The sequence below is a fragment of the Alkalihalophilus pseudofirmus OF4 genome, from assembly GCF_000005825.2.
In the GTDB taxonomy this organism is placed as follows: domain Bacteria; phylum Bacillota; class Bacilli; order Bacillales; family Bacillaceae_D; genus Alkalihalophilus; species Alkalihalophilus pseudofirmus.
In genome coordinates this window covers 230686-288356 of sequence record NC_013791.2, presented here as the reverse complement: position 1 = coordinate 288356, position 57671 = coordinate 230686, and the positions used below count along the sequence as shown (strand labels likewise).

At 41.3% G+C, this 57671-nt stretch carries 58 protein-coding genes, 14 tRNA genes and 4 rRNA genes (2 of these 76 only partly in view); 9 read left to right on the top strand and 67 right to left on the bottom strand.

Going from position 1 to position 57671, the window contains the following annotated elements; translation table 11 throughout:
* The 3 genes from BPOF4_RS01570 to groES all read right to left on the bottom strand — a co-directional run.
* Positions 1-248, bottom strand: partial view of a CoA-disulfide reductase gene (locus tag BPOF4_RS01570; protein WP_012957294.1) — the beginning only. It extends 1678 nt beyond the left edge of the window; the window shows 248 of its 1926 coding nt (coding positions 1-248); it begins with the start codon at positions 246-248; the stop codon falls past the left edge of the window.
* 429 nt (positions 249-677) lie between these two features.
* A complete protein-coding gene (groL, locus tag BPOF4_RS01565; protein ID WP_012957293.1) occupies positions 678-2318 on the bottom strand; it encodes a chaperonin GroEL in 1641 nt (546 codons plus the stop codon).
* Between the two features lie 86 nt (positions 2319-2404).
* Positions 2405-2689, bottom strand: a complete 285-nt coding sequence (gene groES, locus BPOF4_RS01560) for a co-chaperone GroES (protein ID WP_012957292.1) — start codon at positions 2687-2689, stop codon at positions 2405-2407.
* 294 nt (positions 2690-2983) lie between these two features.
* Between groES and BPOF4_RS01555 the strand changes: the two genes are divergently transcribed.
* Both BPOF4_RS01555 and BPOF4_RS01550 read left to right on the top strand, forming a co-directional pair.
* On the top strand, positions 2984-3706 hold the full coding sequence (locus BPOF4_RS01555) for a CPBP family intramembrane glutamic endopeptidase (protein ID WP_012957291.1): 723 nt from the start codon (positions 2984-2986) through the stop codon (positions 3704-3706).
* Positions 3703-3921, top strand: coding sequence for a YdiK family protein (locus BPOF4_RS01550; RefSeq protein WP_012957290.1), 219 nt, complete (start codon positions 3703-3705; stop codon positions 3919-3921). Before BPOF4_RS01555 ends, BPOF4_RS01550 begins: the two co-directional genes overlap by 4 nt.
* A gap of 39 nt (positions 3922-3960) precedes the next feature.
* On the opposite strand, the gene BPOF4_RS01545 is transcribed toward BPOF4_RS01550, so the two are convergent.
* The 12 genes from BPOF4_RS01545 to BPOF4_RS01500 all read right to left on the bottom strand — a co-directional run bounded on the left by BPOF4_RS01545 (position 3961) and on the right by BPOF4_RS01500 (position 14676).
* Positions 3961-5100, bottom strand: coding sequence for a glycerate kinase (locus BPOF4_RS01545; protein WP_012957289.1), 1140 nt, complete (start codon positions 5098-5100; stop codon positions 3961-3963).
* Between the two features lie 71 nt (positions 5101-5171).
* Positions 5172-6440 carry a GntP family permease gene (locus BPOF4_RS01540; protein ID WP_012957288.1) on the bottom strand — a complete coding sequence of 423 codons (1269 nt, stop codon included), beginning with the start codon at positions 6438-6440 and terminating at the stop codon, positions 5172-5174.
* A 128-nt stretch (positions 6441-6568) separates the two neighbouring features.
* The gene (locus BPOF4_RS01535; RefSeq protein ID WP_012957287.1) at positions 6569-7675 is read right to left on the bottom strand and encodes a CdaR family transcriptional regulator; all 1107 of its coding nucleotides are present in this window, start codon (positions 7673-7675) and stop codon (positions 6569-6571) included.
* Positions 7676-7772: 97 nt separating this feature from the next.
* Positions 7773-8285: a hypothetical protein gene (locus BPOF4_RS01530; protein WP_012957286.1), complete on the bottom strand. Its 513-nt coding sequence runs from the start codon at positions 8283-8285 to the stop codon at positions 7773-7775.
* A 211-nt stretch (positions 8286-8496) separates the two neighbouring features.
* Positions 8497-8601, bottom strand: coding sequence for a cytochrome bd oxidase small subunit CydS family protein (gene cydS / locus BPOF4_RS22925; RefSeq protein ID WP_012957285.1), 105 nt, complete (start codon positions 8599-8601; stop codon positions 8497-8499).
* A gap of 11 nt (positions 8602-8612) precedes the next feature.
* Positions 8613-9626, bottom strand: a complete 1014-nt coding sequence (locus tag BPOF4_RS01525) for a cytochrome d ubiquinol oxidase subunit II (protein ID WP_012957284.1) — start codon at positions 9624-9626, stop codon at positions 8613-8615.
* A gap of 14 nt (positions 9627-9640) precedes the next feature.
* On the bottom strand, positions 9641-10972 hold the full coding sequence (locus BPOF4_RS01520) for a cytochrome ubiquinol oxidase subunit I (protein ID WP_012957283.1): 1332 nt from the start codon (positions 10970-10972) through the stop codon (positions 9641-9643).
* 222 nt (positions 10973-11194) lie between these two features.
* The gene (locus BPOF4_RS01515) at positions 11195-12604 is read right to left on the bottom strand and encodes an MDR family MFS transporter (RefSeq protein WP_041822194.1); all 1410 of its coding nucleotides are present in this window, start codon (positions 12602-12604) and stop codon (positions 11195-11197) included.
* Positions 12605-12723: 119 nt separating this feature from the next.
* On the bottom strand, positions 12724-12891 hold the full coding sequence (locus BPOF4_RS21485; RefSeq protein ID WP_012957281.1) for a Fur-regulated basic protein FbpA: 168 nt from the start codon (positions 12889-12891) through the stop codon (positions 12724-12726).
* A 144-nt stretch (positions 12892-13035) separates the two neighbouring features.
* On the bottom strand, positions 13036-13806 hold the full coding sequence (gene tatC / locus BPOF4_RS01510) for a twin-arginine translocase subunit TatC (protein WP_012957280.1): 771 nt from the start codon (positions 13804-13806) through the stop codon (positions 13036-13038).
* 17 nt (positions 13807-13823) lie between these two features.
* Complete coding sequence (locus BPOF4_RS01505) at positions 13824-14009, bottom strand: twin-arginine translocase TatA/TatE family subunit (RefSeq protein ID WP_012957279.1); 186 nt, start codon at positions 14007-14009, stop codon at positions 13824-13826.
* A gap of 31 nt (positions 14010-14040) precedes the next feature.
* Entirely contained in the window at positions 14041-14676 is a 636-nt protein-coding gene (locus BPOF4_RS01500) for a redox-sensing transcriptional repressor Rex (protein WP_012957278.1), read from the bottom strand.
* A 245-nt stretch (positions 14677-14921) separates the two neighbouring features.
* Between BPOF4_RS01500 and BPOF4_RS01495 the strand changes: the two genes are divergently transcribed.
* A complete protein-coding gene (locus tag BPOF4_RS01495; protein ID WP_012957277.1) occupies positions 14922-16865 on the top strand; it encodes an ABC-F family ATP-binding cassette domain-containing protein in 1944 nt (647 codons plus the stop codon).
* A gap of 332 nt (positions 16866-17197) precedes the next feature.
* On the opposite strand, the gene BPOF4_RS01490 is transcribed toward BPOF4_RS01495, so the two are convergent.
* The 10 genes from BPOF4_RS01490 to BPOF4_RS01445 all read right to left on the bottom strand — a co-directional run bounded on the left by BPOF4_RS01490 (position 17198) and on the right by BPOF4_RS01445 (position 25337).
* Positions 17198-17608: a hypothetical protein gene (locus BPOF4_RS01490; protein ID WP_412675614.1), complete on the bottom strand. Its 411-nt coding sequence runs from the start codon at positions 17606-17608 to the stop codon at positions 17198-17200.
* Positions 17605-19782 carry a hypothetical protein gene (locus BPOF4_RS01485; protein WP_158305543.1) on the bottom strand — a complete coding sequence of 726 codons (2178 nt, stop codon included), beginning with the start codon at positions 19780-19782 and terminating at the stop codon, positions 17605-17607. The genes BPOF4_RS01490 and BPOF4_RS01485 overlap by 4 nt, the downstream gene beginning before the upstream one ends.
* A gap of 253 nt (positions 19783-20035) precedes the next feature.
* Positions 20036-21052, bottom strand: coding sequence for a tRNA (adenosine(37)-N6)-threonylcarbamoyltransferase complex transferase subunit TsaD (gene tsaD / locus BPOF4_RS01480; RefSeq protein WP_012957274.1), 1017 nt, complete (start codon positions 21050-21052; stop codon positions 20036-20038).
* Complete coding sequence (gene rimI, locus BPOF4_RS01475) at positions 21042-21506, bottom strand: ribosomal protein S18-alanine N-acetyltransferase (RefSeq protein ID WP_012957273.1); 465 nt, start codon at positions 21504-21506, stop codon at positions 21042-21044. The genes tsaD and rimI overlap by 11 nt, the downstream gene beginning before the upstream one ends.
* Positions 21499-22218: a tRNA (adenosine(37)-N6)-threonylcarbamoyltransferase complex dimerization subunit type 1 TsaB gene (gene tsaB, locus BPOF4_RS01470; RefSeq protein ID WP_012957272.1), complete on the bottom strand. Its 720-nt coding sequence runs from the start codon at positions 22216-22218 to the stop codon at positions 21499-21501. The genes rimI and tsaB overlap by 8 nt, the downstream gene beginning before the upstream one ends.
* The gene (gene tsaE, locus BPOF4_RS01465; RefSeq protein ID WP_012957271.1) at positions 22203-22670 is read right to left on the bottom strand and encodes a tRNA (adenosine(37)-N6)-threonylcarbamoyltransferase complex ATPase subunit type 1 TsaE; all 468 of its coding nucleotides are present in this window, start codon (positions 22668-22670) and stop codon (positions 22203-22205) included. The genes tsaB and tsaE overlap by 16 nt, the downstream gene beginning before the upstream one ends.
* A 9-nt stretch (positions 22671-22679) precedes the next feature.
* Positions 22680-23672: a thiamine-phosphate kinase gene (thiL, locus tag BPOF4_RS01460; protein ID WP_337999208.1), complete on the bottom strand. Its 993-nt coding sequence runs from the start codon at positions 23670-23672 to the stop codon at positions 22680-22682.
* Between the two features lie 161 nt (positions 23673-23833).
* Positions 23834-23907: transfer RNA gene (locus tag BPOF4_RS01455), tRNA-Met, on the bottom strand.
* 54 nt (positions 23908-23961) lie between these two features.
* Positions 23962-24077: ribosomal RNA gene (rrf, locus tag BPOF4_RS01450) — 5S ribosomal RNA — on the bottom strand.
* 105 nt (positions 24078-24182) lie between these two features.
* Positions 24183-25337 carry a trans-sulfuration enzyme family protein gene (locus BPOF4_RS01445; protein WP_012957269.1) on the bottom strand — a complete coding sequence of 385 codons (1155 nt, stop codon included), beginning with the start codon at positions 25335-25337 and terminating at the stop codon, positions 24183-24185.
* Positions 25338-25506: 169 nt separating this feature from the next.
* Here BPOF4_RS01445 and BPOF4_RS01440 point away from each other — a divergent pair, with 169 nt between their 5' ends.
* Entirely contained in the window at positions 25507-25689 is a 183-nt protein-coding gene (locus BPOF4_RS01440; protein WP_012957268.1) for a hypothetical protein, read from the top strand.
* 379 nt (positions 25690-26068) lie between these two features.
* Here the strand turns inward: BPOF4_RS01440 and rrf (BPOF4_RS01435) are convergent.
* The 17 genes from rrf (BPOF4_RS01435) to BPOF4_RS01355 form a co-directional block, all read right to left on the bottom strand.
* Positions 26069-26184: ribosomal RNA gene (gene rrf / locus BPOF4_RS01435) — 5S ribosomal RNA — on the bottom strand.
* Positions 26185-26373: 189 nt separating this feature from the next.
* A 23S ribosomal RNA gene (locus BPOF4_RS01430) occupies positions 26374-29313 on the bottom strand.
* Positions 29314-29546: 233 nt separating this feature from the next.
* Positions 29547-29622, bottom strand: a tRNA-Ala gene (locus BPOF4_RS01425).
* Between the two features lie 16 nt (positions 29623-29638).
* Positions 29639-29715: transfer RNA gene (locus BPOF4_RS01420), tRNA-Ile, on the bottom strand.
* 236 nt (positions 29716-29951) lie between these two features.
* Positions 29952-31503: ribosomal RNA gene (locus tag BPOF4_RS01415) — 16S ribosomal RNA — on the bottom strand.
* The 16S, 23S and 5S rRNA genes sit together here with 14 tRNA genes alongside, the layout of an rRNA operon.
* Before the next feature lie 190 nt (positions 31504-31693).
* Positions 31694-31770: transfer RNA gene (locus BPOF4_RS01410), tRNA-Ile, on the bottom strand.
* Between the two features lie 42 nt (positions 31771-31812).
* A tRNA-Gly gene (locus BPOF4_RS01405) sits at positions 31813-31886 on the bottom strand.
* A gap of 18 nt (positions 31887-31904) precedes the next feature.
* Positions 31905-31981: transfer RNA gene (locus BPOF4_RS01400), tRNA-Pro, on the bottom strand.
* A gap of 16 nt (positions 31982-31997) precedes the next feature.
* A tRNA-Arg gene (locus BPOF4_RS01395) sits at positions 31998-32074 on the bottom strand.
* Between the two features lie 4 nt (positions 32075-32078).
* Positions 32079-32165 (bottom strand) — tRNA-Leu (locus tag BPOF4_RS01390).
* 46 nt (positions 32166-32211) lie between these two features.
* Positions 32212-32293 (bottom strand) — tRNA-Leu (locus tag BPOF4_RS01385).
* Between the two features lie 22 nt (positions 32294-32315).
* Positions 32316-32392 (bottom strand) — tRNA-Asp (locus BPOF4_RS01380).
* Positions 32393-32395: 3 nt separating this feature from the next.
* Positions 32396-32471: transfer RNA gene (locus tag BPOF4_RS01375), tRNA-Val, on the bottom strand.
* Positions 32472-32477: 6 nt separating this feature from the next.
* A tRNA-Glu gene (locus tag BPOF4_RS01370) sits at positions 32478-32552 on the bottom strand.
* A gap of 19 nt (positions 32553-32571) precedes the next feature.
* A tRNA-Ser gene (locus BPOF4_RS01365) sits at positions 32572-32662 on the bottom strand.
* A 1-nt stretch (position 32663) separates the two neighbouring features.
* Positions 32664-32738 (bottom strand) — tRNA-Asn (locus BPOF4_RS01360).
* A gap of 152 nt (positions 32739-32890) precedes the next feature.
* On the bottom strand, positions 32891-33343 hold the full coding sequence (locus BPOF4_RS01355; protein WP_012957267.1) for a SprT family protein: 453 nt from the start codon (positions 33341-33343) through the stop codon (positions 32891-32893).
* 93 nt (positions 33344-33436) lie between these two features.
* Between BPOF4_RS01355 and cmpA the strand changes: the two genes are divergently transcribed.
* The gene (cmpA, locus tag BPOF4_RS21860) at positions 33437-33565 is read left to right on the top strand and encodes a cortex morphogenetic protein CmpA (protein ID WP_012957266.1); all 129 of its coding nucleotides are present in this window, start codon (positions 33437-33439) and stop codon (positions 33563-33565) included.
* 39 nt (positions 33566-33604) lie between these two features.
* On the opposite strand, the gene BPOF4_RS01350 is transcribed toward cmpA, so the two are convergent.
* The 13 genes from BPOF4_RS01350 to acpS form a co-directional block, all read right to left on the bottom strand.
* Complete coding sequence (locus tag BPOF4_RS01350; RefSeq protein WP_012957265.1) at positions 33605-35785, bottom strand: Tex family protein; 2181 nt, start codon at positions 35783-35785, stop codon at positions 33605-33607.
* Positions 35786-35927: 142 nt separating this feature from the next.
* A complete protein-coding gene (locus BPOF4_RS01345) occupies positions 35928-36527 on the bottom strand; it encodes a SpoIIE family protein phosphatase (protein ID WP_012957264.1) in 600 nt (199 codons plus the stop codon).
* Between the two features lies 1 nt (position 36528).
* On the bottom strand, positions 36529-37314 hold the full coding sequence (gene sigB / locus BPOF4_RS01340) for an RNA polymerase sigma factor SigB (RefSeq protein WP_012957263.1): 786 nt from the start codon (positions 37312-37314) through the stop codon (positions 36529-36531).
* Positions 37274-37762: an anti-sigma B factor RsbW gene (gene rsbW / locus BPOF4_RS01335; protein ID WP_012957262.1), complete on the bottom strand. Its 489-nt coding sequence runs from the start codon at positions 37760-37762 to the stop codon at positions 37274-37276. The genes sigB and rsbW overlap by 41 nt, the downstream gene beginning before the upstream one ends.
* Positions 37759-38091, bottom strand: a complete 333-nt coding sequence (locus BPOF4_RS01330) for an STAS domain-containing protein (RefSeq protein ID WP_012957261.1) — start codon at positions 38089-38091, stop codon at positions 37759-37761. Before BPOF4_RS01330 ends, rsbW begins: the two co-directional genes overlap by 4 nt.
* A gap of 61 nt (positions 38092-38152) precedes the next feature.
* A complete protein-coding gene (locus BPOF4_RS01325) occupies positions 38153-39166 on the bottom strand; it encodes a PP2C family protein-serine/threonine phosphatase (RefSeq protein WP_012957260.1) in 1014 nt (337 codons plus the stop codon).
* A gap of 12 nt (positions 39167-39178) precedes the next feature.
* Positions 39179-39592, bottom strand: coding sequence for an anti-sigma regulatory factor (locus BPOF4_RS01320; RefSeq protein WP_012957259.1), 414 nt, complete (start codon positions 39590-39592; stop codon positions 39179-39181).
* A 2-nt stretch (positions 39593-39594) separates the two neighbouring features.
* Entirely contained in the window at positions 39595-39951 is a 357-nt protein-coding gene (locus BPOF4_RS01315; protein WP_012957258.1) for an STAS domain-containing protein, read from the bottom strand.
* 16 nt (positions 39952-39967) lie between these two features.
* Positions 39968-40786, bottom strand: a complete 819-nt coding sequence (locus BPOF4_RS01310; protein WP_012957257.1) for an RsbT co-antagonist protein RsbRA — start codon at positions 40784-40786, stop codon at positions 39968-39970.
* A gap of 244 nt (positions 40787-41030) precedes the next feature.
* A complete protein-coding gene (locus BPOF4_RS01305) occupies positions 41031-41381 on the bottom strand; it encodes a type II toxin-antitoxin system PemK/MazF family toxin (protein ID WP_012957256.1) in 351 nt (116 codons plus the stop codon).
* A 3-nt stretch (positions 41382-41384) separates the two neighbouring features.
* Positions 41385-41669, bottom strand: a complete 285-nt coding sequence (locus BPOF4_RS01300; protein WP_031311629.1) for a CopG family ribbon-helix-helix protein — start codon at positions 41667-41669, stop codon at positions 41385-41387.
* Positions 41670-41870: 201 nt separating this feature from the next.
* Entirely contained in the window at positions 41871-42881 is a 1011-nt protein-coding gene (locus tag BPOF4_RS01295) for a LolA family protein (protein ID WP_012957254.1), read from the bottom strand.
* 238 nt (positions 42882-43119) lie between these two features.
* The gene (gene acpS, locus BPOF4_RS01290; protein WP_012957253.1) at positions 43120-43479 is read right to left on the bottom strand and encodes a holo-ACP synthase; all 360 of its coding nucleotides are present in this window, start codon (positions 43477-43479) and stop codon (positions 43120-43122) included.
* Between the two features lie 101 nt (positions 43480-43580).
* Between acpS and BPOF4_RS01285 the strand changes: the two genes are divergently transcribed.
* Positions 43581-44321, top strand: coding sequence for a rhomboid family intramembrane serine protease (locus BPOF4_RS01285; protein ID WP_012957252.1), 741 nt, complete (start codon positions 43581-43583; stop codon positions 44319-44321).
* A gap of 46 nt (positions 44322-44367) precedes the next feature.
* Here BPOF4_RS01285 and BPOF4_RS01280 read toward each other — a convergent pair whose 3' ends face one another.
* The 6 genes from BPOF4_RS01280 to BPOF4_RS01255 form a co-directional block, all read right to left on the bottom strand.
* Positions 44368-45264: a metal ABC transporter solute-binding protein, Zn/Mn family gene (locus BPOF4_RS01280; protein ID WP_012957251.1), complete on the bottom strand. Its 897-nt coding sequence runs from the start codon at positions 45262-45264 to the stop codon at positions 44368-44370.
* A gap of 293 nt (positions 45265-45557) precedes the next feature.
* Entirely contained in the window at positions 45558-46121 is a 564-nt protein-coding gene (locus tag BPOF4_RS01275; RefSeq protein ID WP_012957250.1) for a hypothetical protein, read from the bottom strand.
* A 23-nt stretch (positions 46122-46144) separates the two neighbouring features.
* Positions 46145-46462, bottom strand: a complete 318-nt coding sequence (locus BPOF4_RS01270) for a DUF2325 domain-containing protein (protein ID WP_012957249.1) — start codon at positions 46460-46462, stop codon at positions 46145-46147.
* A gap of 133 nt (positions 46463-46595) precedes the next feature.
* On the bottom strand, positions 46596-48275 hold the full coding sequence (locus tag BPOF4_RS01265) for an ABC transporter permease (protein ID WP_012957248.1): 1680 nt from the start codon (positions 48273-48275) through the stop codon (positions 46596-46598).
* A 38-nt stretch (positions 48276-48313) separates the two neighbouring features.
* Positions 48314-49411: an extracellular solute-binding protein gene (locus BPOF4_RS01260; RefSeq protein ID WP_012957247.1), complete on the bottom strand. Its 1098-nt coding sequence runs from the start codon at positions 49409-49411 to the stop codon at positions 48314-48316.
* 193 nt (positions 49412-49604) lie between these two features.
* Complete coding sequence (locus BPOF4_RS01255) at positions 49605-50663, bottom strand: ABC transporter ATP-binding protein (protein ID WP_012957246.1); 1059 nt, start codon at positions 50661-50663, stop codon at positions 49605-49607.
* 264 nt (positions 50664-50927) lie between these two features.
* On the opposite strand from BPOF4_RS01255, the gene mgtE reads away from it, so the two are divergent.
* Positions 50928-52292, top strand: coding sequence for a magnesium transporter (gene mgtE / locus BPOF4_RS01250; RefSeq protein ID WP_087943507.1), 1365 nt, complete (start codon positions 50928-50930; stop codon positions 52290-52292).
* A 369-nt stretch (positions 52293-52661) separates the two neighbouring features.
* Here mgtE and BPOF4_RS01245 read toward each other — a convergent pair whose 3' ends face one another.
* The 3 genes from BPOF4_RS01245 to wrbA all read right to left on the bottom strand — a co-directional run bounded on the left by BPOF4_RS01245 (position 52662) and on the right by wrbA (position 54138).
* On the bottom strand, positions 52662-52802 hold the full coding sequence (locus tag BPOF4_RS01245; protein WP_012957243.1) for a BH0509 family protein: 141 nt from the start codon (positions 52800-52802) through the stop codon (positions 52662-52664).
* 156 nt (positions 52803-52958) lie between these two features.
* Positions 52959-53375 (bottom strand): universal stress protein, encoded by a 417-nt coding sequence (locus BPOF4_RS01240; RefSeq protein WP_012957242.1) that lies wholly within the window; start codon positions 53373-53375, stop codon positions 52959-52961.
* A gap of 142 nt (positions 53376-53517) precedes the next feature.
* Entirely contained in the window at positions 53518-54138 is a 621-nt protein-coding gene (wrbA, locus tag BPOF4_RS01235) for an NAD(P)H:quinone oxidoreductase (protein WP_012957241.1), read from the bottom strand.
* A gap of 163 nt (positions 54139-54301) precedes the next feature.
* Here wrbA and BPOF4_RS01230 point away from each other — a divergent pair, with 163 nt between their 5' ends.
* Complete coding sequence (locus BPOF4_RS01230) at positions 54302-54610, top strand: winged helix-turn-helix transcriptional regulator (protein ID WP_012957240.1); 309 nt, start codon at positions 54302-54304, stop codon at positions 54608-54610.
* A 103-nt stretch (positions 54611-54713) separates the two neighbouring features.
* Here BPOF4_RS01230 and BPOF4_RS01225 read toward each other — a convergent pair whose 3' ends face one another.
* The gene (locus tag BPOF4_RS01225; RefSeq protein WP_012957239.1) at positions 54714-55304 is read right to left on the bottom strand and encodes a TetR/AcrR family transcriptional regulator; all 591 of its coding nucleotides are present in this window, start codon (positions 55302-55304) and stop codon (positions 54714-54716) included.
* A gap of 299 nt (positions 55305-55603) precedes the next feature.
* On the opposite strand from BPOF4_RS01225, the gene BPOF4_RS01220 reads away from it, so the two are divergent.
* The gene (locus tag BPOF4_RS01220) at positions 55604-56476 is read left to right on the top strand and encodes a helix-turn-helix domain-containing protein (protein ID WP_012957238.1); all 873 of its coding nucleotides are present in this window, start codon (positions 55604-55606) and stop codon (positions 56474-56476) included.
* Positions 56477-56513: 37 nt separating this feature from the next.
* On the opposite strand, the gene BPOF4_RS01215 is transcribed toward BPOF4_RS01220, so the two are convergent.
* On the bottom strand, positions 56514-56699 hold the full coding sequence (locus BPOF4_RS01215; RefSeq protein ID WP_012957237.1) for a hypothetical protein: 186 nt from the start codon (positions 56697-56699) through the stop codon (positions 56514-56516).
* A 200-nt stretch (positions 56700-56899) separates the two neighbouring features.
* Positions 56900-57671, bottom strand: partial view of a S8 family peptidase gene (locus tag BPOF4_RS01210; protein WP_012957236.1) — the 3' portion only. The gene runs 353 nt beyond the window's last position; 772 of the gene's 1125 nt are visible here — the last part of the coding sequence; the start codon falls outside the window, past its right edge; its stop codon occupies positions 56900-56902.

Genomic DNA, 57671 nt, shown 5'->3' with positions numbered 1-57671 from the left:
AGTACTTCACTTAAATTTCTAATATCAAGATTAAAACGTTTCGACATGCCTTCAACGGTCTGAACGAGTAATTTGCTTCGTTCTTTAATGGTTTCGCCAATATAGTAAGGCAGTCCGCAATTAGCAAATGAAATATGTTCACCACGTTCAACAAGAATAATTTCCACGTCTTCACTAATCCTTCTTAATCTCGCTGCCGCTGTTGCACCGCCCGCTACTCCACCTACAATGATTACTTTAGTACTCATTTAATCCCCTCCAAAATATAGAAATTTAAATTTCCATTTAATAACTTTGATATGAATACAACATATACCCTATAAGGTATCTTACGATTTTATTATACCTGATGTGCTAATAATGTGGAGGGATTTGTGAATTATTTCACATTTAATTCACAATCTTTCCCTTGGAGATAAAATCGCTTGTGAGGCTTATATGCTCTCAAACCAGTAGACTTAAAAACAAAAAAAGCTCCCCATAAGTTTGTTTAACTTATGAGAAGCTTCTTTTCACTTTATGTCAAAACCTTATCTATCAAGGGTTTGAGGGGGCAGATGTCTAGCCTTCACTCCTAGAAACTCCGGACTCTTCACACCCTCCTACGTGGCAAAGAACGCCACTTGTCAGATGCTCCAGATTCCTGCGTTTCTGAGCAGTCGCTTCAGCTTTTCTTATTACATCATGCCGCCCATTCCACCCATGCCGCCCATGCCGCCCATGTCAGGCATGCCGCCGCCTTCGTTTTCCTCAGGCTTATCAGCGATTACAGCTTCTGTTGTTAAGAACATAGCTGATACTGATGCAGCGTGTTGTAGAGCTGAACGCGTTACTTTTGTTGGGTCAACGATACCTGTTTCAACCATGTTTACCCACTCGCCAGTAGCTGCGTTGAATCCAAAGCCAACTTCTTGTGACTTAAGACGCTCAACAATAACAGAACCTTCAAGACCTGCATTGTGTGCAATTTGACGAACTGGCTCTTCTAGAGCACGAAGTACGATGTTCACACCAGTTGCTTCGTCTCCATCAGCAGATACAGCTTCAACTGCTTTAATTACATTGATAAGTGCTGTACCACCACCAGCTACGATACCTTCTTCAACTGCTGCACGAGTTGAGTTAAGAGCATCTTCAATGCGAAGTTTGCGCTCTTTCATTTCAGTTTCTGTTGCAGCACCAACTTTAAGAACAGCTACACCGCCAGCTAATTTAGCAAGACGCTCTTGAAGCTTTTCTTTGTCGAAATCAGAAGTTGTTTCTTCTAATTGACCTTTGATTTGGTTTACGCGAGCTGCGATTTGATCTGCTTCGCCTGCACCTTCAACGATTGTTGTGTTTTCTTTTGTTACAACTACTTTACCAGCACGGCCAAGTTGAGTGATGTTAGCAGACTTGAGGTCAAGCCCTAGATCTTCTGTGATCACTTCTCCGCCTGTTAATGTAGCGATGTCTTCAAGCATAGCTTTACGACGGTCACCGAATCCAGGAGCTTTAACAGCTACTGCATTAAATGTTCCGCGAAGTTTGTTCACAACTAGTGTAGCAAGAGCTTCACCTTCAACATCTTCAGCGATAATAAGGATCGGCTTGCCTTGTTGTACAACTTGCTCAAGAACAGGAAGTACCTCTTGAATGTTCGAGATCTTCTTGTCTGTAATTAGAACGTAAGGGTTATCTAGAACTGCTTCCATTTTGTCAGAATCAGTTACCATGTAAGGTGAAGCATATCCGCGGTCGAATTGCATACCTTCTACCACCTCTAGCTCAGTAGAGAAACCTTTAGATTCTTCGATTGTGATAACGCCGTCGTTGCCAACGCGCTCCATTGCCTCAGCAATGATTTGGCCAACTTCCTCATCAGCAGAAGAGATTGCAGCAACTTGTGCAATAGACTCTTTACCTTCGATTGGTTTAGCGATGTTTTTAAGCTCTGTCACAGCAGCAGCTGTTGCTTTTTCGATTCCTTTACGGATAACCATCGGGTTTGCACCAGATGTTACGTTTTTAAGTCCTTCACGAATCATAGCTTGTGCAAGTACTGTTGCAGTTGTTGTACCGTCACCAGCGATGTCGTTTGTTTTGCTTGCTACTTCAGCAACAAGTTTAGCACCCATGTTCTCGAATGCATCTTCAAGTTCGATTTCCTTTGCAATCGTTACACCATCGTTTGTGATTAACGGAGAACCAAACTTCTTTTCTAAAACAACATTACGACCTTTTGGTCCAAGCGTTACTTTTACTGCATTTGCAAGTGCATCTACACCGCGCAGCATCGAACGACGTGCTTCTTCGCTAAATTTAATATCCTTAGCCATGATTTCGACCTCCTAGAAAATAGTGTATATAGTCAAATTCGCTTTTGTTTAATGGTTAACTTCAGTGGATTAATTACTTAAATGGATTAACCGATAATAGCTAGTACGTCACTTTCACGAAGGATTAAGTATTCAACTCCGCCGTACTTCACTTCTGTTCCCGCATATTTAGAGAAAATGATAGAATCGCCTTCTTTAACGTCAAGTGCGATGCGCTCTCCGTTATCAGTTACACGACCTGTTCCAACAGCTACAACCTTACCTTCTTGCGGCTTTTCTTTTGCAGAGTCAGGTAATACAATCCCACTCGCTGTTTTTTCCTCAGATTCGACTAACTCGATAATAATACGATCACCTAATGGCTTTAACAAGGAAAACACCCTCCTTCAAGACCTATGTAATATTCTTTATTAGCACTCACTCATCATGAGTGCTAACACAATTATTATAATAATCATTACACTCTCGTTTTGCAAGCCCTTTACTATACTTTTTTTGATTTTTCTTAACCAGGCCTGTTAGATAGCGCAATAGCCGCATACAATAAATAGCACTACTAACTATTCGCTCTTAAACGAGGCTTTCCTCCTGCCTTTCTAAATAACCTATGGTAAAATAAATGAATTAAAGAAAATTGACTATTTCTTAATAAAGGAGTTAGCAAATTGAACATTCGTTATTGGTGGATTCTTATTACATATGTACTGATGCAGCTCTCAGCGATCCCAGGAACCCTGCTGTTGCTTCAGTTTGATATCGCCGTTGACCGCATACCGGGGATATGGAGTATTTTCAGTTTCACAGTCGGGCTAATGATTATTTTATTCCTTCTCGTCCCAGATATGCGTGAAAGACATCAAATGCGCGGCCGCTCCTCTCGGGGTGAGGCAGTTAGATGGGCCATCATCGGTGTCTTTATGGTGTTTGGCGCTCAATATGCAGCTGCCTTAATTGAAATGTATGCATTTGGAATTGAGCCCGGATCAGAAAATACGGAGGCCATAGTAGAAATGGCTAAAGCATTTCCAGCATTTATTTTTGTTATTGCGATTATCGGACCGATATTAGAAGAAATTGTGTTTCGTTTAATCATTTTCGGAGCACTCTATAAACGATTCAACTTTTGGATTGCAGGCTTTGTCAGTTCATTGATCTTTGCAGCTATCCATTTTGACTTTACACATCTACTCATTTATACGGCTATGGGCTTTGTTTTTGCCTTCCTATATGTAAAAACTGGGCGGATCCTTGTACCAATTATCGCTCATGTCGCTCTTAACCTTTTTGTAGCAGTTGTAAATGTACTGCTTGCAGACAGACTAGAAGAATGGGTTGAACGTTTAGAAGAAGTCCAACAAACATCATTGATCATCGGGGGATTATTATGAGGATATCTCCAACAACTATGGCTTTTATGTATTTTTTTCTTGGGGTATTAGTCGTATTTATTGCGATCCAAAAGGTTAATCAAACCGGCTGGGATTTCTGGGCATACCTCATTATTGGTTTTGCTGCATTTGACTTTATGATTGCTTACCGCTTCTTTCGGATCAGGCGCGTGATCAAGCAAATTGAGAAGCAGCAAAATAAGCATAAAAAATAACGACAAACAGCACCGTGTATTATGACACGGTGCTGTTTTTTATTTTGAGGCCATCTTAATCGTTTTAGCAATGTTGTTAGCGGTACGCTCTAAATAAGTTAATCCATCCTCAATTGCCTCATTTAACGTCATAATACCTGGCACGAGGGAGAATGCAGCATCAATGCCTTCTCTATAGATAGCCTCATGACCTGGAGCTAATCCACCGGCAATAGCAATGACGGAAGCTCCTTGTAATTTTGCAGCCCTAGCGACCCCGATTGGTGTTTTTCCAAATACCGTCTGATGATCAAGCCGTCCTTCACCTGTGATAACGAGGTCAGCTCCCTCTGCTTTTGTGTTGAAATCAGTTGCCTCAAGAACTAAAGTCACTCCAGACTCGAGACGAACATTTAGAAAGGCAAGCAAGCCTGCACCTAAGCCTCCTGCGGCACCAGCACCTGCAATCTCCACTACATCTTTACCTAAATCTCTATTAATAACAGATGCATAGTGAGCAAGTGCTGCATCGAGCTGTTCGACCATCTCATCAGTAGCCCCTTTTTGCGGACCGTAAATCGCTGACGCGCCTGTTTCACCTAAAAGTGGGTTATCAACATCACAAGCAACCTCAATGGTCACCTCACTAAGCCTTGGATGAATCTCATCTGTCTGAATAGAAGCCAGCTGCACTAGGGCAGCCCCTCCGTATGGAAGGCCTTCCCCCTTAGAATCAAGCAGCTTTACTCCAAGTGCTTGAGCCATACCAGCTCCTCCGTCATTTGTTGCGCTCCCGCCAATACCAATTATGATATGGTTTACACCCTCATTTAAGGCATCTTCAATTAATTGTCCTGTTCCGTACGTTGTTGTTATAAGCGGATTACGCAGCTCTGTTGGAACTAAAGACAAGCCCGATGCTTCAGCCATTTCAATAACTGCGGTTTGCCCGTCTCCAGATAATCCATATTTCGCCTCAACAGGCTCCCCTAGCGGCCCTGTAACGTTTACAGACTTCACAGTTCCTTCTAGCGCATCAACCAACGATTGAACCGTACCTTCTCCCCCGTCAGCCATAGGAATTTTCATATATTCAGCTTCAGGAAACACTTGCTTAAACCCGTTCTCTATTGCAATCGCCGCTTGAAGAGCTGAAAAGCTTTCTTTAAATGAATCTGGTGCAATCACTATTTTTCTCATCAAATGTTTCCTCCTTTTCATTCTGAGTTGTCATTGTGCTTATAAGAACTGGCGCTTATAAGAACCGGCGCTTATAAAAACCATCGAAAGACTCCGAAGATTAATGTTGAGACAATAGCCATAATTAATCCGACAAGAGACTCGTAAGGAATAAGCTTTAAGCGTTCATTAATTTGCATACCGACACTTCCTGCCGTCGCATGGAAGAAGCTTCCGTGCGGCAAGTGATCAAGTACTGTCGCTCCTGCATGGACCATCGCAGCTCCTGCAAGCCCTGCCACACCAAGCTCGAGCAGAGTCGCACCAAATACACTGCTAGCCACAGCTGAACCTGCAGTAGTTGATGCAGTCGCTGCAGACATAAAGATCCCTGATGCCGGGGCCAATGCGTAAGCCGGCAGACCAAGTCCATCTAATCCATTAATCAGTACATCTCGGAGTCCAGAATTAGAGATAATCCCAGCAATTGCACCTGTACCAATTAATAAAATCGCAACACCTGACATTTTATTCAATCCTGAAATCGCGTATTGATTCATCATTTTAAACTTACCCATCACAAGTGCACCAGCTAATCCACCTAAAGGAAGTGCGATCATCGGATCTACGACAATATCAAACAGCGGTCTAAGCATTAATAGAATAATAGCTACCAGCGGTGCGACAATGGCAGCTGCAAAAGACGGCGCTCCTTGTGCATTGGTTGATTCTACTTCTTCTAATTTTACTGCTGTCCCCTTGTTAGATAGTCGTTTCGCTATAAAGTACGTCGCTGTTACACCAAAAGCTGCCGGAATAATACCTGCTGCCATAACTGAAGTGAGCGGTACATTAAATGCCTCTGAAACCGCAATCGTGTTTGGGTTAGGACTCATAATATTTCCTGCTTTACCTCCACCGATCATCGCAAGTAAAATGGCTGTTTTCGATAGCCCTGCCTGACTTGCAATGGCTAAAGCGATCGGTGCTACGGTAATAACGGCCACATCTACAAAGACACCTACTGCAGTTAGAATCATCGTGGCCACCGCAAGAGCTAATAAAGCACGAGCCTGGCCTACTCGTTTTACAATACCTTCTGCAATCGTTGCAGCTGCTCCTGACTCAATTAACACTCCTGCTAACACACCGGCTGCTAAGATCCTGAGAACAGCTGGAATAATACCGCCAGCTCCTCCAATCATCAAATCTACTGTATCGACAATCGAGGCACCGCCGACGATTCCGCCAGTTAAAGCCCCCGCCATTAACGCGTAGACAGGAGGTATTTTTCTTAAAATCATGACAATGGCTATGATTAAACCGAGTAATGCTCCAATAGCTGTTACTTGTACATCCATACTCATAAACCCCCAGAGAATGACTTTTCTCTATTGTAAGCGTTTACTGTTTAGTGATCATTGTGCATGACGCTAAAATCAATTCTATTATGAGGTCAATATTAGGTCATATGCACAATCATTCTATTTCACTTCAGTTCATCAAATTGGTTTAATTTCAAGCTGACATATAACTCCAGAAGCTGTTCCAACACCCGTGGATCCTTCTTTGTTATGTCTGCAATTTTTTGAAGCCGGTATTGAACTGTATTTCTATGAACAAACAGAGCCTTGGCCACTTGTTTTACTTCCCCATTATGTTCAATGTAAGCTTCTAACGTGTCTAAAAGTTGATTTGCCTGATCCCCCGGCTTAAGAGGCATTAGGATTCCCTTTAACTCCTTCATGTCCGTACTTCTAGAAAGCTTGTACAATGAGACATCGAGCATTAATTCCTCATAATAATGAATTCGCTGACCCGCTTTTTTAAACCGACCTGCATTAATAGAGTACGATGCCTTTTGATAAGATGGTGCAATATCATCCAGCGTATAAGCAATTGTTCCATAGCCTACATCAAGCTTGAACCTTGACGCAATATGTAAAAGTTTATCTTTAGAGATCGCCTTCTTGGTAGGAAGAAACAATACATAGCGGTCTTTTTGAATTTGAGTAAGGGATGAATATTCTTTAAAATGTTCTTCTAAAGCATACTTTTGCCGTTCTTCGTTATATCGTGTAGCAGTTTGTGGTGTATCGATACAAATCACTTCACAAGGCAGCGAAATAGACAACCCGAGTGAATCAGCTCTGGTTTTAAACAAATTCCAATCCTCTATCTCCGCACGAATAAGCTGTCTTACAAGCTCTTCTTTATGGCGTGTATCCCACTGGAGCTCGGCTGTTAAGAAGGCTTGACTTAAAGAAAGCTCGGCTGCCATTTTCACAAGCTTTCCGTAACCTCTAATTTCATCTAATGGACCGGTTATCCCGATCACACCGACAATTTCTTCATTAAAGGTAATGGGCAGATTAATTCCTGTTTTTGTTCCCTTTAAACGAGTCAGGTCCTCTTCCCCTACCTCCACTTCTACCTCTTGGGCTATGGCCTCCACCGCCCCGGCATGCAGTTCAAATAAGCGGCTTTGATCCCCGCTTCCAATAATAATGCCGTCTTTATCCATGACATTTACGTTGTATCCAATAATATCTATTGTACGATTCACAATTTCTTGAGCCAGCGTTCTCGTCAGCAAATTCTTCACCTCTATCTTTTACCATCTTTCTCTTACCATCTTTCTCTTACCTATACAAAAAACCTCCTAGAGATTCTAGGAGGAAGCTATATCTTTATTATAACCCATAAATATCAACTTCTTTAAGGTTCGTTGATTGATCCTGCTGAATAAGGTTCTTTAGTGAATTCGTTCGCGAGCGTAAAGAGTTAATTGCAACCGTCCGCTTATAAGAGGCTTCATTCAATTGAAAGATTGGTGAGTCAGAAAAAATATGATCGTCCATCACAATCAGTTCAATTTCCTGCCACAGCTTAGCGTCCATTTCAAACGATTGATTCTCCATTATAAAATCGTTTTCATAACTAGCCGGCTCTTCTTCTTTCATAATCAAATGTAGTAATTGCTCATGCTTCTCTGTAAGCTCTGGCGTTTCATCATGGGAGATCAACGGCATAACCTGCTCTTCTTCTTCCCATAAATACACTTTCATCCTCTCAGTAACATCTACGCTTGGTATATGTTCAAGCTGGAGTGAATTCATCTGATTCGTAACGCTTTGAGTTGGCTGACTGCAAGCAGACAGCACAAGGATGCACAGCCCCACTAGTAAGCTTATATATCCCTTCATCCTTCATACCTCCATTAAAGAAACTTCATAATATCTTGTAAAAATAACTGATTATCTGTACCCTTTCAACAAAAGATTAAACCTTTTTCCATAAAATAAGCAGGATAACCTACAAGTTTCTACATAGTTTACCCTAATCATAGTACTATTATCCTGATTCTCTAAACAAAAATACCGCCGATAGGCATTACAGCTTACCGGCGGCAAATGGCTATTTTTTATAAGATTCCTGTCCTTTTGCGCCCCACCAAAACAAACCTGCTATACAGAGAATGACGATTAGAATCGGCGCAATCATAATTAAGAAAAAATCCATCCTTATCCTCCTTACTTTCTGCCTTGTACATACTTATTGTCAAATAAGAAGAGTCTCATCAATAAATATAATGAAGGAATCAACAAGAACAATCCAGCAATGAACGCAATAATTAAAGCAATCGCCATTGCTTCGTTTGTAAAGCCGTCATAGATCGTTAAATGCGGATAAAGCAGATATGGCAAGTGAGAAGCCCCGTATCCATAGAATGCAGTTGCAAACTGCAGCATAACGAAGATAAAGGACAACCCTAATCTTTTACCCTTCCAAATGAGGTAAACAGCACCTAAAAAGAATAAGAAGGATAAACTGAACATCCACGCAAGGTCCACCATTTTTTCAAAGTGCACCGGATTATGTTGGTTTAGAGCAAAGAACACTAGAATACTCGCTAGTATGGTTGGGAAACTCCAAAATAAAGCATACCCTCTCAGCACTTTAAACGCATCGATATCACGAGCTTTATAGGCATAAAAAGTTAAGAAACATGCTGAAATATAAAGCACACTTACTATAGCTAAAATAACGACAGTCCATGAATAGAAACTAGAAAATAAAGCTGGATAATCCAAGAGTACTTGATCACCCTCTAAGATGATAAATCCACCTTCTGAAATCGTTAATACGACAGAAAGTGATGCAGGGATTAACAGGCCTGTAGCTCCGTACAAAAATTGATAGAAGAGACTTCCTTTTTCCCCGTAATTGTGAAAAGCGTAATATGACCCGCGGATAGCCAGCAAAATGATTGCTATACTACCTGGGATAAGCAATGCTGTTCCGTAATAATAGGCGGTTGAAGGAAAGAACCCCACAATCCCGATAAAAAAGAATACTAGAAAGACATTTGTTACTTCCCATACAGGGGAAAGATAACGAGCAATGACTTTATTAATAATATGTTCTCGCCCTGTGATACTAGAGTAGTAGCTAAAGAACCCGGCGCCGAAATCAATCGACGCCACGATTAGATAGCCGTAGAGAAAGGTCCACAGAACGGTAATTCCTATTAATTCATAATCCATGGTCGCACTCCTCTCTATTCCATTCCACGATCTTTAAGTTCACGTTCTACTGGATTTGAACTAAACAATTTACGCAGCACAGTAATACAAGTAATCGTTAATATGAGGTATAAACCTATAAACAGATACAGCATTAAATCAACATGTGCAGAAGTCGTAGCTCCTTCTGCTGTTGTCATATAGCCAACTAAAATCCATGGCTGACGTCCAAGTTCTGCAAAAAACCAACCCATCTCAATAGCTATAATGGAGAGCGGCCCGCCAATAAAAATGGCCCACAACAATAAACGATTGTGTTCGTTCCATCTTTTCGTCCGCTGTATGAAGACGTAAGCCACTGAGACAAGCGCTAAGAACATACCGATCCCTACCATTGCATCAAAGAAATAATGGACAATAAGCGGCGGTAGTTCATCTTGAGGAAATTCCTCAAGCCCGATTACTTCAGCACCCGGAGAACCATGGGCTAAAATACTTAATGCATACGGAATCTCGAGCGCATAACGAATATTTTGATCTTCATCTAAGACCCCACCTAAAATAAGGGGTGCTTCTGTAGATGTTTCAAAATGCCACTCAGCCGCTGCTAATTTTTCCGGTTGATACTCTGCAAGATATTTACCAGAAAAGTCACCAATTAAAGCCGTGGCAACAGCAAACACAGCTGCTACAGTCATCGTAAGGTGCAGCGCTTTTTTGTGGTACACATGATCTTTTCCTTTAAGCAGTGCAAATGCGGCAATCGCTGCTAACACAAAAGCTGATGTTAAATAAGCCGATGAAAGCACATGGGCTACTTTCGTTGGTGTTGCTGGGTTAAACATTGCGGCCAATGGATTAATATTTGTAACCACACCATTTTGAATTTCAACACCTGTTGGTGCATTCATAAAAGCATTCACTGTCGTAATAAAGAAGCCAGACATAGAAGCCCCTATGACAACTGGGATCAGTAAGTAGAAATGATACATCTTATTTTTAAATCGATCCCACGTATATAAATAGATTCCTAGAAAAATTGCCTCAAAGAAGAACGCAAAAGTTTCCATAAACATCGGCAGACTAATCGCATGCCCTGCTACCTGCATAAAGTTCGGCCATAACAGGCTGAGCTGCAAGCCTATAGCCGTCCCCGTTACAACACCAATTGCAACGGTAATAACAAATCCTCTCGCCCATCTTCTTGCAAGCAAGCGGTAATGCTCATCATTTCTTTTAATTCCTATCCACTCAGCAAGAGCAATCAATAAAGGTATACCCACACCAATCGTCGCAAAGATCACGTGGTAGCCTAACGTTAATCCCGTTAATATACGACTATATATGACCGGATCGTATTCAAACATCCTTTTCCCTCCCACTTTTTTCAAACCATTTATCACGGCACTATGCTCAATTCTTCACATAGTCTGTTATCTATTTCTAGAGCTATTTGTATGTACACATTACCATAATCATTAACCTCGAAACCTATATTTTTATGACAACTATGTGAAATAAATCACAAATTACAATGGCTGAAAAAAAGACCAACATTTGTTAGCCTTTTTCTCCTTTATGTGGACTTATTAGGAAGCTTTTTCAAGCTCTTGTTTTGCATTCTTTTCAAGGTAATAAGCAGCCGGAATGGTAATCGCTGTAATGAGCCCAACAACAATAAACCCTTCATTGATCGCTTGCAAGCTTGCTTCCTCAAGTGAGACTGTCGCTCCCATTAACTGTCCGCGTCTCACCTCATAATATATCGAAATAAACACAATCCCTAATGCCGAGCTCATTTGACGCATCACATTATTCATCGCAGACCCTCTTGAGATAAGACGATCTGGTATAGCATTCATTCCAATTGTCGTAGCAGGCATCGTACTGAGTCCTGAGCCAATTCCTCTGACAGCCATCATAATGAAGATAAACAATAAAGAAGTTTCAAGACTCAAAAACCCTAGGGCGAACGTGCCTATTGTCATGACAATAAGTCCAGTCGTTACAACACCGCGAGCGCCCTTTTGATCTAATACTCTGCCCCCCACCGTCATAAAAAGGCCAGTCAATAAAGCTGAAGGTAAGAAAATTAAGCCTGTCATAATAGCACTTAACCCGTAAACCTGCTGGATCAGAAGCGGAATCAAAAAGATCCCCGCGAATAAACCGATTGATGTGGTCCCTGCAATGATCACACTAAAGGTATAGGCAGGTATTTTAAATAGAGATAAATCAAGCAAAGGCTGCTGTACTCGAGTTTCAATTTGAACAAATAAAATCAGCAGCATTATACCGGTTACGACTAAAATGATATTCAAAGGCATTAATAAATGAGCAAGCTCTGACATTCTGCCGAGCGCAAGGAGTATTGCTCCAACCCCAGCAGTTACCGTAATGAATCCATAGAGATCAAAACGAACCTCTTTGTTGGGCGATGTGACTGGTAAGTATTTCAGGGCAAACCATAATCCTAAGAGCCCGATCGGCACATTACACCAAAATAAATACTGCCAACCGCTTGTCTCAAGCAGAACTCCCCCAACGGTTGGCCCGATCGTCGGCGCCATCATCGCTGCGATTCCCCATACACCTGTCGCCATTCCACGCTCATTTCTCGGAAAGGCTTCAAAAATAAGCGCCATCGATAGAGGCATCATAATTCCGCCCCCGATTCCTTGTAAGCCGCGAAAGAAGATCAACGATGACAGATTCCAAGAAAATGAGCCAAGAATAGAACCCATTACAAAAATCAGCAGCCCGATTAGGTAGAGTTTCTTCTTACCAAAGCGATCACCTAGATACCCCGTTACAGGGACCGTCATCCCCATTGTAACCATAAAAATGGTAATGACCCACCCCGTACTTACCGCATCTGATTCAAATACTTCCATTAATTTAGGTACAGCTGGATTTAACATACTATTATTTAAGATCATCGTAAATGACCCTAGCAAAACCGCAATGACAACCATCCACTTGCTAGAAATTCTCCCCATAAATCACACACCATTTCGCTTATCGAAAGATTTACTTTTATCATAGCATGATTCAATCAAAAAAGCTCAACAGATCCTACTTTGAACAAGCGTAATCAGTTGAGCTTTTTCTGTCTCATTTATATATGTTGATTTTGGCGTTGTTTTAAAGATTGATAGACGCGTTCAATTTCTTGTAATGTTAATTCAAAGAGTTGACGGCCCTGCACCTTGTACACACCAAAAGCGATAATTTTTTCAATTAGGTTATCTTTTCGTTGTTCTGTTTCACTTTCTGCCCTTCTCATGGTAATCCTCCTTTCTCCTTTTGTTTAGTTCCCAATTAAACGTTTGATTAAACAAATTCTCCCTATGTTTAGATATGTAAAATTACCGCAAAGGCAAAAAAAAGACAGCTAAGCAGGCTCTGCTTAACTGTCTTATCATCTCTATTAATCTTGGTTCATTTCTTTTTGCTTCGCTTCTTCTTCCATTAAACGTTCAGCCTTTAATACTTTTCTGTACGTCAATCTTGATACCCATATACTAAATTCATATAAGAGTAACAGCGGTACAGTCACCATCAAATGGCTTAACAATTCAGGCGGGGTAATAAAGCCAGCAATAACCAGCAACACAAAATATGCATATTTTCTGATACTCGATAAATAAGCTGGCGTAACAAGTCCTAGCCTTGTAAAGAACATCACAACAACCGGCAGCTGAAACAACAGTCCAAATGGCAATGTGATTTGGAATAAGAACGTGAAGTATTCGTTAATTCCATACTGCTCAGTAATGTTTAATCGTTCGGCTAAATTCCCCATGAATTGAATAATGAACGGGAATAAAATAAAGTAAGCAAAACTGATACCTGTTAAAAATAAAATAAAGGCAATCGGAATATACGCTAGTGTTGCTTTCTGTTCATTCTCATGAAGTCCCGGGCTAATAAAAGCCCAGAGCTGATATAAAATAATAGGAAAAATCATAATTAATGCGCTCGCAAAAGCAAAGGTCATGAATACACGGATCGGATCCGTCATTTTAAATGCATTCATTGGCAGCTCTTGCGCTGTCGGTGCGCTTTGTAAGTACGTAATTAACGGTGTGGCTAAAAAGAAGCCGGCAATGAGCGCAATTAGAAAGAATACGACGACAATCATAATACGGCGTCGCAGCTCTCCAATATGGTCCATTACCGACATATCACGTGATTCCATTTATAAACCCTTCCTGCTTAAGCCTGATCTTTGTTATTTTTCTTTTTATCGTCCTCTTCATCAGCCAAGCCTTTAGTGGCGTTTTTAAATTCACGCAATGTATTTCCTGCTGCTTTTCCTAGTTCCGGCAGCTTCTTTGGTCCAAAAATCAATAAAGCGACAAGTCCAATAATGACAATACTTCCTGCACCTAATCCACCCATAGGTTGCACCTCCTTGTCCAATCTACTCCTATTATAACGGATAATGCTTTAAAAAATAAACCAGTGCTTGTAATTCAACAGACAAATCAATATGGTGAACTCTAACGGAATCAGGCACTGATAATCTAGCCGGAGTAAAGTTCAAAATCCCTTTAATACCCGCATCTACAAGACGGTCCGCAATTTTTTGCGCTGCTTGTGACGGTACGGTAAGGATCGCAACCGTTACCTCAGGATCTAAAATGTTCTCAAAATCGTCAAGATTATAGATCTTCACTCCGCCTACTTCCGTGCCGATTTTTGACTCATCCACATCAAATGCCATTTCAATCTGGGTATTATTGTTCTTAGAGAAGTTATAGTGTAAAAAGGCTGTCCCTAAGTTACCTACCCCAACTAAGATGACTTTCGTTAATTCATTTTGATCGAGCGTTTCACGGAAAAATGAAAGCAAGTAGTTCACATTATATCCATAGCCCTTTTTTCCAAGAGCTCCAAAGTAAGAAAAATCACGACGAATCGTTGCAGAGTCAACTTTGACTGCTTCGCTTAATTCAGTCGAAGATACTCGTTGTTTTCCTGATGCATGCAGGTTTTCTAAAAAGCGATAGTATAAGGGCAATCGCTTTGCAGTTGCTTGAGGAATTTTTACTTGATCTGACTTCAACGTAAATTCCCCTCCTCTCCTAGCCTAGTCCCTTAAGTAAGATCTATAATGTACGTTCTTTCCCTTTTGTTACGTTTTTTCTTAGAACGTTATCATTTTATCTTATTGTTTTATCTTATTGTACACTATTTGTCTCTTTATGTAATCGTTTTACATCAGGTCCTGCAAGTTGTTCACCGCAGTCTTTTACGTTAAACTGAGTGAAGAAAACTATTGATATGATGTAAGGATAGGATGGATATCCCATGATTTTATTACAATGTGTAAACGTATCAAAATCGTTTGGTGCAGAAACGATTTTATCAAATATTAAACTCGAAGTACAAACTGAAGACCGTGTCGCTTTAGTCGGTCGAAACGGTGCGGGAAAATCGACGCTTTTAAAAGTGATAGCAGGACAGCTATCCCATGACAGCGGAGAAATCATTCAGCCAAAAGATGTAGAGGTAGGCTACCTCGCTCAAGATACCGGCCTAGAATCCGAGTTATCGATTTGGGATGAGATGCTGACAGTATTTGACCCGCTTTTAAAAATGGAAAAAAGACTAAGAGAGATGGAACAAAAAATGTCTGACCCTTCTCTTTTAGATCACGAAGCAAGTTATAACAAATTATTAGCAGAATACGATCAGCTCCAGCTCGATTTTAAAGATAAGGGCGGATATCAATATGAAGCAGATATTAGAAGCGTACTAGCAGGCCTTCATTTTGATTCTTTTGACTATCAAACAAAAATCCAAACGCTAAGCGGCGGGCAGAAAACAAGACTAGCCCTTGGTAAACTATTATTAACCAAGCCTGATTTACTTATCCTTGATGAGCCGACAAACCACTTAGACATAGAGACATTAACCTGGCTTGAGAACTATTTGCAAGGCTATCCAGGTGCCATTTTAATCGTATCACATGACCGCTATTTCTTAGACAAAATCGTTACCCAAGTCGTAGAAATTTCAAGAAACCAATCAAGAAAATACGTTGGGAACTACAGTCTTTATTTAGAGGAAAAAGCAAAACGTTATGAGCTCGAGAAAAAGCAGTTTGACAAACAACAAAGCGAAGTTGCAAAGCTTGAGGATTTCGTTCAACGAAATATTGCTCGAGCCTCTACTACCAAGCGAGCGCAAAGCCGCAGAAAGCAGCTTGAAAGAATGAACCGTCTTGATCGTCCTGAAGGGGACGAGAAATCAGCTTCTTTCTCGTTTGAAATCAACCGCCAAAGCGGCAATGAGGTCCTTCGTATCGAAGACTTAGAAGTGAAATACGGGATGGAACCGATCTTTTCTAACTTAAGATTAGATTTGAACCGCGAGGAAAGTGTTGCATTAATCGGTCCTAACGGTGCAGGAAAATCAACGATCTTAAAGGCAATCATAAAGCAGATTGAAACATCAAAAGGAACGATTCGCTTTGGCAGTAATGTGACAGTCGGCTATTATGATCAGGAACAAGCAAAACTCACTTCTAATAAACTTGTTCTTCATGAATTATGGGATGATTATAGTTTGCTCCCTGAAAAAGAAATCCGGACGGTGTTAGGAAACTTTTTATTTTCAGGGGACGATGTGTTAAAACCTGTTTCCACATTAAGCGGCGGTGAGAAAGCACGCCTTGCTCTAGCTAAATTAATGATGCAAAAGGCAAACCTGCTGATTCTTGATGAGCCGACAAATCACTTGGACCTAGATGCAAAAGAAGTGTTAGAAGCGGCATTAATTAACTACCCTGGCACTCTCTTGTTTGTATCACATGACCGTTATTTCCTTAACCGCATTGCCACTAGAGTGTGCGAGCTTGATAACGGACAAGTCACAAATTATTTAGGCGATTATGATTACTATTTAGAAAAGAAAGAAGAAAATCGGCAGCGTCTATTATTGAAAGAACAAGAAGAGCTGGAAAACAAGGTTGCTCCAACTTCAGAAAAGAAGGAAGCTAAGACCGATAAGACATCGTTTGAATTAGATAAAGAAGCGAAGCGTCAAGAGCGACAACGCTTGCGTAGGATTGAGGAAATTGAAACGAAGATTGAGGAGTTAGAAGAATCACTTTCAGTAAATGAAGAAGCTCTTTGTGACCCTGAAATCTATTCAGATCATGAACAAGCGAGTAAAATCCAAGCTGAGATTGATCAAACACAAGCGACTCTCGAACAGTTAATGGAAGAATGGGAAGAGCTTCAATCCTAACTAATAAAGATGCTGAGTATTTTAAACCCTCCTCCTGACAGTGGTTGTTGATTTCCGCTGCAGGCACTCGCTTTCCGCGAGCGGTCCGGGAGCCTCCTCGTCGCACATCCCGCAGGAGTCTAGTACCTTCCGCTCCAATCAACGGTGTGAAAAGGTGACTAAGCTGTTCCAACAAAATAACAGACGACCTACCCTCATAAATGAATAGGCCGTCTGTTTTTTATTACTTTGAAAAGTAAATATCATTAGGTTTTTGTTTCCGGTAGGAGTCTGTGTTTCCCCCTACCTTAATAACATGTTCGGAGACGTTAAGTACATCTCCGCCTAATTTTTCACTTCTTCTCTTCTACTTCTTCTTCAGGTCTGTGCTTGCGATCTAAGTTCCACTTAATAAAAGCATAGACAACAAAGATCCACAAGATTGGGTGTGTTAAGCTAAGTCCGACTTGAGACTCTCCACCAAGAAAAGTGAACAGGGCAATTAATCCGATCACATAAAAGATGAAAAATATATCATGCTCCCATATAGGAATTCCCTGTCTTCTTCGTTTATCACGCGGCATCATCACTTCTGCTGCAACAGCAAAACCAAAACCAATCAATAATAAAATAAAGGTGCCTCTCCCGCCTAAGCCGCCATTGATCAGCTGAGGAAAGTAATCTAAAAATAGACCAACCGCTAGAACAACGAGCACTGCAATACGCAGCATTCGCGCCCGCTTCATTTTCTTCTCCACTCTCATGCTCCCCTTTTTTCCTTTTGCTCTAAGAGCCAGTAGTAATGCATACATACGACACAAAACATTGATGTTGCAGCAGCCACTACTCCCGAGTCATTTAATATAAGCAACGCAACGGATGCACAAATACCTGTCTGCAAAATTAAAGCGTGTAATTGATGACTTTTTTGCAATGTCTTCCTTATTAACATCACCATCACAACAAGATAGCTTGTCACAAATAATTGCGTCCAATTGGAATGCCTGAAGATCTTCCAGTTCATAGAAACTTTTCTTTCAATCGTATGGAGAAGATAGCTTAGATCCCCTGCAAATAAACGATTAAATCCAGCTCCAATATGCGTTTGGTTGCCTGTTAATTGTAGCACAAATAAAAATGAAAATAATAGAAGAAGAGAAGCCGCTCCAACGAGAATTGTACGGAGTAGAGTCCACTTAAATTGTAATAAACGAAATAGAAGAAAGAAATAGGCAATACCCGCAGCCAATGTTGCTCCAGCATTTGTTCCAAGCTCACTATGCCCCAATAAAATAAGCTGAATCGCTCCTAGTGCTACTACCATCATGACACTCATCTTCTCCTTTACCGATTGAAAACCGCTTAAAAGAGCAAGACCTGAAATAATATATATTCCCGCATATTCATTTCCAATGCCGTAATACCTTGCCCCAATGATAGGGTCATAGCCCAAATAGGACCGCTGCATAAAAGGGGTTCCTAAGAGTAAATCCAGTGAAATAAGAACAAATAACATGCCCCCTACGATGGTAATGGCATTTCTTTTAAACCGACTAATTACATATCCACAACCGAGTGAGAAAATAACAACAAAAAACACGAACGCTGTGATACCAATGTGGATAAGCAGTTTAGATCCTATAAGAAAAGGAATAGGTGAAAGAAGAGCTGATAAAATAATCATTTTTAATACATTCTGACCCATGATCTGAGGTTTTCTGAAAAAACTTAGCACCCCTGCTACGATCAATAAGATAACAAGTGTCGTAATATAGGCAGAAAGAACACTTGCCCTGGACTGATAAATTAAGGTTAATTCATCCACATGATCAAGCACTTTTTGTATATCTTCCTCACCTACATTCATTTTTTGCATGCTATGTCCAGGCAATTCTCTTGGATCATTCAAACCAAAATGAGCAAGAATGGAGGGTGCTATATCAAGATTGCTTACAAGATAATGCTGATTGGTCGTATTTGAGGTAAGATAGCCTCCATCTTCTTTATCCCATATCATAAGAGGAGCCAGCTGCTGTTTTTGATCATAAGCTTCTTTGTTCATCATCGGTGAAAGAAGCCACACCGTATGACCATTCTGATCTTGTTGGCGTAATTGTTCAATAAACGTCCCTAACCGCGTTAGCTGACGATCTCTTTCCTTATTAAAATGGGAATCCATCATCAAAGGTCTTTGTTCATATAACCGATGGAGATCGCCCCATTCTATGACAATCAGACCATTTCGGTCTTGTAATTCACTTAGTAAATATGCTTCATCCATTTCCTTTCCTGCCGGAGAGGCGGGAGACTTTTTTACAGATTGTTTATAGTCACCCTCCACCACCCCTTCTGAATCAATGACAAGAAGAGATCCATATCTTATTTTTTCAATTATCGTATCACTGTGGCCTAAAACAAAACGATTGATCCCAGTCTCTTTTAGCTTATCCCCAAGGATACCAACACGCGGTTGATAACTAGACTTGTCATTTTTACTTACTAAGCGGTGAAAATGTGGATGAATAAGACTAGATGATGAAACATGGCCAGTTAATTGAATCTGCAGCTCTCTTGCTGTCACATTAAACTCTGTTTTTTCATTGCCTTCATAGCTATTCCAGTCCTGCACCCCGACCGCTCTCCTGCCGCTTCCTATACTGACCATACTGTTTAAATAAGAATAAGGGCCATCTGGTTTAATGTTTAATGCACCGATCGCGGCTTCTTTCCACAGTTCTTTATTCTCTTCTGTCTCCAAAATACGTTTGACATCTTCAAAAGCAAGATCAGGAGCTATAACGATAATTAATGTTTGTTCATTTTTCGCGGATACCGGAATGTGAATAAATAAACAAATAATAAGAATTAACAAACCTACCTTTTGCGCCATAACTACCAGCCTTTTCATATAATTTTCTGACATATCCACATTATTCACAGGTTTATACACAGGTAAAACCCTTATATTATAAGGGTTCATTTAATAATTCACATTTAATCTCTACTTATCCACATTTAAAGTTAATAACAGTTTACCCCTTGCAAAGACGTATCTTTTTTAAGTTATCCACGTTATCCACATAAATGTTAATAAAAGCTGTGGACAAAATAGAGATCGCTTACATGCCTAAAAAAACCACCTAAAGGTAGCATTTGCACCAATAAGTGGTTTTAAACCTGAAAGTTACTCGTTATTCTCTTTCTAAATCAAGCCCTGGATTTCCATTTAAATCATACGCTGAAAATTTGCCCTGCTTGTATTTGATACTTGCTGCAGCCCCGATCATCGCTGCATTATCTGTGCATAAGTTTAATGGCGGGATAATTAACTCTACTTTTGTATGGTCAAAGGTTCGCTTAAGCTCTGCCCTTAACCCTTTATTCGCTGCTACTCCGCCTGCAAGAAGCACCTGTTTAACATTGTACTTCTCTTGCGCTTTTTTTGTTTTTGTTATTAATACATCTATTACACTTGCTTGAAAACTCGCTGCAAGATCCTGTGTATTAATTTCTTCACCACGCTGCTTCTGGTTGTGCAAGGTGTTTATAACTGCTGATTTTAATCCACTAAAACTAAAATCAAAGCTTTCGGGCTCAAGCCAAGCTCTTGGAAGGTCATAGCTAGGCTCGCCCTCATGTGCAAGCTTGTCAATGTGAGGCCCGCCAGGATATGGCAGACCAATTGTTCTAGCTACCTTGTCATAGGCTTCCCCTACAGCATCATCACGCGTTTCACCTATAATTTCAAATGATCCATCGCTCTCCATATACACAAGCTCCGTATGACCGCCTGAGACCACTAACGTCAGTAACGGAAACTCAAGTTTGTGGATAAGTTGGTTTGCATAAATATGACCAGCAATATGATGAACTCCGATTAACGGCAGGTTATGGGCAAATGCCATTGCTTTAGCCGCATTCACTCCAATTAACAGCGCTCCGACAAGACCCGGTCCTTCCGTTACAGCAATAGCAGAAAGGTCTTTAAAAGTCACTTCTGCCTCACTCATTGCTTCTTCAATAATGAGGGTAATTTGTTCAACATGGTGCCTAGATGCAATTTCCGGCACTACCCCGCCAAACCGTTTATGACTCTCAATTTGTGAGGAGACAATGTTGCTCAGGATCTCTTTCCCATCCTTAATTACCGCAGCAGACGTCTCATCACAGCTGGTTTCAATTGCTAATATCAATTCTTTATTCTCCATTTAAGTTCACCCACATTACCATTGCGTCTTCTTGGTTATCCGTGTAGTAATTTTTACGGATTCCACCCTCTTTAAAACCTAGCTTTTTATAAAGGCCTTGTGCAACGACATTACTCACTCTTACCTCAAGTGACATATGCACAGCCCCCAGCTCTCTAGCATGATTCATCGCATAAGAAAGAAGCTGTTCTCCAAACTTTTGTCCGCGCATAGAAGAATGTACCGCTATATTTGTAATTTGAGCATCTTCTCCTATCACCCAAAGACCACAATAGCCCGCAATATAGCCTTCTTTTTCACATACAAAGTAATGAGCATACTTATTCACGTGTAATTCATTAATAAAAATGGATGGCTTCCAGGGTGTAGGAAAAGAATTCTTTTCTACTTCATAGACCCCTTCAATGTCATCGATTGTCATTAAACGAATGATACTTTTCGCTTGCTCAATCATTGGACTCACACGCCTTCTTCTGCTGCTCGCTTTGCCATTTGGCTTCAGCTTCTGCAAGACGGAGATAACGAGGTACAAACGTATGAATAGACGCTACTGCTTCTTTCTCTTCCCCAAGTGCAGCTAACTCCCCGCCCCGAGGCAGAGTCATTTGAGCAGGAGCAAAGACCGCTTTATCACCCAGGGCTGATTGAATGTCTTCCTGATGCAGTTCAACGTCTTGTCCTACAAACAAAATAAGCCCCTCTATCTCTTTTAACTCTTCTAACCATTCATTTAGCATCCTTAATCGATCTTCTTTCTGAACGGTCATTTTATGCTGCTCGCCTCTATAAAGAGCTGTAAATACTTGTCCTCGTCTGGCATCTACAATAGGAACCGTATACCCTTCAAAGAAACGACCATTTTGTACCATTAATTCTAGACTCGAGACGCCGACGAGCGGTATATTTAAAGACCATGCTAAGGTCTTGGCTGTCGTCACTGCTATACGTACACCTGTATAAGAGCCAGGTCCATCAGCTACAACAACCTTTGTTAGCTGCTCTGGTGTAATTCCCGTATCTCTCATTAGTTGCTCAATGGCAGGCATTAAACGCAGCGAATGATTCTTTTTAACATTAGTCGTCATCTCACCCAACACTTTAGAGTCTTCTGTGACTGCAACAGTCAGTACATATGAGGACGTATCGATTGCTAATGTGTAGCCCATGTCGCTAACTCCTTACATAGTTGTTCATAACGGATTCCTCTTGCAAAAAATGATAATTCACGCGTCGTATCACCGGCATGAGTAACCACAATGTCTAAACGATCATTTGGAAGCTGTTCTCGGATGATGCTTGCCCATTCAATCACAGACACACCTTCACCTTCAAAATACTCTTCCAACCCAAGTTCTTCCGCGCCCTCATCTAAACGATAGACATCCATATGATAGAGCGGAATTCTTCCTTTATATTCTTTAATAATCGTAAAGGTTGGGCTGCTAACTACCCGTGTAACTCCTAACCCTTTTGCTAACCCTTTAGTAAAGCTGGTTTTACCTGCACCTAGATCACCTTCAAGCGTAAGTACATCACCAGCTTGTACAAGCTCTCCTACTCGCTCAGCTAGCTGCGCCGTTTCTTCGGGAGAGGTTGTTTTGATTGTCCATTTATCCATTGAAATCACCTATTTTGAAAAATGATTGTATCCCTTTTTTGAAAGCAAGATTTTTTCATTTTCTTTTTTTAAATATACTGCTGGCTGATTATCTATAACTTCACCTATTAGATGTAATGAGATCCCTTGCCTTTTACATTCTGCTTGTATTAAAGGAAAGGTTTCCTTAGAAGCTGTTCCAATCAGCTGAAAATCTTCTCCGCCATATAAAGCGGCATCGAGCTGCTGGTCTAACTCATTTGCTGACATAGCTGGATGAAGCGGTAATTTTTCTTCATATAATAATAAAGTGACCTGGCTGGCTTCAGCAATTTCGTTAGCTTCACTTGCTAGCCCATCACTCACATCATTTAATGAGATTCTCTCATTTGACTGGGCAAAAATTCGCCCTGCCCTCACTTGTGGAACCGGCTCTTGATGAGCTTTGATCAGTTCTTGTTCATGATCGAAGTAAGAAGCTTCATTTCCTTTTTCAAGTAATAGTGATAAACCTGCTGCCGAACCACCTACGTATCCTGTGACGAAAACATTATCCCCCACTTCAGCACTAGAACGAAGGAGGCTTCGATTCTTTTCAACTCTCCCAATGACAGTAACAGTAATTACTAGAGATTCTTGAATCGATACAGTATCTCCGCCTATCAAATCAACTTTAAATTGATCGGCCAAATCTTTCATCCCATGATAAACAGCTTCTAACTGCTCTTCACTCCAGCTCTTTGGGATAGCAATAGAAACCAGATAATAGTGAGGGACCGCTCCCATAGCTGCTAAATCACTTAGATTGACCGCTAATGCTTTTTTTCCAATCTGGTAAGGTGTCAGGGTGTCCTTCCTAAAATGAATCCCTTCTACCATAGTATCCACACATATGACCTCATCAAACAGATCCGTCCCGCTGTAAACAGCAGCGTCATCGCCGATCGCTACTTTCAAGGAAGATTGATGAGTATGACGGGGAGTAATCTTTGATATAAATGAAAACTCATCTTTCACATTCATGCCCCCTTCTGATGTACATCATCCTGCAAAAAACCTTAGGATAGATGTTCCTAAGGGTATCTGTATTAGTTTAGCTGATCTTATAAGTGATGTGCAAGCTATAATCAAAGTATGATAACATAGAAAAAACCGGAACAAATATGTTCCGGTTTCTCCAGGTATTGCGGGAGGAGGATTTGAACCTCCGACCTTCGGGTTATGAGCCCGACGAGCTACCAGACTGCTCCATCCCGCGACGCTATACTATTATTATAGACAACTTTTCAATTCTTAAACATAAGAATTGTTAGCCTGGCAACGTCCTACTCTCACAGGGGGAAGCCCCCAACTACCATCGGCGCAAAAGAGCTTAACGACCGTGTTCGGCATGGGAACGGGTGTGACCTCTTTGCTATCGCCACCAGACTATGTTGTCTCTAAGACATATATAAATATACCATGTGTTCTAAAACATTGCAAGCATTAATTAAAAATTCTTTTTAAGAAAATAAAAACTCAAATCAAAAACCGTTAAAGGTTCTTGATTTGAGCTTGTTTAATGGCATGCTGAAAAGCTTCTATTATATCTGTTTCATCCTCAATCCCCACAGAGATCCGCACCAGCTGCTTTCCGATCCCAAGCTCTGATCTCAATTCATCCGGGATCGTACGATGAGAAGTACGTAACGGGTAAGACACTGTTGTTTCTACTCCAGCAAGCGTAGGAGCAATTTTAACCCAGCTTAAGTTCTTAAAAAACTCTTCAACATCTACTTCTTCTGCTAAATCAATGCTTACCATAGCACCGTTCCCTTTAGCAGAAACATCGGTCGGATAATAAACTTTGCTTACTCCTGCACTTTTATTAAATGACTTTGCAAGGTTTGCAGCATTCTCGCATTGTCTTTGCATTCTTAAGCTTAATGTTTTTAAGCCCCTGCAGCCAAGCCACGCTTCAAAAGGTGTTAGATTGCAGCCAAGTGTCACAATTTTTGATTTTGCTTTCTGGATAAGCACAGCAGTCCCAACTAACACTCCAGCGTTGACATCACTGTGTCCGCCAATATATTTAGTAGCACTATGTACGATTAAATCTGCACCAATTTTAGCTGGCTGCAGTAAATAAGGCGTTGCAAATGTATTATCAATCATTGAATAGATCGTATGTTTTTTCGCAAGACTGATTACACCCTCGAGATCTTCTACCCGCAGCAAAGGGTTAGTGATCGATTCTGTATAAATCAGCACTGTACGGTCTGTGATCGCCTTCTCTACTGTCTCTAAGTCTCCAAATGAGACAAAGCTCACATCAATCCCCATATTGGGAAGCTCTTGTTCAAACAATTGATACGTCCCGCCATATAAATCTTCTGAAGCAAGGACATGATCGCCCTCTTTCGCCACTGCTAGCACTCCAGCTAGAATTGCCGACATACCTGAAGACGTAGCAACCCCGTCTTCTGCTCCTTCTAATAAAGCAATGCCTACCCCTAAGTCATCTGTATTCGGATTACTGTATCTTGAATATAAATAACTCTTTTCTCCTTCATAAAAGCTTTCCATATCATCAAGGTCTGAAAAGGTAAAGGCCGTTGTTTGATAAATTGGTTTTGCTTTGCTCACATGATAAGCTGATTCTTTCTTTTGAAAATGAACCGCTTGAGTATTAAATCGCTTCTCACGCATACACTCCAACTCCTTGTGTTCTCTTTCTATCATCTAAATAATAGTCTTATTGTTTACTTTAACACATTATCGTAACAAATACCTTTAAATTGTTGGAATAATTCGATATCAGATTAGCGATATACTTAGAAACTGAATGGAATGCGGGATTCTGGAGGGGTGATTTCAGATGTTGATTGGGGACCTGATTGGAGTGATTGCGTCAGTAGCACTCATTATTGCGTCAATTGCCTGGTTAATTGTATCCTTCTGTCTTGTAAATGGGTTGGTTGAGCGAGGAAATGCGTTAAAGCTCGTTTATTGCGCGGTTTATAAATCGATATGCGTCATTGGCATGAGGTATTATATATGAGTTTGCTGTTTATTGCGCGAGTTGATGAGCGAGGAGAACTGCTAGCTTAGCTCAAAAGCGCCCCTTGTCCCTTTATGCATACTAAAAAACATAATCCAATGGATTGTGTTTTATCTGCCTGGCAACGTCCTGGCTTACCCTTTCTCTTCTACGGGGAAGATTATTCATGCCGTTTCTCTTCGAAGTTTTTCATGAATCGTTACGAAGAGAAAGGGTTCGTCTCACAGGGGGACCACGAAGATTGTTCAAGATGAATGTCATGAAGGATACAGGAAGATTCGAAGGTGGCGCTGCTCCTTCGGACCAGGTAAGCTCTATTGCGCCCCTTATCCCTTTATGCATACTAAAAAACACAATCCTAATGGATTGTGTTTTATCTGCCTGGCAACGTCCTACTCTCACAGGGGGAAGCCCCCAACTACCATCGGCGCAAAAGAGCTTAACGACCGTGTTCGGCATGGGAACGGGTGTGACCTCTTTGCTATCGCCACCAAGCTTACGACCTGCCTAACTTCTCAGCTAGCTTGCTTCGAGCAAACGTAGTGCGCAGAAGCAGACCGTGTACTATAAAATTGAGATGGTTCTCTCAAAACTAGATAATGCCCACAGGATGTGGGTACCAGGCGTTGCGACAGGACGTCGCGAACTTAGCGTGGTTCAGTAAACACATACGTCAAGAATAATTTGGATAAGTCCTCGACCGATTAGTATCTGTCAGCTCCACATGTCGCCATGCTTCCACACCAGACCTATCAACCTCATCATCTCTAAGGGGTCTTACTGGATTAACTCCATGGGAAATCTCATCTTGAGGGGGGCTTCATGCTTAGATGCTTTCAGCACTTATCCCGTCCACACGTAGCTACCCAGCGATGCTCCTGGCGGAACAACTGGTACACCAGCGGTGTGTCCATCCCGGTCCTCTCGTACTAAGGACAGCTCCTCTCAAATTTCCTACGCCCGCGACGGATAGGGACCGAACTGTCTCACGACGTTCTGAACCCAGCTCGCGTACCGCTTTAATGGGCGAACAGCCCAACCCTTGGGACCTACTTCAGCCCCAGGATGCGATGAGCCGACATCGAGGTGCCAAACCTCCCCGTCGATGTGGACTCTTGGGGGAGATAAGCCTGTTATCCCCAGGGTAGCTTTTATCCGTTGAGCGATGGCCCTTCCATGCGGAACCACCGGATCACTAAGCCCGACTTTCGTCCCTGCTCGACTTGTAGGTCTCGCAGTCAAGCTCCCTTTTGCCTTTGCACTCTACGAATGATTTCCAACCATTCTGAGGGAACCTTTGGGCGCCTCCGTTACTGTTTAGGAGGCGACCGCCCCAGTCAAACTGCCCACCTGACACTGTCCCTGAACCGGATTACGGCTCGAGGTTAGAATGTCAGCACAGTCAGGGTAGTATCCCACCGACGCCTCCATCGAAGCTGGCGCTCCGACTTCCAAGGCTCCTACCTATCCTGTACAAACTGTACCAACATCCAATATCAAGCTACAGTAAAGCTCCATGGGGTCTTTCCGTCCTGTCGCGGGTAACCTGCATCTTCACAGGTACTATAATTTCACCGGGTCTCTCGTTGAGACAGTATCCAAGTCGTTACACCATTCGTGCGGGTCGGAACTTACCCGACAAGGAATTTCGCTACCTTAGGACCGTTATAGTTACGGCCGCCGTTTACTGGGGCTTCAATTCAGAGCTTCTCCCGTAAGGGATAACCCCTCCTCTTAACCTTCCAGCACCGGGCAGGTGTCAGCCCCTATACTTCGCCTTGCGGCTTCGCAGAGACCTGTGTTTTTGCTAAACAGTCGCTTGGATCTTTTCACTGCGGCTCTCTCAGGCATACACCCTACCAGAGCACCCCTTCTCCCGAAGTTACGGGGTCATTTTGCCGAGTTCCTTAACGAGAGTTCTCCCGAGCGTCTTAGAATTCTCTTCTCGCCTACCTGTGTCGGTTTGCGGTACGGGCACCTCTCACCTCGCTAGAGGCTTTTCTTGGCAGTGGAGGATCAGGAACTTCGGTACTACATTTCCCTCGCCATCACAACTCAGCCTTCGCGAGAAGCGGATTTGCCTACTTCTCAGCCTAATTGCTTGGACGCACATATCCATCAGTGCGCTTACCCTACCTTACTGCGTCCCCCCATTACTCAAACGGTGAGGAGGTGGTACAGGAATTTCAACCTGTTGTCCATCGCCTACGCTTTTCAGCCTCGGCTTAGGTCCCGACTTACCCTGAGCGGACGAGCCTTCCTCAGGAAACCTTGGGCTTTCGACGGAGGGGATTCTCACCCCTCTTTTCGCTACTCATACCGGCATTCTCACTTCTAAGCGCTCCACCAGTCCTCACGATCTGACTTCGCTGCACTTAGAACGCTCCCCTACCACTGACACCTAAGGTGTCAATCCATAGCTTCGGTGATACGTTTAGCCCCGGTACATTTTCGGCGCAGAGTCACTCGACCAGTGAGCTATTACGCACTCTTTAAATGGTGGCTGCTTCTAAGCCAACATCCTGGTTGTCTGGGCAACTCCACATCCTTTTCCACTTAACGTATACTTTGGGACCTTAGCTGATGGTCTGGGCTGTTTCCCTCTTGACTACGGATCTTAGCACTCGCAGTCTGACTCCCGAGTAAAAGTTTTTGGCATTCGGAGTTTGACTGAATTCGGTAATCCTGTGGGGACCCCTAGTCCAATCAGTGCTCTACCTCCAAAACTCTCAACCTCGAGGCTAGCCCTAAAGCTATTTCGGGGAGAACCAGCTATTTCCGAGTTCGATTGGCATTTCACCCCTACCCACACCTCATCCCCGCATTTTTCAACATGCGTGGGTTCGGGCCTCCATTCAGTGTTACCTGAACTTCACCCTGGACATGGGTAGATCACACGGTTTCGGGTCTACAACGGCGTACTCATTCGCCCTATTCAGACTCGCTTTCGCTACGGCTCCGCCTTATCAGCTTAACCTTGCACGACATCGTAACTCGCCGGTTCATTCTACAAAAGGCACGCTGTCACCCATTAACGGGCTCCAACTAGTTGTAGGCACACGGTTTCAGGATCTGTTTCACTCCCCTTCCGGGGTGCTTTTCACCTTTCCCTCACGGTACTGGTTCACTATCGGTCACTAGGTAGTATTTAGCCTTGGGAGATGGTCCTCCCGGATTCCGACGGGGTTTCACGTGTCCCGCCGTACTCAGGATCCACTCAGGAGGAAATAGAATTTCGACTACAGGGCTGTTACCTTGTGTCGCGGACCTTTCCAGATCGCTTCGCCTATCCTATTTCTTTGTAACTCCGTATAGAGTGTCCTACAACCCCAAGAGGCAAGCCTCTTGGTTTGGGCTGATACCGTTTCGCTCGCCGCTACTCAGGTAATCGCATTTGCTTTCTCTTCCTCTGGGTACTTAGATGTTTCAGTTCCCCAGGTCTGCCTCCTCATACCCTATGTATTCAGGTATGGGTACTATTCCATTACGAATAGTGGGTTCCCCCATTCGGATATCCTCGGATCAAAGCTCACTTACAGCTCCCCGAGGCGTTTCGCCGTTCGTCGCGTCCTTCTTCGGCTCCTAGTGCCAAGGCATTCACCGTGCGCCCTTTCTAACTTAACCAAAATTTAAAAAAGGTTGTTGAATTCTTGACATGCTCGTTCAATCTTCTCTATTAAAAGATACCGATGAACAAATATGTTTACATGGACTTCAGATAAACTTCGAATATCTTCGTTTACTTCACAACTCGCGTTCTCACGTACTGATGTACGCTCCGAGCACTCGCTTGATCGTATCCTCGATCTTCTCGTTTCTCTTTGTCCGTTTTCATTATCTAGTTTTCAAAGAACCATTGGTGGAGCCTAGCGGGATCGAACCGCTGACCTCCTGCGTGCAAGGCAGGCGCTCTCCCAGCTGAGCTAAGGCCCCACTTATAAGATATATATGGTGGGCCTGAGTGGACTCGAACCACCGACCTCACGCTTATCAGGCGTGCGCTCTAACCAGCTGAGCTACAGGCCCCTATCTTATTAGATAGAGAATAGAGAGTTTTGTGTTCTCTCAAAACTGAACAAGGCTACTGACTTAAATTACATCATGTAACACTTCTCAGTAATCGCTTCATGCAGCCTTGCGACGAGTAATCGCAGGAGCAAAAGCTTTAATAGAGAGTTTTGCGTTCTCTCAAAACTGAACAAAAGATCCAAAGCGTATATGATCGTAAGATCATACATCGACTAGAGTTAAATACTCCATAGAAAGGAGGTGATCCAGCCGCACCTTCCGATACGGCTACCTTGTTACGACTTCACCCCAATCATCTGTCCCACCTTAGGCGGCTGGCTCCAAAAGGTTACCTCACCGACTTCGGGTGTTACAAACTCTCGTGGTGTGACGGGCGGTGTGTACAAGGCCCGGGAACGTATTCACCGCGGCATGCTGATCCGCGATTACTAGCAATTCCGGCTTCATGTAGGCGAGTTGCAGCCTACAATCCGAACTGAGAATGGCTTTATGGGATTCGCTCAACCTCGCGGTTTTGCAGCCCTTTGTACCATCCATTGTAGCACGTGTGTAGCCCAGGTCATAAGGGGCATGATGATTTGACGTCATCCCCACCTTCCTCCGGTTTGTCACCGGCAGTCACCTTAGAGTGCCCAACTGAATGCTGGCAACTAAGATCAAGGGTTGCGCTCGTTGCGGGACTTAACCCAACATCTCACGACACGAGCTGACGACAACCATGCACCACCTGTCACTTTGTCCCCCGAAGGGGAAAGCTCTATCTCTAGAGTGGTCAAAGGATGTCAAGACCTGGTAAGGTTCTTCGCGTTGCTTCGAATTAAACCACATGCTCCACTGCTTGTGCGGGCCCCCGTCAATTCCTTTGAGTTTCAACCTTGCGGTCGTACTCCCCAGGCGGAGTGCTTAATGTGTTAACTTCGGCACTAAGGGCATCGAAACCCCTAACACCTAGCACTCATCGTTTACGGCGTGGACTACCAGGGTATCTAATCCTGTTTGCTCCCCACGCTTTCGCGCCTCAGCGTCAGTTACAGACCAGAGAGTCGCCTTCGCCACTGGTGTTCCTCCACATATCTACGCATTTCACCGCTACACGTGGAATTCCACTCTCCTCTTCTGTACTCAAGTCTCCCAGTTTCCAATGACCCTCCACGGTTGAGCCGTGGGCTTTCACATCAGACTTAAGAGACCGCCTGCGCGCGCTTTACGCCCAATAATTCCGGACAACGCTTGCCACCTACGTATTACCGCGGCTGCTGGCACGTAGTTAGCCGTGGCTTTCTGGTTAGGTACCGTCAAGGTGCCGCCTTATTCAAACGGCACTTGTTCTTCCCTAACAACAGAGCTTTACGATCCGAAAACCTTCATCACTCACGCGGCGTTGCTCCGTCAGACTTTCGTCCATTGCGGAAGATTCCCTACTGCTGCCTCCCGTAGGAGTCTGGGCCGTGTCTCAGTCCCAGTGTGGCCGATCACCCTCTCAGGTCGGCTACGCATCGTCGCCTTGGTAAGCCGTTACCTTACCAACTAGCTAATGCGCCGCGGGCCCATCTGTAAGTGATAGCCAGAGGCCATCTTTTACCGCTCCACCATGAGGTGGAACGGGTTATCCGGTATTAGCCCCGGTTTCCCGGAGTTATCCCAGTCTTACAGGCAGGTTGCCCACGTGTTACTCACCCGTCCGCCGCTAACATCAGGGAGCAAGCTCCCATCAGTCCGCTCGACTTGCATGTATTAGGCACGCCGCCAGCGTTCGTCCTGAGCCAGGATCAAACTCTCCATAAAAGTGTTTGATTAAGCTCACTTACACAGGATGAAAAATCATCTTGCGTTAATAATTGACGAGATATCATGTATCTCTATTTCGCTTGGCTTTTGTTCAGTTTTCAAAGAACTTTTTGTTTGTCGCTCGTTGGCGACTTAACTATCTTAACAAGTCTAAATCGAACCGTCAAGAACTTTTTAAAATATTTTATGGTGGGCCTGAGTGGACTCGAACCACCGACCTCACGCTTATCAGGCGTGCGCTCTAACCAGCTGAGCTACAGGCCCTAAAAAAGGCAATAAAAAAAGCACTCCCACCAAATATTTTGTTGGAGCGGGCGATGGGAATCGAACCCACATCATCAGCTTGGAAGGCTGAGGTTTTACCACTAAACTACGCCCGCATATTAAAAGAAATAAGATGGTCGGGAAGACAGGATTTGAACCTGCGACCCCCTGGTCCCAAACCAGGTGCTCTACCAAGCTGAGCCACTTCCCGATATATAAATCACTAATGGTGCGCCCTGAGAGATTCGAACTCCCGACCTTTTGATTCGTAGTCAAACACTCTATCCAGCTGAGCTAAGGGCGCCAATTGGTGCGGTTGAGAGGACTCGAACCTCCACGGGGTCAACCCCCACTAGGCCCTCAACCTAGCGCGTCTGCCATTCCGCCACAACCGCTAAATGTATGATATCCGTATCTGCACCTTAATTTTTAAAATAAAAGTGCGGGTGAAGGGACTCGAACCCCCACGTCGTAAGACACTAGATCCTAAGTCTAGCGCGTCTGCCAATTCCGCCACACCCGCGTATGAAATTAACTAATAAAAATGGCGGTCCGGACGGGACTCGAACCCGCGACCTCCTGCGTGACAGGCAGGCATTCTAACCAACTGAACTACCGGACCATATGGTGGAGGATGACGGGCTCGAACCGCCGACCCCCTGCTTGTAAGGCAGGTGCTCTCCCAGCTGAGCTAATCCTCCATATGTTGGTGACCCGTACGGGATTCGAACCCGTGTTACCGCCGTGAAAGGGCGGTGTCTTAACCGCTTGACCAACGGGCCACAACTTAAGAAAAGATACTGGCGGAGAAGGAGGGATTTGAACCCTCGCGCCGCTCGCGCGACCTACACCCTTAGCAGGGGCGCCCCTTCAGCCACTTGGGTACTTCTCCGTGGCTCCACAGGTAGGACTCGAACCTACGACCGATCGGTTAACAGCCGATTGCTCTACCACTGAGCTACTGTGGAATATTGTGGTGTTTATGTTGCTGACTTTAAACATTATATCGAAAGTGTTTTTTGATGTCAACACTTTTTTCGAAATCGCTTTTCGATTTGCTTGTCTCGTTCAGCGACTTCTATAATATAGCACAGCTCTTTTAAAATAGGCAACACTTTTTTTATAATTTTTTTCTCAATTTGCCTCTGCACTTCCCACACACATATTTAGACGTATCGATCCTTCGCTTCCGGCTATATAAAAGATGACAACCTTGACACTCATATTCATGTAGAACTTTCGTTTGTCTCTTAGCTCCAGGTATTTCTCTGCAATACCTGGCTCCTCCTACGTGCGCCAACAGCTCTTTAAAGTCAGCATCTCTATGCTTATAGCCTCTTCCTTCTATATGAAGATGATAATGACACAATTCATGTTTAATAATCTTTATTAATTCTTCTTCCCCATATAATTGATACTGCTTAGGGTTAAATTCTAGATTGTGTGACCTTAACAAGTATCTGCCACCAGTCGTACGTAATCTTGAATTAAACGTCGCTTCGTGTACAAATGGTTTGTTAAAACTAGTTAGAGAGATCTCTTCAACCATTTTTTGCAGTTCGCTCTGATTCAATGTCCCCCGCCCCCATACAAAATACAATCAACACTGACAAACTCTCCTACATATACTAAATATACTACCACAACTAATAAGGAGTTGGGAGAAATGCCGACCTGGTTACGCACTCAACTACAAAAGGCTTTCAAAGAGCAGAACCGCCATCAAATAAAGATCCTTAATCAATGTTGGTTTTACTATCAACGAAAAGAGCAAATGAATAAGCATTTAGGTTAAAGCAAATGGCCATGCGAAAATGCATGGCCATTTCTTTATTTATACTGTTTGCACAGCCGGCTCTAGCATCGTGAGAGCAACCCTGCCTTTTTTTATGTCAACATCCTCAACCCATACCGTTACAATTTCTCCAACAGCCACTACCTCAAGAGGATGCTTCACAAACCTTTTAGTTAGTTTAGAAATATGAACTAATCCGTCTTGCTTTACCCCTACATCAACAAACGCTCCAAAATCGACTACATTTCTCACAGTCCCTTGAAGTTCCATCCCGCGAGTCAAGTCTTCTAATCGAAGAACCCCCTGCTTTAACAAAGGTTTCGCTACTTCATCACGTGGATCTCGAGTCGGCCTGATAAGTGTTGCAATAATATCTTTAACAGTCGGCATACCAAGCCCAAGCTCTTCTGCTATTTGATGTTCGTTCAATCCAGACAGTTTTTCGCTTAACTCTTTTGTTCCTACATCTTTTCGTGCAGCGCCGACCTTATCAAGCAGCGCTTCGGTTTCCTTATAGGTCTCTGGATGAATCCCTGTAGCATCAAGCGGATTCTTCCCTCCTTGAATGCGTAAGAAGCCAATACACTGTTCATACGTTTTCGCACCTAGCCTAGGTACTTTCTTTAATTGTGCACGGCTTGTAAACCGGCCTTCTTCCTCTCTGCGTTTCACAATATTTACAGCAACCGACTTCGATAGTCCAGCTACATATTGCAATAATGAGACGGAGGCAGTATTCACATTTACACCAACTTGGTTAACTACGGTCTCTACTACAAATGTTAACGATTCTGATAATCTTTTTTGCGCAACATCATGTTGATATTGACCCACACCAACGGACTTCGGATCAATTTTCACGAGTTCAGCTAATGGGTCCTGCAGCCTTCTTGCAATAGAAACAGCACTTCTTTCTTCAACTTGAAATTCCGGAAACTCCTCACGCCCTAGCTCAGAAGCAGAATACACACTCGCTCCAGCTTCATTTACAATCAGATAATACAATTCTCCCGGTAAATCGTTGATAAGGTCAGCAATAAACTGCTCCGTCTCTCTCGAAGCTGTGCCGTTCCCAATAGCAATCATTTCTACCTTATGTTCTTTAACTAATTGTTTCACTTTCGCTGCTGCTTTTTCAACTTCATTTCTAGGCGGCGTTGGATAAACAACTCCTATATCGAGTACCTTTCCAGTCCCGTCCACCACAGCTAACTTGCACCCTGTACGGTAAGCCGGATCTACTCCAAGCACAACCTTATCTTTAATAGGCGGCTGTAACAGGAGGTTTCTCAAATTCTCTGAAAAGATATGAATTGCTTGTTCTTCAGCTTTTGCAGTCAGTTCGTTCCTTATTTCTCGTTCAATTGATGGTTCTATTAAACGTTTATATCCATCTTGAATAGCCAGCTTAACATACTCAGCAGCTGGTGAGTCTCCTGCGCGAGACATATAACGCTTCTCGATCTCCCCTATCATTTTCTCTGCCTGAAACTCAATTCCCGCTTTTAAAACCCCGTCTTTTTCTCCACGGTTCACAGCAAGAATTCTGTGAGGCACGATGGAGCGGACTGCTTCTGTATAATCGTAATACATTTCATATGTACCTTTTTCATCAAGTTGCTTGTCTTTAACAACCGTTTTAATGTGGCCTTCTTTAAACGAGCGTTCACGAATGAACTTTCTTAGATCCGCATCGTCAGATACCCATTCAGCAATAATATCTTCGGCACCGGCGAGCGCCTCTTCAATCGTAGCTACACCTTTTTCTTCATCAATATATTGAAGTGCTTCTTTAGAAACATCAGCTTGTTTTGGATACGTAATTAGCCATTCCGCTAAAGGCTGCAACCCTTTTTCTTTTGCTGTGGTAGCTCTTGTACGCCTTTTTTGCTTATAAGGTCTATAGAGATCCTCTATTTCTTGAAGCTTCATAGCCTGATCAATTTTTAAAGCGAGCTCATCTGTCAACTTATCCTGTTCACCGATTAAGCGTTTAACCTCGTCTTTTCGCTGCTGAAGCTGATTTGCATACTCCCATCTCTCAACGATTGTACGGATTTGGACTTCATCTAATGATCCAGTCAATTCTTTTCTGTAGCGCGCAATAAAAGGCACTGTATTTCCCTCTTCAACTAGATCAATTAAATTTCTTATGTACTTTTCATTTACAGACAATTCTTTTTCTATTTCTTGAATTAACTTTTTATGAAAATCATTCATCTCATCGAGCTCCTTTACTAGTAGCCTGTATCCTTAATCATATCATATGCCTCTTCACGTAACTAACTTCCCTATCTTTCGTGAATATCCTTCTAGCTCCATAAAACAAAAATAAACCCCCTTTATAAGTTAAGGAGGTTTACTAATTTAGCTTTCCTACTAGTAACGTCACATCATCAACAGCAAATCGATCAAGTGTTAATAAATGCTTAAATTCTTCCTTTAAAGAACCAAGCGTAAGTAGATTTTTCTTAGAGAAAGGGATCTTTACCCCATCTGAATATAGCATAAAAATACTGCCTTTCTTATAGGAAAAATGTTTACTTTTAACCATAACTTTTCTACCTGATAAATAACCCCTAATGGGTATAGGCTGAAGCGTAGTGCCGTCTGGTTCATACATGACAAACCCGATGTTGCCGAAGTTACAATAAATAACCTCTTCTTTTTGGAAATCGACTTTTACTAATGTTAGAACTGCACCGCGTTTGTTAACCATTGCTTGATTACAACGAGTGACAATTTCATCAACTTCTAAAAATCGATTTTCTTTGATTACTTCAATAGCTGCATCAGCAGATTCAGAAGCTCCCTCACCGCTGCCTAAACCATCAACCACCGCGCATAATGTAAAATCCTCTTCTTCAACTACGACATGAGCATCACCACAGTGAACATTCCCCGGTTTAGGCTGTTGAACTGCAGCTACCTCAATGTGTTTGTTTTCATAAAGAGAAATCATATTATAAAATCTCCGAAGGCTCGACTTTAATTGAATCTCGTAATTTTTGTAACGCCCTACGTTGAAGGCGTGATACATGCATTTGAGAAATACCGAGTTTTTCCCCTGTTTCTTTTTGGCTCAAATTGTCATAGTAGGTTAGCATAAGAATTTGTTTTTCACGTTCATTAAGCACTTGGAATGCTTTTTGAAGCAGCATCTTTTGATCAGTTTTCTCAAACCCGCTGTCTTCATTGCCGACAAGGTCAAGCAATGTAACTTCTCCACCTTCTTGGTCAGCCTCAAGCGAACGGTCAACAGATAACGCTTGATAACTTTTGCTCATCTCCATTGTCTCTAGAACTTCCTCTTCAGAGACCTCTAGATACGCAGCAATTTCATGAACAAGTGGAGAGCGGTTAAGTTCAACCGTCAAGGATTCTACAGCCTTTTTGATTTTAGGACCTAACTCTTTAATACGTCTTGGAACATGGACGCTCCACGTTTTATCACGTATGAATCGTTTGATCTCACCGACAATAGTTGGTACGGCAAAAGATTCAAAACTACGTCCAAACTCACTGTCAAATCGAGTTAGGGCAGCGAGCAGACCTACCATTCCAACTTGGTATAGATCTTCGTCGTATTCCCGTCCTTTAGAAAACTTCCGAGCTAATGAACGGACAAGAGCCTCATAATGTTTAACCAGCTTTACTTGAACCTCTTCTTCGCCTGTTTCCTGATAAAGGCGAATCCATTCATATACCTCATCTTTGTTCTGTTTGTGTGGAAGGGACTCCGTCGACATTTTTCTCCACCTCATCTCCGTGAATGAACTTTGTCATCATTAGGATAACCCCTGATTCATCATTGATTTCCACTTTGTCCATTAAAGTGTTGATGAGGAAGAGGCCAAGCCCCCCTTCTTTCAAATCACCGACCGGCTTAGTCGAGTCAACCGGACCTAAACGCTCACGTAAACCATTGATATCAAAACTTTGTCCGCGGTCCGCTATGACAATTTCCATACGGTCTTCGTGCAGCACAAAAGAAGCGGAAATCAACCCTTCATCTTCATACGCGTGGTTTACTACGTTCGTACATGCTTCTGCAACTGCAATCTTAATATCTTCAATATCGTCGTACGTAAATCCAAGGCGATTGGCAATTCCAGAAACCGTCAAACGCACGACGCCAACAAATTCAGGCTTAGCCGGAACACTCATCTCGATGTGATCTACTTGCTGTTCGTTCATTTCGCTTCCTCCCCTTTAATCGGTTCGATCTGGATAACCTCGTCTAATCCAGTAATCGTAAACAGGCGGTGTACCCGTTCAGATAACCCCGTTAACACTAACGAACTGTCTTTCGAGTCTGTTAATTTTAAAATTCCTACAAAAATCCCCAAGCCTGTACTATCTATATATTGAACGTTTGTTAAATCGACGATAATCTTATTTGATCCTTGCTCAGCAAGCGGTGTTAGTGTGCTGCGCAGCTTCGGCGCGGTATAGGCATCAATTTCTCCTGTTACATATACAAGCTCTGCGCCCTCTGACTGTTCATGACGAATATCTAAGTTCATCTATAATCTCCTCCTGGTATCCCATCTACATTAGTTTATAAATACCACAAAACAATCATTTTTAAACTTTTCGACGCAAAATCATTAATGTAAAATCATCTCTCAAGGTAAAATCTTGTAGTTTCACAAGTTCCTTATATACGCTGTCGACAATTTCTTGAGCACTTAAATGCATGTAGGACCTTATTAACTTCACTATTTCTTCTCGTTCAATAAAATCATCATCTACTCGGCATTCCGTTACACCATCTGATAAAAAGACAATAAAATCATCTTTTTCGACCTTTTTATGATACTCACGGAATTTTGTATGACGTGAGACTCCTAAAACTAAGCCTTTTGCATACAATTCTTCGAAACGATCCTCAGAAGATGAATAATAAAACCCAGGTTCATGCCCCGCTCCAGAATAATGGAATTCATGCGTCCCTGTATCATATGCCCCGTACATCATCGTAATAAACATACTATCATCAACATTCTGCTCGACGACCCTGTTCAAGTTCTCAAGCAGCGCGCCTGGCCTAAGTCTTTGTTCAGGCAAGCTGTCCATGGCGTATTTAATCATCGACATACACAAAGCAGCAGGAACACCTTTCCCGATAATATCAGCTATGGCTACCCCTACATTGCCGTGCTCATCTCGAACAAAATGATAGTAGTCACCGCTCATTTTTGTAGCCGGTACACTCACTACACCAATATCTAACACATCGTCAGACGGAATTTCTTTAGGCAGCAATGTTTGCTGCATATTAGCAGCTACATCGATCTCTGATTCAAGTTCTTTTTGACGATCACGTAAACTTTGATGTTCACGATAGGCAAGTCCATATCCCATCATAACTTCTAAGAGCAACTCAAAAGAATCCTGAACCTCACTTGAAACATTCGGAAACAACTCTTCTAAAATAGAGCGGTGAATACTGACCAATTCCTCAGGTGATATTTGATGCTCAAGTAAAATTTTACTAAATTGCTGTGCTTCATATAACCCTTGTTCACTTTTATCATGAAGGAATGTCTGCAATATATGTTTGTATGATTCTTCTAGCTTTTGAACAGTATTATTCACGCTGGCCCTCCTTTAACGAAGCCACTTCGTCGTTGTGATGACCGTCCCTTCCCCTACTTCGGAATCAATAGAAAATTCATCCATTAAACGTTTCACTCCAGGAAGTCCCGCTCCCATACCGCTAGAGGTTGTAAATCCATCTACCATCACTTGTCTAATGTCTGAAATCCCGGGACCTTGGTCTTTAGCAATCACTTGTATTCCTTTAACCATTCCCGTTTTCGACGGTGCCTCAATTAGTTCTAAACATATTTCTCCACGCTGCGCATATAAATAAATATTACGCGCTAATTCTGAAATGGCTGTTGTTATCCGCGCTTGATCGACACTCCCAAACCCGATTTCCTTTGAGAGGGTACGACCTGCTTGTCTAGCAGCAACAATCCCCCATTCGTTTTTCACTTCTACACAGGATTGGGTTTCCATGATCATCCCTCCAGTTCCTGCTGCAATTTGTCCAAACCTTGCTCAAGGTCAAGAGCTGTAGGAACATCATCCAGTTTAATACCCATATCAATTAATGTAATTGCGACCGCAGGCTGTATTCCTGTTAATACAACGCGAGCCCCCATTAAATTAGACATATCAACGACATCACCTAACACTTTAGCGATGAATGAATCGATCATATCTACAGATGTCAAATCAATGACAACTCCAATCGACCCTTCTTTGTGAATTTTATTTAATAGGTCCTCTTGAAAACGCAATGCTGTTTGATCATCTAACTCTACTTGGATACTGATAAGCAAGTATTGATGAAGTTTTAAAATTGGGATCCTCATTTTTAACTCCTCCAACTTATATTTCTTCTATTTTTTTATTCGTCATTTCTAAAGCTGATTCCATACCTTTACGCAATGTACTCTTTGTAGGGAATTTACCTAAGTCAATTCCAAGGTTGACAATTGTTTGAGCGATCTCAGGGCGAATGCCCACTAAAATGCATGTTGCTCCTACAAGACGAACTGCCTCTGAAGCTTGTATAATGTGGTGAGCAACCATTGTATCAACAACAGGAACGCCTGTAATATCTATTAACACCACTTGTGAGCGGTTTTTAATAACGCCGTCCAACAGATTTTCCATAATTAATTTCGCTCTATTTGTATCGATTGTTCCGATAAGAGGCATCACCGTAATCCCTTCAAAAACTGGAATTAAAGGCGCTGATAGTTCAAGAAGAGACAATTTTTGCATCTCGAAGATATCTTCCCAAGAACCTGTATAATCTGTTACCAATTGATTAATAATGCCGTCAATCCAATCTTCGACTTCATTAAAAAGAGTTAAAAGCTGATCGACATTATGTTCTTTTTCAGAAAGCGTCGCTAAGATGGCACGACGGAACGACTGTAGGCCTCGAGTGAAGTAAGCTAGCGGCCAACCCGTCTGAATAAATCGATCTGTAAAATTTGTCAGCCGTTCATTCGCTTGCATTTGGTTTCGATCTACTGACTCAAAGATGAAATTCATAAACTCTTGATTCGTATTTTCATAGACCGTATCAGATATAGAGTTTAAATAATTCTCCTTACGAACTTCTTGGAGCTGCTCTTCCCATCTTTTCGTTAACACTTCACGATTCTCGAATATAAAGGATACTATATATGGTTGCATCTTACTTTCCTCCAGTCAAAGTGGTTACAGTTTGTTACAGTTATTATTTCACGACTTGCTTGATGTTGCAAAGATTTTCAAATTAAAGGTTTTACAAGTTCATGTAAGAAATCCCACTTCAGTAAAGTTCCTCATATTAATTAAACCTTATTTCACTGCTTTTGATCAATAATAAACCGTTAAATGCATGATTTAATGTAAAATAATTGAAAAAAACCCCGCTAAAAGCGGAGTTTCTTCTCATTTAAAAGTCAATTAATCCCAAACTAATAAACAAAGCATCATTAACCCTCGTCATCATATCATCATCAAGATGGGTGATTTTATCGGTCAGGCGCTGTTTATCAATTGTTCTTACTTGTTCTAGCAAAATGACCGAATCACGATCAAATCCGTATCTTTTTGCATTGATTTCAACATGAGTCGGCAATTTTGCCTTTTGAATTTGTGCCGTGATTGCAGCCACAATGACAGTAGGACTAAAACGATTCCCAATATCATTTTGGATGATTAAAACAGGTCTTACCCCACCCTGCTCAGACCCAACAACAGGTGAAAGGTCGGCAAAATAAACGTCACCTCTTTTTACAATCAACCGCTACACCCCACTTACTAAGCGATCAAGGGTGTTCTCTGCTTCCTCCTCGGCAAGAAAGGCTTCAGATGCAAGGTTAAGGTTAATTTTAGCCATTTCCATATAGCCTTGCTGCATCGTTTCACGAATTTGACGCTTCTTTCGGTCACGAAGATATAGCTTCGTTGCTTGCGATAAAAACTCACTGTAATTTACATTCTCTTGTTGAATCACACCGTCCACCTCGTTTAACAAATGTTGTGGCAAATTCACTACAATGCGTTTCGTTCTCTGTTCTGACACGAACATCCACCCCCAGCATCAACCAACGACCTAAATATTATATGTTTTCATAACGCTTTCATGCCTAATCACTTGGCAAAAAACGAACTTCTTTTATCCACATTTAATGATAGCATTGACTTCTGTAAAATGCAAAGAGGTTTTACAAATACTATTTAATTTCCATAAAAAGAAGGCCCAACATTATATGTGAGCCTCCCTGGATCGTTATTTTTCTTGTGTACCGTAAACAGATCTTGCAATTGAAACCATTTCTTCTGTTCCTAGAGTTGAAGAAGCAAGGTAGAAATCTACACCATTATACGACCACATTAAGGACTCTTCAGTCATAACGCCAATCGTAAAGCCTAAATCTACCGGCTCGCCGTCACTTACATTCATCGGAGTGGTGGCAGGCACCACTTTACTTTTCTCTTGAATAAGCGTGAATGGAGCTTCTCCTGTATATTGCAGTACAACACTTTCACCGCGGTCAGTTTCCACTGTTTGCGAAGAGTCTAGTGATGTACCGTCCGGAGTGTACATTGGATAATGTACTGCCATCTCTGCTTCAGGTTCAGCCATCGTTGGCTGCTCATTCATTTGTGCCCCCGTCATATTACGCTCCATATCGAAATCACCTTCATTAAAGCTTGCATTCTCTTCAAAGCTTGTGAAATCTAATTGAACAAGAACTTCAAGATCAGGATTCATTACTTTCACTTGCAAAGGAGCTAAGTCTTTCTTATTAAATGTAATTTCTTGTGTGCTTAAGTTCTTGTTTTGATAGTTTGTATTCGTTTGGAACACATACGCATCCTCCGTCGCCGTAAAGGTTCTTTCAGGATCCATTAACACATCTTGAATCAGTGAGCCGTATAAGTACACTTGGCTGCTGTTGATCGGCCAATCACTTTGGAAACGGAAGCTCTTATTAAGTGCTGGAGTTAACACGAATACCCCGTCATCGTTGCGGAGGATAATCTGGCTTTGGTCTTTGGCAGCATTTTTAAGTGCTACACGATAGTAATCTTTTTCTTGATACCAAACTTCCACCTCATATGTTTGCGGCTCATTCCCTGTTTGTAATGTCATCGTAGCAGCTGCCTTATAACCACTAATATCGGACATTTTACTTTCAAGGTCTTCTAGAATATCATCTTGCGTTTTTTCACCGCACGCTGCAAGAACAAACGTCACCATCACAATAAGTGCGATAAACCAGCTTACTCTTTTCATACCTTCACCCCTTTGTCTCAATTAACGCCAAAGAAGAGAATTCTACCAATCAAGAGACGGCAATCATGATTGTGCCCCGTTCGTTCACTCTAGAATGCCAAACTTTTAAATGCGTTTAACATTCAAAGAATAAACGAATTAGGTTCTTGATGAAATTTTGACCTGACTCTGCTTGAAATGGCACAAGCTCTCCCATCCGCATTACAACTATATGAGGCAAGGGCGGACAATATGCAGACTAGCTTGACAAGCGCTCTAAAATTACTTGCGCAACAGCATTTTTCTCACTATGAGATATGGATATATGGATAGCTGCCTCAATGTCTGCAGTGAGTACCGGCTTTCCGTTCACTTCATTCAACACCTCAATATCCTGCCATCCGAACTCTTTTGAGATGCCAGTCCCGCACGCTTTAACAAAAGCTTCTTTTGCCGCAAAGCGTCCAGCCATAAATTCAATCTTTCTTTTTTCAGCAAGCTTTTGGTAAACGGACTGCTCCTCTTTTGTTAACACTTTTTGAACAAATCTTGGCTGCTTTGTGAGCAGCTGTTCTATTCGCTCTAATTCCACAATATCTATTCCGATGCCTATAATCATGTAAACTCTCCTTTTCTAGTCTGAATTCTTAAATCGGGCATTTCCTCTTTCTTTTTTGATATACTTATAGAAAGAATACGATTTTGTTAGGAGGATTAAGCTTGTTTATTCGTCAGGAAAGCTTCTATTCCTTTAGAAAGAACTACCCTATTATTTTTGGTTTATTAGTAATCCATTTAGCCTTATTTGTATGGATGAATTTTCTTCCTGGAGGCTCTCTTGTTAGAAATCTTGGGATTGGCTATAACTTGGCTGTAGCCAATGGTGAATGGTGGAGACTGATTACACCTATTTTCATGCATTTAACGATTGGGCATGTTGTATTTAACTCTTTCTCTCTCGTTATCTTTGGTCCTGCCTTAGAACAAATGCTAGGCAAATTCCGCTTTATCATTTTCTATCTCGGAACAGGTGTCATCGCAAATATCGCTACTTATTATCTAGGAGGCTTGAGTTACCCTCCTCATTTAGGTGCATCTGGTGCTATCTTCGGTTTATTCGGGATGTTTGTCTACCTTGTCTTATTTAGAAAAGATTTAATTGACCAGGCAAACTCACAGCTTGTGATGACTATTCTTATTATTGGCCTTGTTATGACATTTGTAAATTCTAATATTAACGTATTAGCGCACCTGTTTGGCTTACTCGGCGGTGCAGCACTTGCTCCTTTATTTTTAACTGGAGTGAAGCCTTATCATATGTATCAGCATGTCCACGACACGAGCGAGCCAACCTTTAATCCGAACCGTTGGCAAAAAAAGAGAAGAAATCAAAAGCTTTTTAAGAACGTGTTTTGGATTGTCCTCGCTTTACTCGTATTATATGGCATATTCAATAGATAAGCAGATAAAAACCCTCCAATCTTATAACGAATTGGAGGGTTCATCTTTATTTCTTTAAGCCTTCTAAAAAAGTGTTTACATTATGTTTCATCATATCTACATACGTTTCTGCCCCGCTGCCGTCAGCCCCGATCGCATCTGTGTATACCTCACCTGCAATCTCTACACCAGCATTACTAGAGACAGTATCCATAAAACGGCTGTCAATCGTTGTTTCTAAGAAGACTGCTGGAATCTCTTTTTCTTGAATTAAATCAACTACTCGAGAAATTTGACCCGGAGTTCCCTCTTCATGAGAATTCAATTCCCAAATTCCAATTGTTTCATACCCATAGGCTGCACCAAAGTATTTAAACGCATTTTCACTTATTACAATGGTTCGTTTATCTTCTGGAATTTCTTCTGATTCTTCACTAATCCATTCATCTAATTCAGTTAATTCCTGAATATAGGCTTCAGCATTAGCCTCATAAGCCTCAGCATTATCAGGATCTCGTTCCATTAAATCATCACGAATAGTTTCTACATAAGCTATCACATTTTTAACATCTAACCATGCATGAGGGTCATCTTCATTTGTACCATCAACCGGAATAACGTCAATACCATCAGAAACTGTCACAATATCAGCCCCGCCAGCATTAGCAACCAAACGCTCTAGCCACTCCTCAAGCCCTAAACCATTCACATAAAAAACAGATGAATCACTGGCCTTCTGAAAATCACTCGGAATAGGCTCATATCCATGAGGTTCTTCACCGATCGGCACCAAGTACTCAACAGCAGCAAGGTCCCCGGTCACATTCTTTGTAATATCAGCTAAGATCGAAAAGCTCGTAACGACTTTCAGTTCCCCAGTTTCTTCACTTTCTCCATCTCCTCCACACGCTGCAACAAATAGACTCATCAATAAAACGACTAAAGCAAAAAACCACTTACGCACTCTCATCATCCTTTCTCTATTTTTACTCTCACTAAAAAAGTTGTGTACAGGCAAAAAATAGTACAAAAAAATAGTTGGTTAACTCTTCACCACGGAAAACTATTTTGTCTTAGGGCAACTTTATTTTGTCACACTTTTATAAAAATGTCTAGTCTTTGGAGACAGCTTCTATTCTACTTGATTGTATGAATAAGCCGCCCTTTATGTTCCTTTATTAACTCCTATATAAAATATTTCTATGTAAGATCCCTTGAAAATAGTATGTATATGACAAAAAAATAAACCATTTTTCACTATGAACAAAAATGGTTTATATCGGTTATTAAGTTTGTGATCTGATAAGGATGTGCCTCTTGTTGGATATAACCTGTATTTTGCAAGCTGGTATATCTTTTTCCGCTTATAATATCGATAACTTCGAGAGTTAAATCACCTTCGTCACAAAGTTTTATCCCAATCTTTCTTAGCTCCTGTAAATATATAGAAACCCTTTGTGAATCTGCTTGCACAACTATCATTTTCAGAATGACCTTCCCATCTTCATCTGTAATCATGCAAAGATCATTTCTAATTCCAGCGATTTGAACTTGACCACCGATTTCCGTTAGTGTGTAGATGAAGTGATCAACTAAAACAGCTAAGATTTCAATATACTGTTTTGTAGTAGTAAATAAACCTTTATCAAGGTCTCTTTTATATGTAGTAATCAATTTCAACAATGTAACCACGTGACGTTCTTCAACTGGTTGGAGACAATACTCTCTAACAATTTTATTCACTACTTTTTGAATGCTGTTTAATAAACGCTGAGACAAGTTATATTCCGAATATATCAGTTGAAGGTTCGCATTAACCATCTTCATTCCCCCCTCACTTTTCATTATTTAAATGGACATGGAGTCTCTTTATCACACCCGAAATTACACCGTCCAATCGATTGATATATAGAACACCATGAGCGTTTCGCATAACAAATCGGAATGTTTTGTTCAGCAGCCTTTTTCTTGAGTACAGAAGTTAAATTATGATTAATAAAATCGGTAAGAACTAATATAAGGTCAATATGAGATGGAATTTCTTTCTTTACCATCTGCGCCTTTCTCCCATCTACATGTGTAATCTGTTTGAAACCCAACCCTTCTAGCTTCTGAGGAATACTCCCAAGACGATCCGCTCCGACTATTAATAAAGAAGACATATATATCACTCCTTCGTTGATAATTATTCTCACTTTATTTTAAATGAAAAAGATTCTCATTGTCAATTAAATTTTCAGTCAAATAAAAAAGGGATCCCTTTTCAGGACCCCTTCGAAGTTAATAAGGTAATCGTTAATACTTTTTAAGCAAATAACGCAAAGGAATGATAGAAACGATAACAATAAGCAAAGCCGCGGGTGCCGCCATATGGTAAATGGCTTCGCTTGTCTCTACCCAAATACGTACTGCAAGTGTATCAAACCCAGGAGGTCTGAGTAATAAAGTAGCTGGAAGCTCTTTAATACTGCTTACAAATACGAGTGCGCCCCCTGCCAGGATACCAGGCAGAATAGATGGAATAATAACTTTGATCATGACCTTCCAAGGAGGCTGGCCCAGGCTTCTCGCTGCCTCGTCTATCCGTGGAGAAATGAGGCTGAGCGAAGCATCTGTTGACTGCATTGCCTGTGGTAAAAACCGAATCACAAAAGCAATGGCCACCAAATAAAAGGTATTATAAAGCATAGGTATATACTGGTTAAAAATAAAGATGATCCCAAGTGCAACTATGACTCCAGGTAACGCATAACCTGCATAACTCATCTTTTCAATAATAGCAGATGCTTTGGAAGGATACCTAGAGCGCAAATAAACTACTGGCAGAGCTAAGATCATACAAATGAGAGCTGCCATACCAGAAACCTTCACACTATTCCATGCATATCCCCAGAATCTTGAATCCAGTGCCCCTGCCTCTAGGCCAAGAATTGACCAATAAACGAGGACAATGACCGGCAAGATAACCGAGATGAAGAAAATCGTGCTTACAAATATAAGCGCAGGCCATTTCCATTTTCCAAGACTTAAAATGTCAGGCTCTTTAAATGTATTACTTGTTTGATAATACGATTGTTTCTTCTTAGTTCTGGATTCAATCCACAAAATAACTAGTGTAAGGACAATTAAAACCACACTTAAAACAGTAGCTGAAACATTATCATAACTTCCCATTTGGTAGTAAATAGCTGCTGTAAATGTTGTATACCGCATCATCGCAATCGCACCGAAATCAGACAGTACATATAAAGCAATTAGGATAGCTCCAGCACCAATTGCGGGACGAAGAAATGGAATATTCACTTTCCAAAAAATTTGTGAAGTCGTCATTCCTTGTGACCTTGCCACTTCTTCATAGTTACGGTTCATTTTTCTAAGTGAAGCACTGGCAATTAAAAATACATACGGATAGGTGAATAAAGTTAGAACAATAAATATTCCCCAAAACGAGTAGACATTAATTGGGTATTCCCCAAATACATTTAACAGCCACTCATTCTCACGCCACTCTCTCCATAGCCATCCCCTAGGGCCAAATACAATAATGTAGGCAACAGCTCCTACGTACGGCGGTATGACTAAAGGAAGAGCAAGCAGCCACTGCCACATCTTTCTTCCTGGCAGGCTTGTCCGATTGACAATCCATGCCAGCAACACGCCGATTGAGACCGCGAATAAAGTCACCATAAAGGTTAAGGACATCGTATTCCAAATTAATTGGGGAATACGAGTATCAAGTAAGCGCATCCACCTGTCCGTACCAGCAAACAATGATCTCCATACAACATAAAAAACTGGTATAGCCATTAACAAACCCGTTAACGCCGCAAATGTAAATAAAACTCCACCTGGCCTGCTCCCTCGATTTTTGCTAAAGCGAATACCCTTAAATAAACGGCGAGAGGTTGGAGACGTATCGTCTCCAACCTGAGGGTTTTTCCTATTATTTTTTTCGTTGTCTAGGTGCTGACTCATGACGTCACATCTCCCACTCGCCTAATAATTAGTTCTTTTTACAAATCTAAATCTAGTCCTGCTCTTTCAATAAGTTCACGTGTATCTTCCCACACTTCGCCTAATTCACTTAATGGCATATCGTGTGTCTTATAGTCAGAGATTGATTCTGCACCTTCTACGGCTTCAATTTCTGGATTAATCGGTACTTCAAGTGACTCATACGAGAATTCACGTTGATTCTCTTCTTCTAGAATCCAGTCTAGGAATACTTTCGCACTGTGAGCATTTGGAGCGTCTTTTACAAGGCCGACTCCTGCTGCGTTAACAACTGCTCCCATTTCTCCTTCTTCCTGATCTGGGTAAATAACTCCAACGTTATTGTCAGTTGGCTCTTGAAGCTGCTGATGGTAATAGTAATTGTTTACTAATCCAAATTTGAACTCACCAGCTCCGACAGCACGGCGGATATCTCCGTGTCCTTCAAGGACAGAACCCGCATTGTCTTTTACTTCTTCAATCCACTCAATTGTCTTATCATCGCCCCATTCATTACGAAGCGCGGATACATGTCCAATCATACTGCCGTTACCACCACGAGTAATAGCAAACTCACCCTGCCATTTCGGATCCGTTAAATCTTCAATAGACTTTGGCATTTCTTCTTCTGTGATTAGATCTTTATTATACATCAAAACACGAGTACGTGCTGATAAAGCGAACCAAGAATTATCCTCTGCACGATATTTTTCATCGATTGATTCAATTCCCTCAGGATCAGAACCTTCTAAAAGTCCTTCTAAGCGTAAGTTTTCAAGCGCACCGACATCGTTTGAAATGAAAATATCAGCTTGTGCATTTCCAGCTTCACCTTTAATTCTGCTTACTGCATTATCTCCAGCATGAAGCGGTTTCACTTCAATTCCTGTATCTGCTGTAAACTTCTCCAATAGAGCGTTTACGAAGTTTTCATTACGGGATGAGTAAACAACGAGCTCCCCAGTTTCTTCTAAGGCAGCTTCATCTGCAGCTTCTTCTGTATTTTCACCTTCTGCAGGCGCTTCTTCAGCAGGTTCCTCTGTAGAACCGCACGCAGCAACAACAAAAAGTGATAATGCTAATAAAGAAAATAAAAATACTTTTAACGACTTTTTCATACTTAATCCTCCCACACTTTCTATGTATTCCGAGTAATGATTTTCATTCTCATTCGCTCTCACAAGTCCTACTATACTGCTATTGATAATCATTGTCAATGCATTTTTTTATTTTTGAGACAATTACTAACATAGTACACACTAATTAGAAAAGCCCTCTAATTGAGGGCTCTCTAATTGGGTCTTTATTTATTTATGCTTCTACAAGGGCAACTAATTCTGGTTTAATATCAAACGAGACAACAGACCCAACCTCAATCTCTTGTTCTACAGGTGCATAGACAATCATCGGCTCATTTGTTACATGATCATCACCAAGCCTCACTTCAAGCTCTTGATACTCACCACTATAGGTTACTCGTTCTACACGTCCGGAATAGCGGCCGTCTTCTACTAAACGGCAACCTTCTGGACGAATTGACACGCGGACATCTTCAAGAATTTGATTCGATACTGATGGCAGACAAACACGGCCAATATGCGTTTCAACATGTTTCATATCTTCACACAGTGTCCCTGTTAATAAATTTGTTTTTCCGACAAACTGAGCAACAAAGCAGTTTTTAGGACAACGATACATATCACGCGGAGATGCAATTTGCTGAATCACACCTTGGTTCATGACGACCACACGATCTGACACTGCAAATGCATCCTTTTGATCATGCGTAACAATAATTGCAGTTGTATTGGCTTTCCTTAAAATAGCTGTCACATCATAACGCATTCGCTCTCGCAAGCCTGCATCCAAATTACTAAATGGCTCATCCATTAAAACGACATGCGGACGCGGAGCAAGAGCACGCGCAAGAGCTACACGCTGCTGCTGCCCTCCTGAGAGTTCATTAGGAAAACGCTTAGCATAATCAGCTAAACCAACCAGCTCAAGTACTTCTTTAGCACGCTTCTTTTTATTGAGCGTACCCCATTTATTTAATCCGAACGTTACGTTCTTTTCGATTGTTAAGTGCGGGAATAGTGCATAATCTTGGAACACCATTCCAATCCCTCTTTTTTCCGGTGGTAAATATGAACGGTCGTCAAAGACAACTTTATCGTCAATACGAATAGACCCGTTTGATGGCTGTTCAAATCCTGCAATCATACGAAGCGTTGTGGTCTTCCCGCAACCACTCGGACCAAGCAGAGTAATAATCTCACCCTTTTCTATCGAAAGGTCAATATGATTAACTGCTGGACTTCCAGCATTAGAATACGTCTTTGTTAAGTTTTGAAGGTGGATAAAGCTCATTATGTAGTCCCCCTCAGACTCTTCTTTGAGAATGAATTTCAATCTAGATTAATAATAGCATAGCTCATTTTCAAGCGTCAATGTAAAAACACCAATAAAAGCGTTACTTTCAATATTTTTAGTAATTTCAAAATTCTTGCAGGGTTGTTTCACCAATTCTCTTAAAGGGAATACAAATAAATACTGTAAATAACTCCAAAGCAGGTTTTACATCATTACGCTTTTTTTGTAAAGTATATAAGGTGTGGAAGTGAGGTGGATGCATTGGTTGCAAATATGACTGAAGACCAATTACTTGTATTAGTGATTAAGTATGTTAAAGAAGCGAAACGATCAGCACTCCAACAGTTATTAGAAGAGCTGCACCCGTATGATGTCGCCCAACTATATCGAGGCCTTCCTGAGAAACATCATCACAAGTTTCTAACATTTTTAACATCTGACCAAATAGCTGATTTAATTCAGGAATTAGAGTATGAAATGCAAATTGAAATTTTACACAAACTTGGAATTGAACGTTCCTCAAAAGTTATGAACTTGATGGATAACGATGACCTTGCTGACTTACTTAACGAATTGTCAGCAGACAAAATCCAAGAGTTTTTAGAGGTCATGAGAAAAGAAGACTCTCAAAAAATCCGCTCTTTAATGAGTTATCCAGCTGACACAGCCGGCGGATTAATGAACAATCAGTTTGTATGGATTCATGTGAACCAAACAGTGAGGCAAGCTGTTAATAAGCTAAAAGAATATGCCAGTTTCTCAGAAAACATCTATTATTTATATGTTATTAATGAGGAAAAAAAGCTGGTAGGAGTGGTTTCTTACCGAGATCTGTTAATTGCTGATGAAGATGAGCGCATTGAAGATATCATGTTCAGCCGAGTTGTATCTGTATCGGTCGATGCTGACCAAGAAGAGGTTGCACAAACAATCGAGCGTTATGATTTCATTGCTGTTCCTGTTGTAGATGCACAAAATACACTACTTGGGATTATTACTGTTGATGATGCCATCGATATCGTTATCAGAGAAGCCAATGAAGACATAGAAAAGCTATCAGCTTCCGGTAAAGATATTGACTTCAACACAAAAGCAACAACCGCTTCCTTTAGACGCCTCCCATGGCTTATCTTGTTATTATTTATTGGTTTATTATCCGGAAGTATTATTAGTGGTTTTGAGGAAACGCTAGACCAAGTCGTGGCACTGATCTTTTTTATGCCAATGATTGCAGGCATGACTGGTAATACTGGAACTCAATCACTAGCGGTTGTTGTTCGCGGTATTGTTACAAGCGATGTAGACCGTAAAACCGTCTTTAAATTGATCTTTCGTGAGCTAAGAGTTGGAATAATTATCGGCTTAACTTGCGGAGCACTCATTTTATTAGTAGCTACTCTATGGATAGGAAGTCTAACATTAGGGGTCGTTGTAGGTAGTTCCTTGTTAATAACGTTGATTGTTGGCACATTGGCAGGAACCGTTATTCCTCTTATGTTATATCGTTTTGGAGTAGACCCGGCGGTTGCTTCAGGTCCTCTCATCACTACAATTAACGATATCTTTTCCTTAATGATTTATTTTGGAATTGCTACAGCATTCTTATCTCAACTGCAGCATTTATAATTTTATTTGAAACAGCCTCGTTTATGTTGAGGCTGTTTTTTTTCGACAAATTGCCGGGGAAATAACTCGAAGCTTGATGAGAAAATAAACAAAAATGGATCTAACCTCAGGTTAGATCCATTCAAATTATGTTGTAAGAAAATGACCGATTACCCAATATAGAATTCCATACAACGCTGTAACTGACGCAATAATAATAAATAAGGCTTTGTTTGAAAGTTTCATGATGGTCACCCTTCATACTTATTCTTTTCGTAGTATACCTTATTTAGACTAGTTTGTTACTGAATTTTTTTTGAACAATGAACCCATATCAAATAAAACAGCCCTTCAAATCTTCATACTAAGATTTGAAGGGCTTTATTATCCTTATATACGTTCCTGCATCGTGTATGCTCTTGTGTAGATATGTTCAATGTCCGCATCAGTCATCACCATTAATTTACGCTCAGTCATCCCCTCTACCTTTGTTAGAAACTGAATCATATTTTCGCGTTCTTGCCTGCTCATATTAATCACCCTTTCTGTATTAATACATCATCGTTTATTTTTTATTATTATATAACAGAAGATTCAAAATGGTCAATCATTTCTTTTAATTTTTTTAATATGATTAAAAAGCCCTTTTTAAAAAGAAAAAACCTTGCTGAATAACAAGGTTGAAGTTCATTTCATAATCAGCACTGGGCAGGAGGCTTTTTTCATTACCTTGTGACTGACACTGCCAAGAACCATTTGCTGAAGCGGATTTAGTCCTCTGCATCCAATAACGATTAAATCTGCGTTGGTTGTTCTAGCAAAGCCTATAATTACTTGAACAGGCTCTCCTCTAAGGATCTTTATTTCATAATTAATCTTTTCTTTTTTCGCTATTTCACAAATAGCAGTTAACCTCTCCTTGCGCTTTTCGGATATGCCAAGTGTATCCCAATTTTGCAGTACGTCTGCCTTAGAAGTCGAACTATCGACTGCATAAACAACAAATACCTTCGTATCTCTCCCTTTAGCAAGTTCAATTGTCTTCTCAATTGCTTTCATAGAGTGCCAAGAACCATCAGCTGCTACTACAATTTGTTTGAACATAAGCTTCCCCCTCTTACTTACTATCAAACACTCTGCAAAATAAATGGAGTATTTTATTATACGAGCGGATATCACAAAGTGGCACTAATTTATAAAATAAAGCACCCTAGGAATTGATACTAGGATGCTTTAGACAATATTTTTATTGATTTAATTTATGTGCAACTTTAGCTAACCTTGCGCCTAATCGCTTCGCCATTGTAATATCTCTCTCATCTGGCAAGGCAGATCCATCCGGCCCTGAGATAGTAGATGCTCCATAAGGACTTCCGCCAATACCATCAGTTGTTAGCTGCTCGGGATTCTCACCATATGGAAGGCCTACAAAAATCATTCCGAAATGAAGCATAGGAATAAGGGACGTAATTACCGTAGTCTCTTGTCCGCCATGTACAGAACCTGTACTTGTAAAGATCGATGTTGCTTTACCCTCTAATTCTCCGTTAGCCCATAGACCGCCGGCTGAATCAAGAAATTGTTTCATTTGAGCTGGCATCGAGCCATACCTTGTTGGTACACCCCAAGCAATACCATCAGCCCATTTAAGATCATCATGCGTTGCTTCTGCTACTTGACCTTGTTCTTCTTGAGCTGATACGTAGGCGTCCTGACTAGACATCGCCTCCTTAACCGCATCAAATTCAGGTATTTTTACAAGCTTTACTTCTGTGCCTTCTACTTCTTCTGCTCCTTTTGCTACTGCTTTAGCCATTTCATAAATATGTCCATATGCACTGTAGTATGGTACAAGAATCTTCGCCATTGTTGAACACTCCCATTAACTAACTTTTTTAAAGTAACTATACATTTTATATTATTTCAATCATTTATAATTGTCAATTAATTCCCCTTGGTTTCTTATCTATACCACTTGTTTGTGGTAAACTAAACCTATTATTGAGGTCAACGTTCTTGAGGTGAACATTATGGATTATAGTAAAATGTGTCCTAAATACGAGCATGCAGCAGAATTATTAGGAAAGAAGTGGACTGGCTTAATTATACGGGTGCTGCTTGATGGTCCTAAACGCTTTAAAGAAATCAAAAAACAAATACCATATATGAGTGATCGAATTTTAACAGAACGGATGAAAGAGCTAGAACAGCTCGAGATTATTTCGAGAAATGTTTACCCAGAGACACCAGTTAGGATTGAGTATGAGTTAACTGAAAAAGGATTAGATTTAGAACCAGTTATTCACTCTATTCAAACTTGGGGAGAAAAATGGATGTAGGGAAGCAATCTAAGATTGCTTTCCTATTTCTAATCCGACTCTTTTGTCGATTTCCTAAAAGAAAAAATAACATCCATTCTAGGATCTCATTTTTTCTCTTCTTTTATTTCTTTAAGCCTTGCATAAACAATGAGAACATTAATGATACCCACTCTGATAAATCAATGTCTTCCTTTTTATCAGAAATATGTAAATGTGTTCTTTGAAGAGTGATCAATTGAAAAATATAGCTTGTTTTGACACTGGATGGAATATCCTCCCTGAGATCACAAGCTTGCTCTGCGATAAGAACGTACTTATTGATTCCATCAAGCAGCATTTCTTTTTCCTTCATTATTTTCAGCAATCTCTCATCATCATCTTGAAACGCGGCCTGTAACTCCCCTGTCAATTCTAAAATTAAGTGGATCTGTGCAAAATCCATCAAAATAGCTATAACCTTTTTCAATTGTTGTTCTGCAGGTAATTCGCTAGAGATCTGCTCCATTCTTTGAGTAATTAAATTCATTACTCTTAACATATACTCACATACTAAATCTTCTTTATTCGAAAAATATTCATAGATTGTACTTCTTCCTACTCCTAACCGACCTGATATCAGCCGAAAGTTCAATCGATCATACCCTATTTCTAATAGCAGTTCCTCTGTTACTTTCATTAACTCTTGAAGATCTATTATTTTTTTCCTCGCCATCCTACTCTTCACCCTTTATTCGTTACTATTTAAACTCACAAAAAAGAACTATACCATTATTAACTTTTCTACTAATAATACCCTATACATAGTATTATAATCCTAAGACTTTGTACTGTAAATTTTTAGATTTATCTTTTACTAAAAACCACTGCATAAGGATGGATTTTTTGTGAGTAGGAATGACCCTCGTCCTATCGGCACATGACGAAAAGGCGGGAAACTGGTATTCTTATAATAAGGAAGTATTTCGATTATCGAAGAGCTAATGTCATCTATCAAAAGAAAAGGGTGAGAATATGGATATACATACAATTGGAAAAAATATAAAGTTTTATCGCACCCTAAAGGGCCTTACTCAAAATGATCTAGCAGAAGGTATTTGTACCCAAGCACAGATCAGTAATATCGAAGCTGGAAAATTCATCCCGCTTTCAACCACCTTGTTTGAGATATCCAGGCGCCTTGGAGTAGATATGACTCACTTCTTTCATGAAGCATCAAACCCCCGGTACGACTACATTCAAGACTTTATACAAGATGTAAGAAAACAAACCGTCAACCGAAATTATAAAGAGGTATATGAACTTATTCTGGCAGAAGAGAAAAATCCTCTGTTTGAAAGTGTAGATTTAAAACAATTTATCCTTTGGCATAAAGGACTCTCACTGGCCTATATTAGTACGAATTATGAAGAAGCCCTTAAAATGCTTTTTAACGCACTTAATTTAACCTATAAAGGAAAAGACGGCTATTCTCAGGAAGAAATTCAAATTTTAAATGCGATCGGCATTGTCTATGATTTAAGCGGCAAGCCAGAAACATCGGTCGAAATATATGAGAGAGCGATCCATGGTACTTCTACCATTCCGCAATTAAACCCAAGAATAAAAGTTAGAGTATATTATAATTATGCCAAAGCCGTAAAAAGCCTTGGCGACTTCGCTAAATCGATTGAACTGAGTGAAAAAGGGATTCAGCTTTGTATTGAGAATGAGCTGCTCTACTTACTTGGAGAGTGCTTGTACCAAAAAGGTTACTGCCTCTTATTAACGAACCAATATAAACAAGGTGAAAAACAAATCAACGATGCCATTCATTTATTTAACATTGAGGGAAAAAAGCGATTGGCTGAAATTGCAGAGAAACAAAAAAAGGAAGCAATAGGATAACCCTATTGCTTCTTTTTTAATGTTTATTTGTATGTTATTATCCTGCGTGCGGAAGGTCACCGGCATGTGGTAGATCACCGGCATGCGGTAAGTCTCCAGCATGTGGCAGGTCACCTGCATGCGGAAGGTCAAAAGCAGCTTCATTGGCTGAGGCGGATAATGCACCAGCTCCTAAAATAAATGCTCCTACTAGTAATGCGCAAACAAAACGTTTTAATGACATCTTCTTCACCCTGCCTTCTCTTTAAGTTACGTTTAGTATACATCTTTTTCCACTTTTCTGAATTCTTCACAGTACCCTATTTCTTACTAATTAAAGCCCTGTATAAGCGAATAACTCGTATATCTCTTAAAAATATAAATGTACTCATAATGCAAGTTGGATGCAGAGAGCTCTCTCTGCATCCAGTACATCCTTAGGGATTATTGAGCCGCATACTCAGCATCCACTAAGCCATTTCCATAATACGTGCTGTTACCAAGCGGAATCGCTGTTTGATTCATACGATTACGAATTTGTGCCGCCGTTAAGTGAGGGTGTTTTTGTTTAACTAATGCAGCTACCCCAGCAACATGTGGAGATGCCATTGACGTACCATTTAAACTGCGATATCCGTTATTTAAATACGTACTGTTAATATTGACACCAGGCGCCATAATCTCAAGTTCTGATCCATAGCTTGAAAAGTTCGCTCTATTTCCATTTTGGTCCACCGCTCCAACAGCCATGACAGATGCATAGCGCGCTGGGTAGCCCATGTTATTCGAGCCGCCTTGTTGTCCTGAGTTTCCAGCCGCCCCAATTAATAAGACACCTGCATTCCTAGCGCGGTCTGCTGCTAATTGCAGGGTTGTAGACCCAGAAGGACTTCCTAAACTCATGTTGGCAATATCCATCCCATTATTCATCGCCCATTCAATCCCTTGAGCAATGGATGCATGCGAACCGCTTCCGTTACGATCAAGAACTTTAACAGCATATAGTTCAGCTCCAGGAGCCACTCCCAATACGCCATATGAATTGTTTAGGGCAGCTACAGTACCAGCTACGTGAGTACCGTGACCATTATAATCCACATAAGTGTTTTCTGTAGAGATAAAGCTTACTCCTCCTCTAATATGTAAATCAGGATGAGGAGCCACTCCTGTATCAAGTACTGCTACTTTTACTCCGTTCCCAAAGTAACCTTGACGA

Excerpts from the sequence above, each read along its gene's own strand:
- groL (WP_012957293.1), bottom strand. The coding sequence starts at position 2,318 with ATGGCTAAGGATATTAAATTTAGCGAAGAAGCACGTCGTTCGATGCTG.
- BPOF4_RS01550 (WP_012957290.1), top strand. The coding sequence starts at position 3,703 with ATGAGGATATCTCCAACAACTATGGCTTTTATGTATTTTTTTCTTGGG.
- BPOF4_RS01545 (WP_012957289.1), bottom strand. The coding sequence starts at position 5,100 with ATGAGAAAAATAGTGATTGCACCAGATTCATTTAAAGAAAGCTTTTCA.
- BPOF4_RS01540 (WP_012957288.1), bottom strand. The coding sequence starts at position 6,440 with ATGGATGTACAAGTAACAGCTATTGGAGCATTACTCGGTTTAATCATA.
- BPOF4_RS01530 (WP_012957286.1), bottom strand. The coding sequence starts at position 8,285 with ATGAAGGGATATATAAGCTTACTAGTGGGGCTGTGCATCCTTGTGCTG.
- cydS (WP_012957285.1), bottom strand. The coding sequence starts at position 8,601 with ATGGATTTTTTCTTAATTATGATTGCGCCGATTCTAATCGTCATTCTC.
- BPOF4_RS01525 (WP_012957284.1), bottom strand. The coding sequence starts at position 9,626 with ATGGATTATGAATTAATAGGAATTACCGTTCTGTGGACCTTTCTCTAC.
- BPOF4_RS01520 (WP_012957283.1), bottom strand. The coding sequence starts at position 10,972 with ATGTTTGAATACGATCCGGTCATATATAGTCGTATATTAACGGGATTA.
- BPOF4_RS01515 (WP_041822194.1), bottom strand. The coding sequence starts at position 12,604 with ATGGGGAGAATTTCTAGCAAGTGGATGGTTGTCATTGCGGTTTTGCTA.
- BPOF4_RS21485 (WP_012957281.1), bottom strand. The coding sequence starts at position 12,891 with ATGAGAAGGGCAGAAAGTGAAACAGAACAACGAAAAGATAACCTAATT.
- tatC (WP_012957280.1), bottom strand. The coding sequence starts at position 13,806 with ATGGAATCACGTGATATGTCGGTAATGGACCATATTGGAGAGCTGCGA.
- BPOF4_RS01505 (WP_012957279.1), bottom strand. The coding sequence starts at position 14,009 with ATGGGTGGATTAGGTGCAGGAAGTATTGTCATTATTGGACTTGTCGCT.
- BPOF4_RS01495 (WP_012957277.1), top strand. The coding sequence starts at position 14,922 with ATGATTTTATTACAATGTGTAAACGTATCAAAATCGTTTGGTGCAGAA.
- BPOF4_RS01490 (WP_412675614.1), bottom strand. The coding sequence starts at position 17,608 with ATGAGAGTGGAGAAGAAAATGAAGCGGGCGCGAATGCTGCGTATTGCA.
- tsaD (WP_012957274.1), bottom strand. The coding sequence starts at position 21,052 with ATGGAGAATAAAGAATTGATATTAGCAATTGAAACCAGCTGTGATGAG.
- rimI (WP_012957273.1), bottom strand. The coding sequence starts at position 21,506 with ATGATTGAGCAAGCGAAAAGTATCATTCGTTTAATGACAATCGATGAC.
- tsaB (WP_012957272.1), bottom strand. The coding sequence starts at position 22,218 with ATGGGCTACACATTAGCAATCGATACGTCCTCATATGTACTGACTGTT.
- tsaE (WP_012957271.1), bottom strand. The coding sequence starts at position 22,670 with ATGGATAAATGGACAATCAAAACAACCTCTCCCGAAGAAACGGCGCAG.
- thiL (WP_337999208.1), bottom strand. The coding sequence starts at position 23,672 with ATGAATGTGAAAGATGAGTTTTCATTTATATCAAAGATTACTCCCCGT.
- BPOF4_RS01445 (WP_012957269.1), bottom strand. The coding sequence starts at position 25,337 with ATGCGTGAGAAGCGATTTAATACTCAAGCGGTTCATTTTCAAAAGAAA.
- BPOF4_RS01440 (WP_012957268.1), top strand. The coding sequence starts at position 25,507 with ATGTTGATTGGGGACCTGATTGGAGTGATTGCGTCAGTAGCACTCATT.
- cmpA (WP_012957266.1), top strand. The coding sequence starts at position 33,437 with ATGCCGACCTGGTTACGCACTCAACTACAAAAGGCTTTCAAAGAGCAG.
- BPOF4_RS01350 (WP_012957265.1), bottom strand. The coding sequence starts at position 35,785 with ATGAATGATTTTCATAAAAAGTTAATTCAAGAAATAGAAAAAGAATTG.
- BPOF4_RS01345 (WP_012957264.1), bottom strand. The coding sequence starts at position 36,527 with ATGATTTCTCTTTATGAAAACAAACACATTGAGGTAGCTGCAGTTCAA.
- sigB (WP_012957263.1), bottom strand. The coding sequence starts at position 37,314 with ATGTCGACGGAGTCCCTTCCACACAAACAGAACAAAGATGAGGTATAT.
- rsbW (WP_012957262.1), bottom strand. The coding sequence starts at position 37,762 with ATGAACGAACAGCAAGTAGATCACATCGAGATGAGTGTTCCGGCTAAG.
- BPOF4_RS01330 (WP_012957261.1), bottom strand. The coding sequence starts at position 38,091 with ATGAACTTAGATATTCGTCATGAACAGTCAGAGGGCGCAGAGCTTGTA.
- BPOF4_RS01320 (WP_012957259.1), bottom strand. The coding sequence starts at position 39,592 with ATGGAAACCCAATCCTGTGTAGAAGTGAAAAACGAATGGGGGATTGTT.
- BPOF4_RS01315 (WP_012957258.1), bottom strand. The coding sequence starts at position 39,951 with ATGAGGATCCCAATTTTAAAACTTCATCAATACTTGCTTATCAGTATC.
- BPOF4_RS01310 (WP_012957257.1), bottom strand. The coding sequence starts at position 40,786 with ATGCAACCATATATAGTATCCTTTATATTCGAGAATCGTGAAGTGTTA.
- BPOF4_RS01300 (WP_031311629.1), bottom strand. The coding sequence starts at position 41,669 with ATGTTCGTGTCAGAACAGAGAACGAAACGCATTGTAGTGAATTTGCCA.
- BPOF4_RS01295 (WP_012957254.1), bottom strand. The coding sequence starts at position 42,881 with ATGAAAAGAGTAAGCTGGTTTATCGCACTTATTGTGATGGTGACGTTT.
- acpS (WP_012957253.1), bottom strand. The coding sequence starts at position 43,479 with ATGATTATAGGCATCGGAATAGATATTGTGGAATTAGAGCGAATAGAA.
- BPOF4_RS01275 (WP_012957250.1), bottom strand. The coding sequence starts at position 46,121 with ATGGTTAATGCGAACCTTCAACTGATATATTCGGAATATAACTTGTCT.
- BPOF4_RS01270 (WP_012957249.1), bottom strand. The coding sequence starts at position 46,462 with ATGTCTTCTTTATTAATAGTCGGAGCGGATCGTCTTGGGAGTATTCCT.
- BPOF4_RS01265 (WP_012957248.1), bottom strand. The coding sequence starts at position 48,275 with ATGAGTCAGCACCTAGACAACGAAAAAAATAATAGGAAAAACCCTCAG.
- BPOF4_RS01260 (WP_012957247.1), bottom strand. The coding sequence starts at position 49,411 with ATGAAAAAGTCGTTAAAAGTATTTTTATTTTCTTTATTAGCATTATCA.
- BPOF4_RS01255 (WP_012957246.1), bottom strand. The coding sequence starts at position 50,663 with ATGAGCTTTATCCACCTTCAAAACTTAACAAAGACGTATTCTAATGCT.
- BPOF4_RS01245 (WP_012957243.1), bottom strand. The coding sequence starts at position 52,802 with ATGAGCAGGCAAGAACGCGAAAATATGATTCAGTTTCTAACAAAGGTA.
- BPOF4_RS01240 (WP_012957242.1), bottom strand. The coding sequence starts at position 53,375 with ATGTTCAAACAAATTGTAGTAGCAGCTGATGGTTCTTGGCACTCTATG.
- wrbA (WP_012957241.1), bottom strand. The coding sequence starts at position 54,138 with ATGGCGAAGATTCTTGTACCATACTACAGTGCATATGGACATATTTAT.
- BPOF4_RS01230 (WP_012957240.1), top strand. The coding sequence starts at position 54,302 with ATGGATTATAGTAAAATGTGTCCTAAATACGAGCATGCAGCAGAATTA.
- BPOF4_RS01225 (WP_012957239.1), bottom strand. The coding sequence starts at position 55,304 with ATGGCGAGGAAAAAAATAATAGATCTTCAAGAGTTAATGAAAGTAACA.
- BPOF4_RS01220 (WP_012957238.1), top strand. The coding sequence starts at position 55,604 with ATGGATATACATACAATTGGAAAAAATATAAAGTTTTATCGCACCCTA.
- BPOF4_RS01215 (WP_012957237.1), bottom strand. The coding sequence starts at position 56,699 with ATGTCATTAAAACGTTTTGTTTGCGCATTACTAGTAGGAGCATTTATT.